Here is a 56,686-nt window from a genome sequence, read left to right on the forward strand (position 1 = left end):
GTGAGCAGCTCTTGCAGCAGCTCCGTGGCATCGAGGTTGTCGTCAATGAGGAGGATATCGAGCGGCATGGCTGTCTGGAGCGGGTGGAATATCAGGAGGTGGCGCTGACCGGGGCTGCGCCGCCAGCGTCCGTCTGCGGCAGGTGCACCGTGAACACCACGTGCGGCGGCTGGTGCGTATACACAATGGTACCCCCATGGCCTTGCGCGATCTGGTGGGCGATGTACAGGCCCAGGCCCAGGCCGGAGCGGTTGCGCTCGTTGCCCACGGACGAGGACTTGAAGGGAGTGAACAGGTTGGCGGCCACCGCCGGGTCGATGGGCGGCGCCACATTGCGCACCTCGATGACCACGCCGTTTTGCGCGCCCCGTGCGTGCACGTGGATGGGCTGGCCCGCATCCCCGTGGTGGCGGGCGTTGCTGATGAGGTTGGAGACCACCTGCGCAATGCGGTCGGGGTCGGCCTGTGCGTCCAGGCGCTCGGGCAGGTGGATCTCGATCTGCGTGCCGGGGTGGGCGGTGCGCGCCTCGTCCACCAGATCGGCGAGCAGTTGCACCACGTCGACGGTCTTGAGCTGCAGGTTCAGGCCCAGCCGGCTTTGCAGGCGGGACATGTCCATCACCTGGCTCACCAGGCGCTGCATGCGGTTGCTGGACGACTGGATGCGCTGGCCGATCCGGCCGGTGTTGCCGTCCGCGGCGTTGTTCTTCTCCAGCACCCGCGCGGCCATGCTGATGGAGTGCAGCGGGTCGCGCAGGTCGTGGCCCAGCACCGCCATCAGGTGCGCGCGCGCGTCGTTCAGCTCGGCATGGCGGGTGGTCTGGGCGCGCACCAGCTCGGCCAGCAGCTGGCGGGCGGTGTCGAGTTCGTCCGCCGTCCAGGGCTCGGACTTGGAGCGCACGATTTCCTTCCACAGGTCGAACGAGCCGCGGGGCGTGAGGCGCGGGCCCAGCGGGCCGGCACGCACTTCCTTTTCAGGCTTGCCGCCCCAGTTGATGGTCTCGATCTGCTCCTTGCGCAGAAACACCAGCCAGCTCCCCCGGGTACGGTCCAGCGGCAGGGCCAGGGCGCCGCACCACGGGGCCAGCTGCAGCCCGATCTCGGGTGCGTCCAGGGGCAGTGCATGCGTGTTGTAGATGCCGCTGCCGCCTTGCGTGGCATCGAGCCACTGCAGAAGGACCTTGGCAGCGGCGTCGGTCACGCCGCCTTCGGTGCACAGCTTGCTGTGTTCCGACACGATGATGGCGTCGGCGCTCATCGAGCAGGCCAGCGCGCCGGCGTGCGAGCACAGGGCTGTGAACTCGTCATCGGAGTGCAGCACCTGCTCCATCACCCGCATGCGCAGCTCGGTCACCTTCTGCTGGCGCGCGGCCTCCTTGCGCGCCAGGGCGGCCTGGATATTGGCGCCCAGCACCTGTGCCATCACGTCGCAGGCCATGCGCACGCTGTAGGGCACCTGGCGCGGGCCCATGTGGTGGCAGGCCAGCAGCCCCCACAGCCGGTTGTTGATGACGATGGAGATGCTCATCGACGCACCCACACCCATGTTGGTCAGGTACTCGATGTGGATGGGCGACACGCTGCGCAGGATGCTGGCGCTCAGGTCCAGCGGCGCGCCGCCGACCGGCACCAGAGGCACCGGCGTGGCCCGCACATCGGCAATGAGGCGCAAGGTGTTGGCCACGTACAGCGCCCGGGCCTGCGCCGGGATGTCGCTGGCCGGGTAGCGCCGGCCCAGGTAGGCATCCAGAAAATCCGCACGCGACTCGGCCACCACATCGCCGCTGCTGTCCTGGCGAAAGCGGTAGGCCATCACGCGGTCGAACCCTGTCAGGGTCTTGATCTCCTGCGTTGCCAGCTGCAGCAGGTCGTTGATGGCAGGGCGCGGGCGGCGCAGCTTCTCCATGGCGCGGTGGGCCTGCATCGCAAAGCCAGCCAGTGCATCGGCGGACTCCTGGCGTGCCTCGAACTCCAGCACCAGCAGCTCCTGCGACTGGTGCAGCACCACGTCGAAGCTGCGGCCTTCGGCCTCCAGCTCGGAAGGCATCGGCAGCTCGCCCGTGCCAGCCAGCGTGGCCAGGCCCTCGTCGAGCAGGTCGCGCAACAGCGCGTGGCGGGCGATCAGCGGCGTGTCGCGCAGTGCCTGTCCCGGGGCTACGGCGCAGCCCAGCATGGCTGCCACGTTGGTGCTGGCATGGCGCACCGTGCCCGCCTTGTCGACGGCGATCAGGGCGCCTTGGGACTGGATCGAGCCCGGGATGTGGATGGGCTCGCGGTCGCAGTTTTCCAGCGTCGGGCGTGCCGCGTCGGCGCCGCCGCCGGCGGATGCTTCTGGATTCATTGCGGCAGTCCTTCAGGGGCCGGAAAATGGCTTTGCAGCCCGGCAAAGGCTGCGGTGGCCCCAAGGCACGCAGCCTCCAGGGCGGCGGGTGATGGTGTCACGTGCTGGCGCAGCAGCGAGATGAACAGCTTCCAGCGCGCCCCGGTGGCTGCACCGTCGCCATGCAGATAACGCAGGGGGTGCGGCGCCAACCGTGGCGACAGCTGCCGGTACAGCACCTGTCCACCCAGCTGGGAGCCCTCCACCACATAGGCGAACCCCCACCGCACCGCGTGCGGCTGTGCCGGGTGGCGGGCCAGGGCCTGCGCCGCAAGCTGCCCAGCGGCAGCGCTGGGCAACGGCCAGCTTCCGGGCGTGCCGGTGGCAGTGGTGGTCAGTGGCGGGATGTCTTGCAGATCGGATTTCAGGGCAGCCAATCGGGGGGCTGGCATGAAAACAAAGCCCGGTATCGTCGCTTGAAGCATCTGCAGATGAGGCCACAGCGCCTGTAGCCACGCGGCCAGTGCACGGGCATGCGCCTTGTAGTCTTCCAGCGATGCATCGGGTCGGCCAATGGCAAGGTGGGCATCGAGCCGCGCGTGCTGTGCGGCAGTGGCACTGCGCAGTGCCTGCAAGGGGTCCGCGCACGCAGTGGGCGGCAGTTCAGAGACTGGGTGGCTGGAGGGCACGAACGGGGGACCAGTTAGGAAGCGGATTGCATAAGCTCGGGGCACTGCGCTGGCCGTGATTCTAATGATTCGCCCGGTCGGGCCCTTGGCACTTTGGCCCGTAGGTGTGTCGCGGGCGCAACCATGGTGCTGATTCGGCGCACCCGCGGCGCAGCGCCTTCTGCCTGGGAGGCCGGCCCGGGCAGTCACGGCGTGGCTGTAGGGGCGGCCGGGTGGCGATGTGAGGTGCCGGTCACGCGTGGCGATGCGGCATTCGCGCTGCTTTTCGGGCGATCGCGCCGCGCCGCGGGGCATACCATGCTGGCCATACCACCGGACCCCGCTTTCACCATGCCCGCTCTCCGCCATTGGCCCGCACTGGCCATCGCCACCGCCCTTGGCAGCCTGCTCGCCGCGCCGGGGCATGCCGCGCCGGCGCCCTGGTACTACTGGCGCAGCCTGGTCGATGGCGCGCGGGTGTGCGCGCAGACGTCCCCCGGGCAGGGCTGGGAGCGTGACAGCGCCGCCCATGAAGGCCCCGGCTGCCAGCCCCGGCGCAAGGTGCTGGTCATTCCCATGCGCTGAGACCGAGGGCGTGGCCGCACCCGCCTTGCTTTGTTATAAAAAGCATAGCTAACAACGCACGCCGCATAAGCGGTAGGCTGCAACTTCTTGGCATTGCTGTGCATGCATTCGATAATGCAGCCATGACCGAACTGATCCTGATCCGCCACGGCGAAACCGACTGGAACCGCGAGCTGCGCTTTCAGGGCCACGTGGACATCCCCCTGAACGCCACCGGCCACGAACAGGCCCGCCGCCTGGCCGACCGCCTGGCCGCCGAGAAGCTGGCGGTGGACCACCTGGTCTGCAGCGACCTCATCCGCACGCAGGAGACCGCCTCCCCCGCCCTGCAGGTGCTGTTCCCGCAACTGCGCATCGACACCCTCACCGACAGCAGCCTGCGCGAGCAGAACTTCGGCATCGTGGACGGCAAGCGGGTGGACGACGTCAAGCTCGACCATGCCGATGCGTGGAGCCAGTGGCTGCGCTTCGAGGCCGACTACGGCATGCCCGGCGGCGAGACCACCCGCCAGTTCCACACCCGCGTGATGGACGCCGTGCGCCGCATCGCACAGCAGTACCAGGGCCGCAAAGTCATGGTCGTGACCCACGGCGGCGTGCTCGACATGATCTGGCGCACCGCCCGCGGCACGGGCCTCGACGGCCCCCGCCAGAGCGACATCCCCAACGCGGGCCTCAACCGCGTGCGGGTGAGCGGCGACGTGGTGGAGGTGCTGGACTGGGCGGACGTGCGGCACCTGGCGGACTTGCCGGCGCAGCCGGTGTATGACCAGAAGAAGCTGGTGGTGCGGTAGGGTCGCTCACGGAGCCGCGTAGACGATCCCCGGGCGCGTTCCTTCCAGGTCATCCGTGAGGCGGTCCAGCACAGGCTTCGGCTCGAAAGCCAGCCCCAGTGGAACAAAGCGGTAGTCGCCTTTCCGGTTGGTGAACACCGCGAGCCCCCCGGGCGACACAAAGATGGCGTGCCAGTCGTCGGCCACACGCTCGTCGGTCAAGGTCTTGACCAGCTTTCCGTCTTCTCCATAGATACGGATTTCGCCAGTGGCCGCCAGCTTCTGGCCGCCGTCGACCGGGGTCATCCTTTTGACTGCATGCAGCAGATATTTGCCCCCGGGCGCCAGGATGAGGGTGGGCTGCGGATCAGTGGCCGGAACGCCGTCGATGCGCTGAACGCTGCGCCGTGTACGGTCGATCATCGCCACGGCGGCATCGTTCGTGTCGGTGGCGGTGTATTCGACGAGCAAGGTATCGGCGGACCATGCCAGCGGATTGGCGAGACCCAGGGTATCGCCACGTGTGAAGTGGGAGGCCTTGGCGAGCATGTCCGCGGCGGCGTCCTTTTCTGGAGGGATCGCTTCCCACCGCTGGTCGGCGTTGAGGGTGACGCGCGGTGGCGCTCCGTTGAGCACGTCGAACGAACCCAAGTCCTGCCGTGCGCGGAGCGTCCAGCCTGGCATATCAAAGGTGAGCAGGCTGTATGGCTTGCGTCCATCGGCGTCATGGCGCGACAGGCGGTCCGATGCAACGATGTGGACGGCCCTTGCGGAGCCGACCTCCTGACCTTCGGATTCGGCAGGCCGTGCCAGGCAGCTGTCAGGGCGAACCCCAGGCCTTGGCAGCGGGGCTACGGCCGCGGGCGTGCCGCTGCGCGCAGAGAGCTGAAAGCTTCCCACCTTGGCTTGCTGCGACAGATCCAGCTGGTCCACCGTGCCGTTGCAGTACACGACATAAAGGAGCGGACGATCGGCAGCTTGCGCAGGTGCGCTGGCCGTCCCGGACGTTGCACGCGGGGTTTCTGCCTCGCGTGAGCAGCCCCCGAGAAAGACGATCAACGCAAGTGCAGCGGTCTGCATCAGGACCGCGCAGTGGCGAGGTGCGGACGTGGGCATTCGGAGCTCCACGGTCAGAAATCCGATTGGGCGAGCACGTTCTCGACGTAGTTGGGGTCTCCTACCGTGCCCCGGTCGGCCACCGGCACACGTTCCCACTCGGCGAAGCCGCGCGTGCCGCTGCCGTCGACGGTGACGAAGAGCACTCCGTTGTCCTGCCGCACGCGGTATTCATGCAAACCGTTGGCGTAGCCGTTGAAACCGCGCAGCGTGTCGAGTTCAAGCTGCTCGGGCGTGTAGTCCGGCAATTCGACGGGCAGCGCTGGAAGTCCCTGCGCGGTGCGAGCCCGATTCCATGCAGTCACCAAGTTTTTAAAACGCTCTCCGGTGCGTACGTTGCGAGGATAACTTTTTGCAATGCGCTCCTTTTCCTGGTACAGCGCCCAGCCTCCACGCACGTCGTCCTTCCAGTTCCAGGTTTGGTCAGCCGTCGGCGCCGGCCGGGTGAGCTGGCACAGGCCTACGCCGCCCAGGCCGTCACTGCTGTACTTGGGCCAGTTGCTCGGAGTGCGGAATTGCTGGAGCGAGCTCTCCTGCCGCATCTTCTTGCGAAAGACAGGGCGGTTGGCTCCGATGCTGTTGGCAAAGGCACGTATGGCAGTGCCCGTGGGGTTGGTGCCCACGACGGTCCAGCTGGCGCGAGCGCGCTGCTCGGTGGTCCCCACGCGCATGATCACCTGCACGGTCAGCAGGCCGCCGCGCACTTCGGTGAAGGGAATGCGCCACGTGGGGCTGAGACCCGTCAGCGGTGCGATGCGGCTGTGCTGAGAGCTGCGCCCTCCGCCAAAAGCGACGTTGGTCGGTGGTGCACTGCCATCGAACGCGAGCGTCGCCGACCATTCGTACGTCGGTGCCGGTCCGCTCGGCATGGGCTGGCCCTGCATCACGGCGGTGACCGTGACCGTGGGCATCGTGGCATCGTCTGTGATCGAGAATCGAGGTCCTGCGGGTTGGCTGGTGATGGCGAGAGGCATATGAAAAGGGCGGTTGAATGCGTTGCTGCAGACGGCGATTTCGCGTCTTTCGCTTCGATTCTCACGCGCCCATGTGCCAGCTTGGTCAGCGTGCCAGGCTTTGTTGTATCTTGATGTGAAGCCGTCACAAAAACCCCAGATGCGTTGCAACGCGCTGTGGCCCGCGCTCCCATCCACCGCGGGACTCGCCGGGTGGCAGCGGCGTATCCCTGCACGGGGGCATTTTCAGGCCCGTGTGGCGATCCTGGCCCGTGCTGGCTTTTTTTCGGAGAGCACCGGCAACCCCAGCACCCCATTCACCACCCCCACCTGCCGCGCCAGCCTCGCCGACTCCGGCTGCGCATTCGACAAGGGCTGCAGCAGGTTCTGCACCGCCGCCCACTGCCCGTTGCACTGCAGCGCATCCAGCCAGATCTGGTGGAACAGGTCGCGCTGCGCGTGGCTGCCGCCGATCTCGGTCAGGCGGGGCAATGCCAGGCCCAGTTGCCGGGCCGCGGTGGCCCAGTCGCCCTGGGCGTGCGCGAGCAGGCCTTGCGCGGCGGGCACGCAGACCTGCTGCCAGACCGTGCGTTCATGGGACTCGGTGCGGGTGGCGGCGTGGGCCTCGATGTTGCGCAGCAGGGTGAGCGCGGGTGCGGTGCGGCCTGCGCGGGCCAGGCCGTAGAGGTACTGCAGGTCGAGAAACGGCAGCACGTGGTCGGACAGGCGCAGGGCCAGGTGGTCGGCCACATCGGCCCAGCGGGGGCCGACATCGACGCCCGCCAGCTCCAGGCGCGCCAGCAGCGAGACGGCGTTGATCTGGTCCTGCGTGTATTCCTTGACCACGCCCCAGACCTGCTGGTCGTACAGCGCCAGCACGTCGGCATGGCGGTCTTGCTCCAGCAGGAAGAGGGCCTGGTGCCACCAGTTGTGGGTGACCATGAAGGAGTTCAGGCCCGTCCAGGTGTCGCTCACGCCGGCCAGGAAGTCCGTGCCTTCGGCGATGCGCCCCTGAGTCAGCATCACGTGGGCCAGCGCGTGGTGGGCCCAGGGCTCCTTGCGGCACAGGGTGACGGCGTGGCGTGCGGCGGCCTCGGCCTCGGTCAGCAGGTGGCATTGCTCCCAGCCGAAGGCCAGCATGCCATGCAGGTACGGCACGTCGGCGGCAGCGGGCACGGCCTGCAGGGCCATGCGCAGCATGCCGGGCGAGTCGCCGCGGTTGAACAAGTGGTACTGGCCGAGCTTGAGCGAAGCCAGGTCGCGCGGGCTCAGGCGGGCCTGTTCTTCGTGCAGGGCGATGGCGCGGGGCAGGTCGCCGTCCACCCATGCGGCCACGGCGGCCACGAAGCGCTGTTCGCGCTCGCTGGCCTGTGGCGCGCTGGCCAGCGCCTGGTCGATGAAGGGGCGTGCGTTGTGCGGGGCATCGGCCGACTCGGCAAACATGTGCAGGGCCGCGCAGCAGGCCTGCACGATGGCGCTGGTGTCTTGCGCCGCGCCGAGCACGTTCACCGCGCGTGCTTCGCAGGCGATGAAGCCTTCCACGAAGTCATTGAGCGCCGCCAGGCTGGCCGCATCGTGCAGCGTGGCGGGGTTGCCCAGGCTGTCGGTCAGGGGCGTGTGTGGCTGTGGCTGCATGGTGGGGGCATGGTGGCGGCCGCCGCGGTCAGCCGCCCTTGATCAGGGCCAGGTAGGCGTTGCGCGTCTCGGCCGACACGGAGGCGACGAGTTGTTCGTGCGGGGTCTGGTGGCGGGCCAGCATGCGGGCGGTGGCGATGGTCTTGGACTTGCAGAACCAGTGGCAGGTGTGCTGCATGAGGAAGAGCTCGGCCGTCATCATGTAGGCCCGGTCCTTGGGCGAGAGGTGGCCGGTGTTCTGCACCACGTGGGCGATCCCGCGCGCGTGGATGGCCAGGGCCTTGCGCATGTCGAAAGTCAGGGCGGGCAGCACTTTTTCGACGAACGGAAAGGCCATGGACAGGCGGCTGACCCGCGTGCTTTCTTCGCTCATCTTGGCGAAGTCGGCGGCGAAGCGGTTGAACTGCTCGCTCAGCTGCAGCTCGGTGGTGCTCAGCAGGCTCCAGATCTGGCCGCGGCGTTCGTCGGTGCCTTCGCCCAGTGCGCGCAGGTAGCCGTCGGTCAGCGCCTCCATGAGCTTTTCGATCTGGTAGTTGGCCAGGTGGCTGCCCAGCAGCACGATGCGCTTGCGCTGCTCTTTGGCGTTGAGCATGAAGGTGCCGGTGGCGATGAGGATCGCCATGATGAGGATGTCCATGCTGTGGTGACGTAGTGCGTTGGGGCCCCGGTGTGCGCTGGCCGCAGAAAAAGAACACGCCGGACGGCCGGCGCCTGTGCCCCCCGAGCGTACCAACAACTGCGGCGCGCGAGGCACAGGGTAAGAACCTGTTCTCAGTCCCAGTCTACGCTGCTGGCGGCAGCGGCCAGGGGCGCTGCGGGTCGCGGATCTGCTCGAACGCGTGCGCCACCTGCAGCACGCCCAGGTCGTCGAAGCGCGCACCGGCGATCTGCAGCCCGATGGGCAGGCCGGTGGACGTGTAGCCGCAGTTGACCGACGCCGCGGGCTGCTCGGACATGTTGAACGGCACGGTGAAGCCGATGTGCTCCAGCGGGCGCAGCGGGTCGTTGGTGGGCGAGGGCAGTTCGGCCTGGAAGGCGGGCATGGGCGCCACGGGCGAGATCACGTAGTCGAACGCGCTGCAGGCTTTGACGGTGGCCACGCGCGTCAGGTGGAACTGGTGGCTGGCGTTGAAGACGTCGGTGCCGCTCATGCCGGCCGCGCTGTCGGCCCAGGCGCGGATATAGGGCAGCACCTTGTCGCGGCGCTCTGCGGGCAGGGCCTGCAGGTCGATGTGCGAGCGCATGCGCCAGAAGTGGTCCATGCCGTCGAGCATGGCCTGGGTCATGAAGGGCTTCAGGGGCACGATGGCGGCGCCCGCGGCCTCCATCAGGCGCGCCGCGCGCTCGATGGCGGCCTTGACTTCAGGCTCCACGGGCAGGCCGCAGCCGGCGTCCAGCAGCAGGCCGATCTTCAAGCCTTGCAGGCCGCGCGTGCGCTCGGCCCGCTGGTCGAACTGGCCCCAGGCGATGTCCTGCGCGGGCAGGCTCATGCTGTCGCGCGCGTCGGGCTGGCTGAGCACCTGCATCATCAGCGCGGCGTCGGCCACGGTGCGGGTCATCGGGCCGGCGGCGCGGCCGGTGTACGGTGGGTCGATGGGGATGCGGCCCAGGCTGGGCTTGAGGCTGAAGATGCCGCACCAGCTGGCCGGCAGCCGCAGCGACCCACCGATGTCGGTGCCGATGTGCAGCGGGCCGTAGCCCGCAGCCGCCGCCGCCCCGCCGCCGGCGCTGGAGCCGCCGGGGCCCTTGGTGGTGTCCCACGGGTTGCGCGACAGCGGGTGGAAGGTGGACAGGCCCGAAGACAGCATGCCGTAGTCGGGCATGGTGGTCTTGGCGACGATGACGGCGCCGGATTCGCGCATGCGGGCGGCCGGTGGTGCGTCGGCCGCTGCGGCCACCAGCTCCACGGCTGCGGTGCCCAGGGGCGTCGGGTCGCCCTGCGTGGCGATGTTTTCCTTGATGGTGCTGGGCACGCCGTCCAGCAGGCCCTGGGGCTCGCCCTTGTGCCAGCGGGCTTCCGACGCACGGGCCTGCGCCAGGGCGGCTTCGGGCCGCAGCAGGTAGGTGGCCTGGATGTGGGGCTCCCAGCGCTCGATGTGCGCCAGCACGGCCTGCGTGACCTCCACCGGAGAGAGTGTGCGCTGGCGGTAGGCGGCCAGGAGTTCGTGGGCGGGCAGGTCGTGCAAGGCAGTCATGTCGGGAGTTCTACAAGTAAAAAAGGCTGCTACCGCTTGCTGGTAAAGCGCTAGCAGCTATTGTTTTGGGAGCAATTCACTACCGCTCGTTTTAGTGGTCCATTGCGCAGCGCGCCGCCTCCAGCCCACAAAACTGGCGCGGCCATAGCCAGTGTCCCCGTGCAAGGGCCGCCCCGCCGCACCGGGGGCGTCCCCCTCCCGACTCGCGCAGCGAGTCGAGAGAGGGGGAAGGCGCGAAGCGACTCAGGGGGTGTTTAATCTCAAGACCAGGACAGCGACGAGATATCGTTCACGAACACCGGCATGTCTTTCCACAGGCCCTTGAGGTTCTTGTTGGCCACCGTGATCCACTGGTTGGAATACAGGAACGCGTGCACCGAGTCCTGTGCCAGCAGGCGCTGCGCTTCGCCCAGAAGGCGCGAGCGGTCGGCGGGGCGGGCGGCGTTCTTGATCTGGTTGAACAGTTCGTTGAACTTGGGCGAGTTGTAGGCCCAGTAGTAATCGGGCTTGGCGAAGTTGCCCAGGTCGAACGGCTCGACGTGGCTGATGATGGTCAGGTCGTAGTTCTTGCTGCCGTAGGTGCCGCTGAGCCACTGCGCCCATTCCACGTTCTGCAGCTTGGCGACGATGCCGATCTTGGCCAGTTGGGCGGCAATCACTTCGCCGCCCTGGCGCGCGTATGGCGTGGGCGGCAGCGTGACGGTCAGCTCCAGCGGCGTCTTCACGCCCGCTTCGGCCAGCAGCTTCTTGGCTTTTTCCACGTCGTACGGGTTCACGCCCGTGGTGTCCACATAGCCGAAAGCGCCGGGCACGTAGTGGCTGCCGATGGGCGCACCGTAGCCGTCGGCGGCGCCTTCGATCACGGCCTTGCGGTCGATGGCGGCAGCGATGGCGCGGCGCACGCGCACGTCATCGAGTGGCTTCTTGCCGTTGTTGATGGCCAGGATGGTCTTGGCGCGCGAGCCACTCACCACCACCTGGAAGCGGGGGTTGGACTTGAACTGCGGCACGCTGCGGGGCGTGACGCGCGGGAACGCATCCACGTCGCCCGCCAGCAGAGCGGCCACCTGGGCGGCCGGGTCGGAGATGAAGCGGAAGGTGGCGCGCTTGATCTTGAGCGCCTTGGCGTCGCGGAAACCTTCCCACGCCGTCAGCACGATGGACGAGCCCTTGTTCCAGGCGTTGAGCTGGTAGGGGCCGGTGCCCACGGGCTTGTTGGCGTTGCCGTCGGCGCTCTTGGGCTCCACGATGATGGAGGTGGCCTGGCCCAGCACGAAGAGCAGGTCGGGGTCGATGTCCTTGTTCAGCACCACGACGGTGAAGTCGTCCACCACCTGCGTGGTGAGGTTGGCGAAGGTGCGCTTGTCCTTGTTGGTGCTCTTCTCGCCGCCCGCGCGGTCGTACGAGAACTTCACGGCGGCGGCGGTGAAGGGCTCGCCGTTCTGGAACTTCACGCCGCGGCGCAGCTTGAAGGTGTAGGTCTTGAGGTCGGGCGAGACTTCCCAGCTCTCGGCCAGCAGGGGGGAGACGCTGCCGTCGGCATTGATCTTGGTGAGCGTCTCGAAGATGTTGTACTGGACGATCTCGCCGATGGCAGATGCCGCGCCGGCGGTCGGGTCCAGGCCCGGCGGCTCCAGCGTCATGGCCAGCGTGACCGCATCTTTGCGGCTCTGCGCCAGCGCGCCGAGCGGGGTGGACAGGGGCACTGCGGCGATGGCGCCGGTGGCAAGGACGGTACGGCGGTTCAGCATGTTCGGATACTCCAGACAAAAGACCTGACAAAAAACCAGAGGACGGGCCCGGTGCAAATGGTTACCGGGGCCCACAAAAGCTTTTTACACCATCACGTGTGCATGTGGTTATGCGGTTTTCGCGGTGGCTTGTGCGGCCGCCGCCGCGCGGCGCGCGCGGGCGCGGCCGGGCTGCACTTGCGGCACGGCGCCCACCAGCGACTGCGTGTAGGGGTGTTGCGCGTTGCGGAACAGCTCGGCCGGCGAGCCGCGCTCGACGATGCGGCCCTGGTACAGCACCACCACTTCGTCGCACAGGTGGTTGACCACCGCGAGGTCGTGGCTGATCAGCATGTAGGTGATGCCGAACTCGTGCTGCAGGTCCTGCATCAGGTTCAGCACCTGGGCCTGCACTGACACATCGAGTGCGCTCACAGGCTCGTCCGCCACGATAAGGCGCGGGCGGGTGATGAGGGCGCGGGCGATGGCGATGCGCTGGCGCTGGCCACCGGAGAACTCGTGCGGGTACTTGCCCAGGTCGTTGGTGCGCAGGCCCACCTGCGACAGCACCTGGGCGGCCTGCTCGCGCTGCTCGGCGCGCGTGGTCTGGCCCTGCGCCTGCAGCGGCTCGGTCACGATGCGCTCGACCGTCTGGCGCGGGTCCAGCGAGCCGTACGGGTCCTGGAACACCATCTGGAAGTCGCGCCTCGCCTCGCGCAATTCGGCCGCGGGCAGCTGGTGCAGGTTGCGGCCCTGCAGGTGGACGGTGCCCGAGGTGGGTGCATCCAGCGCCATCACCACGCGTGCGAGTGTGGACTTGCCCGAGCCTGACTCGCCCACAATGCCCAGGCTGCGCCCAGACGCTATCGAAAAGCTCACGCCGTTCAGTGCATGCACCTTGCCCGGGGGGCGGAACAAATGTTCGCGCGGCAGCGTGTATTCGCGCACTAGGTCCTGCACCTGCAGAAGTGCGCCGTCGGGTTGTACTGCAGAGGTGCCCTGTGTGGATGGAGTGACGGCGTTGTTCATGCGGCCACCTCCACGACCTTGACGGCCTCGGCGCTCAGGGCCGCGGCAATGGCCTCGCGGCGGATGCAGCGCACGACGTGGTCGCCGTCGGTATCGGTGGACACCAGCGTAGGGGCTGGCTGCTCGTGGTGGCAGGCGTCGATGGTGTAGCTGCAGCGGCCGGCAAAGGGGCAGCCGGCGGGCAGGTCCACAAGCTCGGGCACCGTGCCGGGAATGGTGGACAGCCGCGGGCGCTGGCCCGGTGCATGCACCGCGCCCAGGTGGGGCCGTGCAGCGAACAGGCCGCGGGTGTAGGGATGGGTCATCGCGGAGAAGACGGACGCCGTGGAGCCGCTCTCGACGACGCTGCCGCCGTACATCACCATCATGCGGTCCACGTTCTGCGAGATCACGCCCAGGTCGTGCGAGATGAGGATCAGCGCCATGTTGCGCTCGGCCACCAGGTCGCTGATGAGGTCCAGGATCTGCTGCTGGATGGTCACATCGAGCGCGGTGGTGGGCTCGTCGGCTATCAGTAAATCAGGTCCGCAGGCCAGGGCCATGGCGATGGTGATGCGCTGGCGCTGCCCGCCCGAGAACTGGTGCGGGTAGGCATCGAAGCGCTGCGCGGCGTTGGGAATACCCACGCGGTCCAGCAGCGAAATGGCTTCCTTGCGGGCATCGGCCGCGCCCATGCCGCGGTGCAGGCGCAGCGGCTCGGCCACCTGGCGGCCGATGGTGTGCACCGGGTTCAGGGCCGTCATGGGCTCCTGGAACACCATGCCGATGCGGTTGCCGCGCATCTTGCACATCTGCGCATCGGTGCGGCCCACAAGCTCTTCACCGTCAAAGCGGATGCTGCCGGTGACCTGCGCACTGTCGGGCAGCAGGCCCATGAGCGACATGGCAGTGATGGACTTGCCGCAGCCCGATTCACCGATCAGGCCCAGGGTTTCGCCGCGCGCCAGCGCAAAGCTCACGCCGCGCACGGCATCGGCCGGACCGCGGTGGGTCTGCAGGCGGATGCGGAGGTTGGAGACTTCAAGCAAGGGCATGGCAACAGGTCTTCATCGTTCGCAGAATTTTTTCAGCTGTCTATCGTGCCGGACGCGGCCGATGCATAGGCATGCGCCAGACCAGTGCACCCGTGCAAGGGCCGCCCCGCCGCACCGGGTGCGTCCCCCTCCCGCATTGCGCAGCAATGCGAGAGAGGGGGAAGGCGCGAAGCGACTCAGGGGGTGTCATCTCTTCCTCGAAAGACGAGGGTCCAGCAGGTCGCGCAGGCCGTCGCCCAGCAGGTTCAGGCCCAGCACCGCCATGGCAATCGCGACGCCAGGCCACACCGCGAGCAGGGGCGCTTGGAACATCAGCGTCTGCGCCTCGCTCAGCATGCGGCCCCACGAGGGCTGGGGCGGCTGCGTGCCCAGGCCCAGGTACGACAGGGCGGCCTCCGCCAGGATGGCGATGGCGAACTGGATGGTGGCCTGCACGATGAGCACCGACAAAATGTTGGGCAACACGTGCTCAAGCGTGATGCGCCAGGCGCCCTTGCCGCAGGCGCGCGAGGCCATGATGTATTCGCGCGACCAGACCGCATTGGCCGATGCGCGGGTGACGCGCGCAAACGTCGGGATGTTGAAGATGCCGATGGCGATGATGGAGTTAACGATGCCGGCGCCAAACACCGCCGTCATCATGATGGCCGAGAGAATGGCAGGAAACGCGAAGGTGAAGTCGGCCAGCCGCATGATGAGTTCTTCGACCCAGCCCCGCTTGGCCGCGGCCAGCAGGCCCAGCGCCGTGCCGATGGTCAGGCCAATGCCCACGGCGATCACGCCCACCAGGATGGAATTGCGCGCCCCCACCAGCAGCAGCGACGCCACGTCGCGACCGAACGCATCCGTGCCCAGCCAGTGCTTGGGCGAAGGCGCCTGCAGCTTGGAGGCCAGGTCCATCTCGTAGGGCGACCAGGGCGTCCAGACCAGCGACAGCGCAGCGGCCAGCAGGAGCAGCAGCGACAGCACCGCGCCGATGACAAAGCTGCGGTGGCGCAGCGCACGGTGCAGCCAGCCGGGTGCGGCCGTGGCGGAAGGGGAGGGGGAGATGACGGCGCTCATGGGGGATCAGATGTCGGAGGCCTTCACGCGCGGGTCGATCACGGCGTACAGGATGTCCACGACGAAGTTGACGATGACCACCATGGCGGCGAGCAGCATCACGCAGTTGCGCACGACGATGAGGTCACGGTTGGAGATGGACTGGAAGATCAGCCGGCCCAGGCCCGGCAGGTAGAACACGTTCTCCACCACGATGGTGCCGGCCAGCAGGTTGGCGAACTGCAGCCCCATCACGGTGATCACCGGGATCATGGCGTTGCGCAGCACGTGGCCCCAGAGCGCGGCGCGCTGCGACAGCCCTTTGGCACGCGCGGTGCGCACGAAGTCTTCGCGCAGCACCTCGAGCACGGCCGACCGCGTGATGCGCGCCAGGATGGCCGCCTGCACCACGGCCAGTGCGATGGCGGGCAGCAGCAGCGCCTTCAGGGCCTCGAGCGGGCCGCCGCCGGCGTCTTCCGTCCAGCCCGGAAAGCCGCCGGCCGAGAACCACTGCAGCTTGACCGAGAACAGCAAGATCAAAAGGATGGCAAACCAGAAGTTGGGGATGGCAATGCCGATCTGCGCCAGGCCCATCACGCCCACGTCGCCCAGCTTGTTATGGCGCGAGGCCGCATACACGCCCGCAATGAGTGCGAGCACCGTGGTGATCACCATGGCCATCAGCGCCAGCGGTACAGTCAGAGCCAGACGTTCGAGCACCAGCTCCAGCACAGGCGTGCTGTAGGCATAGCTGTTGCCCATGTCGCCCACTGCCAGGCCGCTGATCCATTCCCAGTAGCGCTGCGTGGCCGGCTGGTCCAGGCCAAGCTTGGTGGCCAGCGCGGCCACGGCATCGGGCGAGGCGTCGGGGCCCATGAGCATCTGCGCCGCGTTGCCCGGCAAGATCTCCAGCACCAGAAAGACGACGACGGAGGCGCCGATCAGTGTGGCCAGGAGTGTGATGAACCGCTTGAGAAAGAACAGACCCATGGGAGGCAAGCGTGGATGAGGGGTGGCTACGCAGGCGCGTCAAAATTAATGTGTATACACAGCATAACGGCAAAACATCCCCGTCAGCGGTGTTGGGTTGCGCTGTGGCATGCAAGGCACATGCCATGGGCACGGGATAATACGGGCTATGAAAGCCGCACTGCCGTTGTATGCCATCGTTTCCCGCGCCACGCCTGCCGGCGCACAGGAGGCCGCATGGCGCTGATGATCACCGACGAGTGCATCAATTGCGATGTGTGTGAGCCCGAATGCCCCAACCAGGCGATTTATCTGGGGCAGGAGATCTATGAGATCGACCCCCACAAGTGCACGGAGTGCGTAGGGCACTTCGATGAACCTCAGTGCGTGCAGGTCTGCCCGGTGGCCTGCATTCCCGTGAGCCCACAGCACGTGGAGACACGGGAAACGCTGTGGCAGAAGTTTCAGCGGCTGCAGGGCCCGGTTTCTTCCTGATGGTTCCAGTCGCCCGGATGGCGCTGGGATTTGGATGTTTTAGGCTGCTACCGCTTGGCTGGTAAGCGCTGAAAGCTATAAAAAATGTAGCATTCCTGTGGTGTCGGAATAACGATCTCTTGGCGGATCGATTCCATCAACAGCAACTTTGCAGCACTTTCTGCGGTTGGCACCTGGTGCTCACGCAGCGCACCGCGCACAACGCATTCCCCATGCTGCATGTCCCATGGGGTGCCTCATTCCGGTGCGTCACGTCCACCACGTGGACACTACGTGCCTGGTACTGAATTGACAGGCCGCTCTGGCTTGGGTCGGGGTGGTTTCGTGGTGTGGATGAGCAGCGTGGCCTTGTCCATCTCGCCGGCCAGCAGGGCCGGGTAGGCCTTGAGCGAATGGACGATGCTGTCTTCGATCAGCGTGCGCTGGTCGGGTGCGGGCTTCTTGAGCACCCAGTTGGCCACTTCGCTTTTCACGCCCGGATGCCCGATGCCGATGCGCAGGCGCCAGTAGTCGGGCGAGCCCAGCTGGCCGTGGATGTCGCGCAAGCCGTTGTGGCCGGCATGGCTGCCTCCGCGCTTGAGCTTGACCTGACCGGGGGGGATGTCGAGCTCATCGTGCACGACCAGGATTTCTTCGGGCAAGATCTTGAAGAAACGCGCGAGCGAGGCCACGGACTTGCCCGACAAATTCATGAAGGTCTGGGGCTCCAGCAGCCAGACGTTCTGGCCGTGCACCGTGGTGCGCGCCATCAGCCCGTGGTAGCTGCGCTCGGGCGCCAGCGTGGTCTTGAGCTCGCGCGCCAGGGCATCTATCCACCAGAAGCCCGCGTTGTGGCGGGTGGCTTCGTAGTCGGGCCCTGGGTTTCCAAGGCCTACAAACAGCTTGATCATCTGTTCGATTATCTGATGGTTGAAGGGAGGGGCAGGGCAGTCACGCATTGGCCCTGCACCAAACAAAACGGCCCACTTGCGTGGGCCGTAGTGCGGCTGGACGGCCTGCCGAGACAGGCGGGCCTTGTGCCGTGTGTGCTGACTGTCAAAAACCACCTGACCGGTGGCCTTCGTCGGTCGCAGAGCGAAGAATTACTTCTTGCCCTTGCCCTTGCCCTTGGCGTCGGCTGCAGGAGCGGCTTCTGCGGGGGTCTCGACCACCACGACAGGAGGCGTCACTGACACCAGCACGGGGTTGGTCTGGTTGCCGCGGATCTTGGCGGTCACGCCCTTGGGCAGCTTGATGTCCTTCAGGGTCAGGGACGAGCCCTTTTCCAGCTTGGACAGGTCCACAGCGATGAACTCTGGCAGGTCCGAAGGCATGCAGGTCACGTCGAGTTCGTTCACGATCGGGTTGACCATGCACTTGTCGACCTTGACGGCGTTGGACTCTTCAGCGCCGCTGAAGTGCAGTGGCACCTTCATGTGCAGCTTGGTCTTCTCGTCCACGCGCTGGAAGTCGATGTGCAGGACGAGTTGCTTGTAGGGGTGGTATTGCACGTCGCGCAGCAGGACCTTGGCGGTCTTGCCGGCCACTTCCATGTCCAGCACGCTGGAGTGGAATGCTTCCTTCTTGAGGGCGTGCCACAGTGCGTTGTGGTCGATCTCGATCAGTTGGGGTTCCGTAGCACCACCGTAGACGATGCCAGGTGTCTTGCCCGAAATGCGGAGACGGCGGCTCGCACCCGTGCCCTGCTTGGCGCGCTCAAAAGCGACGAAGTTCATATTTAGCTCCTGATAAGAGGCGACCGCGACCAGTCATCCCCTGTTTTAAAAAGGCTTGAGGCCACATGCCGCAAGCCTGCAAGTTGTTCCCGAACAAACAAACAACAAGCCTCCCGAGGGAGGCCTGTGCGCAGAACCGCTGCTGCCGTGCTCCCGAAGGAGCTGGGTCAGAACAGGTTTTCTTGGTCCGAGAACAGGCTCATCACCGACTCGCCCTTGGCAATGCGCTGGATCGTCTCGGCGATCAGCGGGGCCACGGAGAGTTGGCGAATCTTGGTGCATCCCTTGGCGTTGTCGCTCAGGGGGATGGTGTTGGTCACTACCACTTCATCGAGGGCCGAGCCCTTGGCGATGCGTTCAATGGCAGGGCCCGAGAAAATGGGGTGCGTGCAGTAGGCGTACACCTTCTTGGCGCCGCGCTCCTTGAGCACCTCGGCCGCCTTCACCAGCGTGCCGGCGGTGTCGATCATGTCGTCCATGATCACGCAGTTGCGGCCTTCGATTTCGCCGATCACGTGCATGACTTCGGACACGTTGGCCTTGGGGCGGCGCTTGTCGATGATGGCCAGGTCGCAGTTGAGCTGCTTGGCCAGCGCACGGGCACGCACCACGCCGCCCACGTCGGGGGACACGACGATCAGGTCCTCGTAGTTCTTCTGGCGCAGGTCGCCCAGCAGAACGGGAGAGGCATAGATGTTGTCGACCGGGATGTCGAAGAAGCCCTGGATCTGGTCGGCATGCAGGTCCATGGTCAGCACGCGGGCCACGCCCACGGTCTGCAGCATGTTGGCCACCACCTTGGCCGTGATCGGCACGCGGCTGGAGCGGGGGCGGCGGTCTTGCCGTGCATAACCAAAGTAGGGGATCACGGCGCTGATGCGTTCAGCCGATGCGCGCTTGAGCGCATCCACCATGATCAGCAGTTCCATGAGGTTTTCGTTGGTGGGAGCGCAAGTGGACTGCACCACGAAAACGTCGCGTGCACGCACGTTCTGCTTGATTTCAACGGTGACTTCACCGTCAGAGAAACGACCCACGTCGGCAGCGCCCAGGGTGGTACCCAGGTGCTGGGCGATTTCAGCTGCCATGCCAGGATTGGCATTGCCGGTGAAAACCATGAAGTCGGGGTGATTGGCTTGCATGAGAGTCCCAGCAGTCTGAAAATAATGCCCGTACGCGAGAAGATATTTGGCAGGGGAAGAAGGATTCGAACCTTCGCATGCCGGAATCAAAATCCGGTGCCTTAACCAGCTTGGCGACTCCCCTACACAGGTCAATTGCCGAAGGCAACCAACCTTAATTCTCGTCCGATGCCCAACCCGCAAGAGGGTGAATCATCAGATTTTCACATGCCTTGACCTGCCAGCCCTGGGGGGCTCCATCCAGATCAACTGCATGAGACATTTGCGCAAACACCGCACTGCCTGAGCCTGTCATCCTGCCTTGCAATCCGCGTGACCTGAGCCATTCGAGGGCTTCGGTAACTTGCGGGCAAAGAGCCTGGGCAACTGGCTGCAAGTCATTTCGACCGAAGTCAAAGTGTGCTGCAGCAAAGCCTAAGATTGTAGCACTGTCTGAATCACGTTTCAAACTCGGCGACGAAAAAATTAATTTTGTCTCCAAGCCTGCTGCAGGCTTCACGATCGCGAAGCGTGCTGGTGGCAGCTGGTGCACTTTCTCAAGCGGCGTGATTGTCTCACCAATTCCCTCCACAAAAGCGTTACGGCCGCGTAAAAAAAACGGAATGTCGGCGCCGAGCGTGATGCCGATCCTTTCCAGCGCGGCGCGGGGCAGGTGCAAGCCCCACAGCCGGTTGAGCGCCAGCAGCGTCGTGGCGGCGTCGGACGAGCCGCCGCCCATGCCTGCTTGCGCAGGGATGCTCTTGCTCACGGCAATGTGTGCACCCTGTGTGCAGCCTGTGGCCGCTTGCAGTGCGCGGGCTGCCTTGATCGTCAGGTCCACATCAGGCAGTGCAGCGCCGAGGTCCTCGCGGGTGATCTCCTGGCTTGCGCTGCGGCGTTCGAAGTGCAGTGTGTCGCACCAGTCCACCAGCATGAACACCGACTGCAGCAGGTGGTAGCCGTCATCACGCCGCCCGGTGATGTGCAAAAAAAGATTGAGCTTTGCCGGAGCCGGCACGTCGTAGAGGGCTTGCATGGACAGGGCGGGGCGCGAACGCTTGCGGATTGACGGCGCTGGCGGTGACCAGCAAAGAACGGCAGGATTAGCGTGTCAGTGCCACACGCAGCGTGGCCTGGGGCTGCGGGTCATCCCGGTGCGCCACGAGGCGCCCATCAGCAACGCCCGACAGATCGGCACGCCAGCCGGGCGCAGCGGCCTGTGTGCCCTGAAGCCAGCTGAACAACGCGGTCACCGGAATGCGGGTGCCCGTCACCTCTTGGAGCAAGGTGTCGAGCGAGTCGGAGCTGCGGGTCTCCTGCGAGCTCACAAGCTGCGCATGGCCGTCTTTCCAGTCGAGCTGCGCCAAGCGATTGCCCAGCGGGCTGAGCAGCACCAGCCCGCCTGCTTTGGCATTGCCCCGCAGTTCGAACATGGCTGAGAACGACTGCGAATCCTGGCCCTCGACCTGCAGTGCGAGGCGGCCGCTCCAGCTGTCTTCGTCGGCGGCAGCTTTCTGCAGAGGTTGCGCACAGCCCGCCAGCCACAAGGCGCAAATGGCCAGCATGAAGCGCCATCCGATGAATGCGCTTTGGGTTTGCGCCGCCATCGCCAGGCGGGGCATTGCGCCGTACAGACTCTGCATCAGAGCTTCACCCCGAGGCGTGCCAAGGTTTCTTTCAATGTTTCGTTGTCAGGGCTCACGCGCTGACCTTCCTTCCAGACTTTCAACGCGGCGTCCTTGTCGCCCAAGCTCCAGAGCACCTCTCCCAAGTGGGCGGCGATCTCTACGTCGGGTCGCCCTTTGTAGGCGGTTTCCAGCAGTTTGCGGGCCTCTGCCTTGTTGCCCAGGCGAAACTCCACCCACCCCAGGCTGTCAGTGATGAACGGGTCGTTGGGCGCGAATTCGAGCGCCTTCAGAATCAGTTGCTTGGCCTCGGGCAGCTGCTGGCCACGCTCGGCCAACGAGTAACCCAGGGCGTTGTAGGCGTGGTGGTAGTCCGGCTTCTGGGCGATGACCTGGCGCAGCAGCCGCTCCATGGTGTCCACCTGTCCGGCCTTCTCGGCCAGCATGGCCTGGTCGTACACCAGCTCGGTGTCTTGCGGCGCCAACGCCACGAGCTCGGTCTGGACTTTGTAGGCTTCCTGGTACTGCCGCTGGTCGCGCAGCAGTTGCACTTCTGCAGCCAGCTTCATGCGCTTGTCGTCTGCCGAAGTGCCCGGCAGGTTGCGCAGCAAGGCGCGGGCCTGCTCGATCTTGCCCTGGCGCGCCATCAGCGACGCACGGCGCATCTGCGCGCTGAAGACCTCTTCCACGTTGTCGATGCGCTTGAGCCATGCCTCGGCTCCGGCGAAGTCCTGTTTCTTTTCGGCGATCTGTGCATGCAGCAGATATGCCTGCGTCATGCCGCGCTGGCGCACTTCCGCATCGTCCAAGGCGGACAGCAGGTCCATGTAGCGCTTGAGGTCGTTCTCGGCCGCTGGCAAGCGGTTGTCCTGCAGATGCAGTGTGGCCAGTACCAGCCAGGCTTCTACCAGGTCCGGCTTTTCTTTTGTCGCGGCTTCGAGCTGTCGGGCTGCGTCTGCATAGCGTTGCTGGCCCAGCAGAACCCGCGCATAGGCCATGCGCAACTCCGGAACGGGTTGCTTGGACAAGGCCTGCACGACCAAGGGCTCCGCCTCTGGGCTGCCCTCGTCCATCAGCTCCAGCGCCAACTGGGCAGAGCCCTCGCTGCCCACGTCCAGTGCCTGCGCCTTGCGTGCGGCGTCCAGGGCGCCTGCCTTGTCGCCGGCGGCCATGCGCAGGCGGCCGAGGGACACCCACGCCACCGGCCCGGTCGCTGGATTGGTCAGCTCATTGACGAGGGCTGCTTCCACCACCTTGGCCGCCAGGGCCTTGTCGCTGGCTCGTCCATACACCTGGGGCAGGGCAGACAGCATGGCCGCCTTGCTGCGGGGTGGCGATAGTGCGAGTTCCAGGCGCAGCAAGTCGGGGGTTTCGCCGATGCGGTTCAGGGCCACCAGAATCTGCAGCACGTAGCGGTTGGCCTCGCGGGATTCGGGCAGGGCCTGCTTCCAGGCCTGCGCCGCTGCCAACGCGTATTCACCGGATCGGGACTGCAGCGCGATGTCTGCAGCGCGTTGGTACAGCTGTCCGTCGGCGCTGCGGCGGGCTGCTTCCAGCATGAAGGCATAGCCGGCACCCGGGTCACCGGTGCGGGCACTGACTTCGCCCAGCAGGATTTCGTAGAAGAGTTCCGCATCGAGCGCGGGGTTGGAGACCACGGGCGCCTCTGCAGGCGCAGAGGGTGCGTTTGCGCCCGGCGATTGCGCATACGCTGAACAAGCCGCAACCGCGATCGCTGTTGCCAGGGCGGTGGTCCGAAAGCTGTGAAATAACACCATCGGGTCATAATAATCCATGCCCGTTAACCCGATGTAGGTCGCGATCTATGCCTGAGTTGCCCGAAGTGGAAGTCACGCGCCGCAGTTTTGCGACGGCAATTGCCGGGGCGAGCATCGAGGGCGTCGCCATGGGCAAGCCGCTGCGGTGGCCGCTGGGGTGCGACCCCGAGGTTCTGGTCGGCCAGCAGGTGCTGGGGCTGCGCCGGCGGGGCAAATATCTGCTGGCAGATACCAGCCAGGGGTTGCTGCTGCTGCACCTGGGCATGTCCGGCAGCCTGCGCTTTGGCCACGGCCTTCCGCCGCCAGGCGTCCATGACCATTTCGACATGGCCACCAGCCATGGCACGCTGCGGCTGCACGATCCGCGGCGATTCGGTGCGGTGGTGTATACCCAGGGCGAGCAGGACCCTGTAGCCATCAAGCTGCTCGATACGCTGGGCATGGAGCCCTTGTCGGATTCTTTCTCCTTGCCCGCTTTTCAGGCCGGACTGAAAAAAAGCCGCACACCCATCAAGCAGTTGCTGCTGGGCGGCAAGCTCGTGGTGGGGGTGGGCAACATCTATGCATCCGAGGTGCTGTTTCTGGCAGGCATCCGCCCCACCACGGTTGCGGCGCGCATAGGCCCGGCCAGGGTGCGCAAGTTGCACGAAGCCATCGTGACGGTGCTGGCCAGGGCGGTGGAAATGGGCGGCAGCACGCTGCGCGACTTTTCCAGCGCCGACGGCATGGCCGGGCATTTTCAAACGCAGGCCAATGTCTATGGGCGCGAGGGGGCGGCTTGCCATGTCTGCAGCACCCCCATCAGGCTGCTGCGCCAGGGTCAGCGAAGCACTTACTTCTGCGCGCAATGCCAACGCACATGAAGATTGCGGAGCCCGAACTTCGCACTTCAGCACAGTCTGTGGACGGTCAATGCTATATTTTGTGCATGCCTGCTTCGTAGGCCCTATATATAGATATCTCCGGGAGCACAGTGGGACCCTCATTCAACGAACAGTTCGACCAGCATGGCGTCTGGAGACGTGAATTCGCCCAGCAGCTCAAGCGGCTGGGCGACTGGATGTCTTCGCATGACCTCATGGACTCGGCGGTGCGCGAGCGCCTGCACAGGCTGGAAGAACAGGTTCGCAGCGACAAGGTCATGGTGGCTTTTGTCGCGGAGTTCTCGCGTGGCAAGTCCGAGCTGATCAACGCCATCTTCTTCGCCGACTACGGCCGGCGCATCATGCCGGCCAGCGCCGGGCGCACCACCATGTGCCCCACGGAGCTGGGGTATGAAGCCAATGTGCCCCCGAGCCTGCGGCTGTTGCCCATCGAAACCCGGCTGCAGGTGCAAAGCCTTGCAGAATGGCGGATGAAGCCGGAGCGTTGGCACGAGATACGGCTGGATGTCGGCAATGCCGACCAGATCGCCAAGGCGCTGGAAAAAGTGGCCGAAGTGCGCAAGGTCAGCCTGGACAACGCACGGGCGCTGGGCTTCTGGCACGACGACCTGGTCGACGAGAACCCCGTCCCGGACGCCCACGGCATGGTGGAAGTGCCGATGTGGCGCCACGCCATCATCAATATTCCGCATCCGCTGCTCAAGCAGGGCCTGGTCATCCTCGATACGCCAGGTTTGAATGCCGTGGGCGCCGAGCCGGAGCTGACCGTCAACCTGATTCCCCAGGCCCATGCGGTGGTGTTCATCCTGAGTGCGGACACCGGCGTGACGCGGTCCGATCTGTCGATCTGGCGCGAGCACCTGGCCATCTCTGCCGACAGCATGGACGCGCGCCTCGTGGTGCTGAACAAGATCGACACCTTGTGGGACACGCTCAATTCCGCCGAGCAGGTACAGGCCCAGATAGAGCGCCAGTGCCAGACGTCTGCCGAGATGCTCGGCGTGCCGCTGGAAAGAGTGGTGCCTGTCTCCGCGCAGAAGGGCCTGGTGGCCAAGATCACGGCCGACGACCTGTTGCTGGAAACCAGCGGCCTTCCGGTGTTGGAGGAGGCGTTGGCCAAAGGCATCATGGGCCAGCGGCAATCCATCTTGCGGTCTGCCGTGGCCCATGGCGTGGCCAATTTGCGCACCGAGACGTCGCGGGTCATCAACATCCGCCGCCGTGACCTCGATGACCAGATGGCCGAGCTGCGCAGCCTGCGCGGCAAGAACGCGTCGGTGATCGAGTCGATGCGCCAGCGTATCGAGCAGGAGCAGCGCGAATTCGACCTGAGCACCTCCAAGATCCAGGCCGTGCGGGCTGTGCACCTCAAGCTGTTGCGTGATGTGTTCCAGCAGCTGGGCGCCAAGTCGCTGAAGGGCGAGCTGTCCGAGCTGGCGCAGACGTTGCAGCAAAAAGGGCTCAAGCTGGGCGTCAAGAAAATATACGTCCAGACCTTCGACAAGTTGCGCAGCACGATGGACAAGGCCCAGGCGTCTGGCACTGAAATTCAGGCCATGCTGGGCGGGACTTTCCGGCAGTTGAATGCCGAGTTCGGATTTTCGCTGCAGGTGCCGCCCCCGCCGCAGTTGGAGCATTTCACGCACGATCTTCACCAGATCGAACAGAGCCACCTGCAGTACCTCGGCATGGGCAATGCCCTAAAGTTGGCACAGCCCGAATTTGCAGAACGATTGGTGCGTGCGCTGGCCATGCGCTTGCGCACGGTCTACGAGTCCGCGGCCAATGACCTGGAACTGTGGAGCAAGTCGGCCACCGCGCAACTGGATGCCCAACTGCGCGAGCGCCGCCGCAGTTTTGCACGTCGCATGGAAGCGGTAGACCGTATCCAGCAGGCTGCCAGCGGACTGGTCGAACGCATTTCCGAGATCGAAGCGGGTGAAGAAGAGCTGGGCCAGCTGGAGCAAAAGCTCCACGAACTGACGTCCAAGCTGGTCGCGCCCCCCGCCGTCGAAACCCTGGATGCCGACAAGCAACTTTTATCGGCATGAGTGAGGAACTGGGCGGTAGCGTTGCCGAGCGCGTAGTCGCTTGGCAAATGGCCAGTGGCCGCAATCATCTTCCGTGGCAGCAAACCCGCGATCCGTACCGGGTGTGGTTGTCGGAAATCATGCTGCAGCAGACCCAGGTCAGCACGGTGCTGGATTACTACGCGCGGTTCCTGGCCCGCTTTCCGGATGTCGCTGCGCTGGCTGCCGCGCCGCAGGACGAGGTCATGGGCCTGTGGAGCGGCCTGGGCTACTACACCCGCGCCCGCAACCTGCACCGCTGTGCGCAGCAGGTGATGCTGGAGCATGGCGGGGCGTTTCCCCGTACGGCGGAAGTGCTGGCCACCTTGCCTGGCATCGGCCGATCCACCGCGGGGGCCATTGCCGCTTTCTGCTTTTCAGAACGTGTCCCGATCCTGGACGCCAACGTGCGCAGGGTGTTGACCCGGCTGTTGGGGTTCGATGCAGATCTGGCGTCCGCCAAGAACGAGCGTGTGCTGTGGGAGCATGCCCAGGCGCTGCTCCCTGACCGTGATCTTGTGAACGCCATGCCTCGCTACACGCAGGGGTTGATGGACCTCGGGGCCACGGTGTGTGTGCCGCGGGCGCCGCGCTGCGAGGTGTGCCCGTTGAACCAAGTCTGCGTGGCTTTCAAGAACGGCGATCCGGAGCGCTACCCGGTCAAGACCCGCAAGCTTTCGCGCCGTTCTGAATCCTGGCAGTTGCTGGTGCTCAGAAACCCGCAAGGGCAGGTGTGGCTGCAGCGGCGTCCGGGGGCTGGCATATGGGCGGGCATGCACTGCGTTCCCATTTTTGAAGACAGTGCGTCGTTGCATCGGTGTGTGCAGACCTTGCAGGCTTTCCGCGGCGTGTCGGTGCAGGAGTTGCAGCCCTTCGTTCATGTGCTGACGCACCGCGATTTGCACCTGCATCCTGTGCTGGTCACTGGCGTGGGGACGTCCCAGCCGATGGACGACGGCGAATGGCTCGGCGCTGGCCAGTGGAGTTCCGTCGGGCTGCCTGCGCCCATTCGCAAGCTGCTGGATACGACCCAAGCCTCGCTGTGGTGAGGTCGGGGCAGGCAGGCATGAAGACGCTCGGGTCGCCGCGTGTCAGCGACCGTCCAGCTCACGGTGCCTGCGCAGGGCAGTCCATCGGTCGCTGAACACCTCCGCAAGCCTTTCCACCAGGTACACGGAGCGGTGCTGGCCCCCGGTGCAGCCGATGGCCACCGTGACGTAGCTGCGGTGGTTGCGGTCCAGGAACTCCAGCCAATGCGCCAGGAACTGCTCGATGTGCGTCTGCATCAACGACACCTCTGTCTGTTGGCGCAAGAAGCGCGCGACAGGCTCATCCAGGCCCGTCAGTTCGCGCAGCGCAGGCTCGTAGTGCGGGTTGGGTAGCATGCGCACGTCGAACACGTAGTCCGCATCCATCGGTATGCCGCGCTTGAATGCAAAGGACTGAAAGACGAGGGTCAGTTGACCGTGCGTCGTGGTCATCAGTCCCTTCACGTAGCTTTGCAGCTGCGATGACCTGATGGTGCTGGTGTCTATCACGTGCGACTGATCGCGCAACTCGGCCAGAAGCTCGCGCTCCTCCTCGATGATCTGCACCAGTGCCTTGCGTCCTTGCTGCAGGTCTGCGTGCGACAACGGGTGGCGCCGCCGCGTCTCGGAAAAGCGCCGCACCAGCGTGTCGATGGTGGCATCCAGAAAGATGGATTGCACTGATACGCCCTGGCTGCGCAGCCGGGCCAGCTCCTGCGGGACCTGGTGCAACGATGTGGCACTGCGCACATCCATGGCGATGGCCAGGCGGTGGCCGTGGTGGTGGTGTTCCAGGGCGACGAATGCGGGGAGCAACTCAGGGGGCAAATTGTCGACGCAGTAGTACCCGGCATCTTCCAGCGCGTGCAGGGCCACGGACTTGCCGGAGCCCGACATGCCGGTGATCAGGACGATTTCCAACGCCATCAGCGGGCCCTTTCCTGGGGCGCTGCGGCGGTCGCCAGGTCCAGCATCTCGCGGGCGTGATTCAGGGATGCATCGGTGGATTTTTCACCGCCCAGCATGCGCGCAATCTCCGCCACACGGGTTGTGCCCTGCACGGCGACCACCGAGCTCGTCGTTCCGTCCGGGCTCTTGCGCTTGGCGACCTTGAGGTGGTGGTGGGCGCAGGCGGCCACCTGCGGCAGGTGGGTGACGGCCAGCACCTGGCGATCGCTCCCCAGTTGCTGCATGAGCCTGCCCACGGTTTCGGCCACGGCCCCGCCCACACCCGAGTCCACCTCGTCAAAAATCAGCGTGGGCGCCAGCCCGAGTTCACTGGTCGTCACGGAGATCGCCAGCGAGATCCGCGACAGCTCCCCGCCCGAGGCCACCTTGCCAATCGGCTTGGGCGTCATGCCGGGGTGTCCCGCCACCAGAAACACCACATCGTCGATGCCGTGGGACGACGGCTCTGCCGACTTGCTCACGGAGACTTCGAACTTGCCGCCTTCCATGCCCAGCCCCTGCATGGCCTGCGTAATGGCCAGAGACAGCTTGGGCGCCGCCTTGGCCCGCCCCAGCGACAAGGCGCGGGCCGCCGCCTGATAGGCCTTTGCACTGGCGGCTTCGGCCGCTTCCAGGCGCTCCAGATCGGTCGCGGCATCCAGCTGCTGCATCTCGCCCTTCCAGCCCCTCAGCAACGCCGGAAGCTCAGCGGGTGTGCGCTTGTACCGGCGCGCGAGCGTCATCCATTGCGAGATGCGCGTGTCGAGCTCTGCCAGACGCTGCGGGTCGATTTCTGCGTGCCGCAGGTACAGCTGCAGCGAGTGGGCCACGTCGCTCGCCTGGGCGAGGCTCGATGCCAGGATATCGGCAAGGCTTGCGAACTCGGGCTCGATATGTTCCTGCCCATGCAGCAGTGCATGGGCACGGCCAATGCCGGCCAGTGCGCCCGTGTCGTCGTCCTGCAGCGCATGCAGCGCACCCTCGGCACCGTCCAGCAAGGCCTGGGCATGCGACAGGCGCTTGTGCTGGGCGTCGAGTTCTTCCCATTCGCCATCGGCGGGCGAGAGCTTATCCACCTCGCCGATCTGCCATTGCAGCCGTTCGCGTTCCTGCTGCAAGTTGGCTTGGGCCTGACGGGCCTGCTCCAGAGTTTTTTGATCGGTACGCCACCGCGTCCAGCGCGTCGACGTGTCGGCGCTGTTCAGCCCTGCGAACGCATCCAGCCGCCCGCGCACGGAGTCCGGCCGGGTCAGGCTTTGCCAGGCGTGTTGACCGTGGATGTCCAGCAGCAAGTCTCCCAGCGAGCGCAACTGCGCCGCTGTGGCGGGCGTGCCGTTGATCCAGGCGCGGCTCTTGCCCTGCACATCGATGGTGCGGCGCAAGAGCAACGGCCCGTCGGTCTCGAAACCAGCATCTTCCAGCCAGGGCGCGATGTGGGCAGGGTTGTCGAATTCGGCGCAAAGGTCCGCCTTGGTCGCGCCTTCTCGAACCGTGCCGGCATCTGCGCGCGAGCCCAGCACGAGCTGCAGCGCGTCGATGAGGATGGACTTGCCTGCACCGGTCTCACCGGTCAGCACAGTGAACCCGGGGCTCAGTTCCAGCTCCAGCGACTCCACGATGACAAAGTCACGCAGGGTGATGCGTCGCAGCGCCATGGTCAGGAGCCTCCTTCGTTCCAGCGCAGCTTCTTGCGCAGGGTGGCAAAGTAGTTCCAGCCCAAAGGATGCAGAAACCGCACGCAGTGCTCTGAGCGTTTGACCAGAATGCGGTCGCCGTGCAGCAGCGATGCCAGCGACTGCATGTCAAAGTTGGCGCTGACATCCCGGCCGCTGACCACCTCGACGGCCACCTCGGTGGCATCCGACAGCACAATGGGTCGGTTGGACAAGGTGTGGGGCGCGATGGGCACGAGCACCCAGCCCGGAATGGAAGGGTGGAGCATTGGTCCGCCGGCGGACAGCGAATACGCCGTCGACCCGGTGGGTGACGCGATGATGAGCCCGTCGGCACGCTGGTTGGCCACAAAGCGCCCGCCCACCTCGACGCGCAACTCCACCATGCCCGATGTGGCCCCGCGGTTGACGACCACGTCGTTCATCGCCAGCGCCTCGAACACCACTCTTTCATCGCGCACGACCCTGGCGTGCATGAGCGGCCTGAGGTCCTCTTCGTATTCGCCCCGCAGCATGGGCGCCAGCGTGGCCTGATAGGCATCGAAAGGAATATCGGTGATGAAACCCAGGCGCCCCTGGTTGATGCCGATCAGCGGCGTGCCGAAGCGGGCCAGCCGGCGACCGATGCCCAGCATGGTGCCGTCGCCCCCCACCACCAGGCCCAGGTCGCACTGGGCGCCTATCTCGTCTACAGTGAGTGCTGGGTAGTGCGCCAGGCCCATGTTGCTGGCAGTCTCGGCTTCGAGGGCCACTTCGCAGCCCTGCTGTTCTAAAAAGTGAGCGATACCTTCGAGTGCCTGGCGCGAAGTGTCGCCTGCAGAGCCCGCTGATGAAGCCTGGTACTTGCCTATGAGGGCGACATGGCGGAAATTGGAGGTCATCACGAAATTACATCATTAAAATCATTCCATGCTCGATGACCGTGCCAAGTTGTTGCTCAAAGCCCTGGTCGAGCGTTACATCGCCGACGGGCAGCCCGTGGGCTCAAGAACTCTGTCGCGCGCGTCGGGGCTGGACCTGTCGCCCGCGACCATCCGCAACGTGATGGCCGACCTGGAGGAGCTGGGCTTGATCGCCAGCCCGCACACCTCTGCCGGACGCATTCCTACTGCGCGGGGCTACCGGCTGTTTGTGGACACGATGCTTACCGTGCAGCGCGACTCATTCATGCCCGCGCAGCTCGCGCCGGAGCAGCCTCAGAAGGTCATCGCCAACGCGGCACAGCTGCTGTCCAACCTGTCGCAGTTTGTCGGCGTGGTCATGGCGCCCAGGCGCACCTCTGTTTTTCGGCACATCGAGTTTTTGAAGCTGTCAGAACGGCGCTTTCTGGTGATCATCGTGTCGCCGGAAGGGGATGTGCAAAACCGCGTGATCTTTACCGAGGTCGACTACTCCGCATCGCAGCTGATAGAGACCTCGAATTTCTTGAATGCTCACTACGCGGGCCTGGCCATGGAGCAGGTGCGCGAACGCCTGAAGTCCGAGGTGGATGCGCTGCGGGGCGAAATCGCATCGCTCATGCAGGCCGCGGTGAATGTGGGTTCCGAAGCCATGTCGGCGGCGCAGGACGAGGTGGTGATATCCGGCGAGCGCAACCTGCTGGCCGTGAGCGATTTTTCCAGCGACATGGGCAACCTGCGGCGGGCCTTCGATCTCTTCGAGCAGAAGACCCAGATCCTGCGTCTGCTGGACATCTCCAGCCAGGCAGAAGGCGTGCGGATCTACATCGGCGGCGAGAGCCACGTGGTGCCGTTCGAAGAACTGTCGATAGTCAGCTCGCCCTACGAAGTGGACGGCAAGGTGGTCGGCACGCTCGGCGTGATCGGCCCTACGCGCATGCCGTACGACCGGATGATCCAGATCGTGGACATCACCTCCAAGCTGGTGTCCAACGCGCTCAGCCACCGCAAGTAAGCCCCTACAATACGGCGCTTGCCCCGTTGTGTATGCAGCGCAGGAGCATGGCTTGGGGCGTTAGCTCAGTTGGTTAGAGCAGAGGACTCATAATCCTTTGGTCGTTGGTTCAAGTCCAACACGCCCTACCACCACCATCCACCATCGATGCGTGGGCGGTGTTTGCAGATCAAAGCCATTTTTCTTGCCGGCTTCAGCCCGTTTTCCTTTTGGACGTGCTGCAGTGCATTACAATCTCGGCTTGCGCTGAATTGTGCTTTTGTTGATGTGCTGCTAGCAGCAAGGGTCAGCAAGAAAATGATGATTTTCAAGGGCCGCCAAGAAATCATGCTATAATTCAAAGCTTAGCGGCTGTAGCTCAGCTGGATAGAGTACTTGGCTACGAACCAAGGGGTCGTGGGTTCGATTCCTGCCAGCCGCACCAATGTTTAAAGCCTGCAATCGCAAGATTGCAGGCTTTTTCATTTGTCCCAGCGTTTCTCGCTGACAGGGGAGATCTGCGATGAGCAAGGCCTTTACCAAAGAAACCGATGCGTCCGATGACGACGAGTTGGTACTGCCAGCGTTACCCGCTGGCGGCAAGAACTACATCACCCCGGCCGGATATGCGCGGCTGCGGGATGAGTTGCTGGACCTGATCGACAACGAGCGCCCCAAAGTGGTGGAGGCCGTGCACTGGGCTGCCAGCAACGGGGATCGGTCTGAAAACGGCGACTATCTCTACGGCAAAAAACGTTTGCGAGAGATCGACCGGCGCATTCGCTTTCTCACCAGGCGGCTCGAGATTGCCGAGGTGGTGGACCCCAGCCTGCACGTGGGCAGCGACCAGGTGTTCTTCGGCGCCACAGTCACTTACATCGATGACGAAGGGGTTGAGCGCACGATCACCATCATGGGCATCGACGAGGCGGACAGCCGCGAGTCGCAGGTGAGCTGGATCTCGCCGGTGGCGCGTGCGCTCTTGAAGGCACGGGTGGGGGATGAGGTGCAGCTGCCTACGCCCGGTGGCGTGCGAAGCCTTGAAGTGGTGGCGGTGCAGTACCCCCAGCGCATCGAAGCCGCCGGCTAGCAGCATCAACAGCGCGGCATCGTTACGTCACTTCAGGTCACGTCAATTCGATCGTTCGCTCACTAGCTCCACCTCACACCAGTTGACGCTGATGCGGCGCACAGCGCAGCGCTGGCGCCCGCTCAGGCTGCCTGCGGCGTGATGCGAACGGCGCGAATGACGGCCTGCGTGCGCCGCAAGTTGCGCAGCGCAGTTTCGAGGTGGATCTGGTCGCGCACTGCCACGATGAAGCGCAAGTCCGTGGTGTCCAGGGCTGCCTCGTCATCCATGTCCACATGGGTGATGTCGGCTTCCGAGCTGGCCAGTTCTGCGGCCACGCGGGCGAGCACGCCTTTGCCGTTGGTAACGGTCACGACGACGCCGGTTTCGAACATGCGCGTGGGCTCGTCAGACCAGTCCACCGCAATGAACCGCTCGCTGTCCTTGTGCTGCAGCCGTTTGGCCACGGTGCAATGCGCGTTGTGGACGACCAGGCCCTCGCCACGGCCCAGGTAGCCGACGATGCTGTCTCCCGGCACAGGGCGGCAGCAGGTCGCATATTGCACCGAGGCGTTTTCGCTGCCGTCCAGGGTCACCGCGCCTTGCGACAGTGTCTCGTGGGACGTGTAGCGCTCCCGCGTCATGAGCAGGGCGTCTGGGCGGTGGCCGTGTTCGGACATCAGCACCATCAGCCGCTTGGCCACGATGCTGGCGATGCGTTTGCCCAGGCCCAGGTCGGTCATGAGCTCGCTGCGGGTCCGGTTGCCGGTAAAGCGCAGCAGCTTGTCCCACAGGGGTTGTGTTTCTGCAGACACCGGTGGCAGTTGCTCCAGCCCCTCGGCGCGGATGGCCTGGGTCAGCAGTTTTTCGCCCAAGCCTTCGGATTCAGTCTGGGCCAGGGTCTTGAGGTAGTGCCGGATTTTCGAGCGTGCGCGGCCGGTGCGGACAAAACCCAGCCACGCCGGGTTGGGCGTGGACACTGGCGCGGTGATGACTTCCACCACATCGCCGTTCTTGAGCTCGGTGCGCAGGGGTACCTGCTCGTTGTTGATCTTGGCGGCCGTGGTGCGGTCGCCCACATTGCTGTGGATGGCATACGCAAAGTCGACCACCGTGGCGCCACGCGGCAAGGCCATGATCTGGCTCTTGGGCGTGAAGACGTACACCGCGTCGGGGAACAGGTCGACCTTCACGTGGTCCCAGAACTCCGCCGCGTCGCGGGTTTCGTTCTGGATGTCGAGCAGCGACTGCAGCCACTTGGTACCCAGGCGCTCGGCAGACGTGCCGTCGCCATCCTGTGCCTTGTACAGCCAGTGCGCTGCCACGCCGGCTTCGGCAATGACGTGCATCTCGTCGGTGCGCATCTGGAACTCGATGTTCACGCCCGAGGGGCCTACCAGGGTGGTGTGCAGCGACTGGTAGCCGTTGAGCTTCGCAATCGCGATGTGGTCCTTGAACTTGCCCGGCACGGGCTTGTACATCTGGTGCAGCACACCCAGTGCGGTGTAGCAGTCTGTCACCGTGGGCACGATCACGCGGAAACCGTAGATGTCCGTCACCTGGGCAAAGCTCAGGTGTTTGAGGTCCATCTTCTGGTAGATGGCGTACAGGGTCTTCTCGCGGCCGGCCAAGCGCACCTGCATGCCGATCTTGGAGAAGGCGGCATCGACCTCGGTCTGCACCCGCTGCACCAGGTCGCGGCGGCGGTTGCGCGACTTGTTGACCGCCTTGGACAGCGTGGCGTAGCGCCAGGGGTGCAGGTGGCGGAACGACAGGTCCTGCAGCTCGCGGTAGGTCTGGTTCAGGCCCAGGCGGTGGGCGATGGGTGCGTAGATCTCCAGCGTTTCCGACGAGATGCGGCCCCATTTGCTGCGCGGCATGTCCGACAGCGTGCGCATGTTGTGCGTGCGGTCGGCCAGCTTGATCAGAATGACTCGGACGTCGCGGGCCATGGCCAGCAGCATCTTGCGGAAGGATTCGGCCTGGTTTTCTTCGCGGGTGTTGAACTGCAGCTTGTCCAGCTTGGTGAGTCCGTCCACCAGTTCTGCCACCGGTGCGCCGAAGCGGTCGATGAGGTCCGCCTTGGTGACGCCGCAGTCTTCCATGGCGTCGTGCAGCAGCGCTGCCATGAGCGCCTGCGCATCGAGCTTCCAGCTGGCGCACTGGGCGGCCACGGCAATCGGGTGCGTGATGTAGGGCTCGCCGCTGTTGCGCAACTGGCCTAGGTGGGCCTCGTCGGCAAACCGGTAGGCCTGGCGCACCTGCTCGATGCTGGTGGCGTCCAGGTAGTCCAGGCTGTCGGTCAGCGCGGCAAAGCTGGCCGCAGCTGCATTGGCCGCCGCTGCAGCTGCCGAGAGTGTCCCTGCCGAGGGCGAATCGCCAGGCCGGGGCTGCGTTGCAGAAGGTGAGTTGAGCACCGCGTTCATGCCTTTAATGTAGCGCGGGAGCGCACCCGGCGAGTTCGGCGCAAAAAAAAGCACCGCTGGCGCGGTGCTTTTTGCGGGCGCGGCCCGGCAGAAACCTCAACCAGGAACCTTCTTGAGCATCTCCAGACCCACTTTGCCTTCGGCGATTTCGCGCAGGGCGGTCACGGCGGGCTTGTTGCGGCTTTCGATACGGGGAGCATGGCCCTGGCTCAGCATGCGAGCGCGGTAAGTGGCTGCCAACACGAGCTGGAAACGGTTGGGGATCTTTTCCAGACAGTCTTCTACGGTGATGCGTGCCATGGGGTGTACTCCGGGATTCAGGTGATATTGAGCGACTGGAAGGTGTCAGCACGCGCGCGGCGCTGGGCGGCGTACTTCAGGCGCTGGGCATGAACCACGGCTTTCAGGTCGAAGAGCGCGCGTTCAAACAACTCGTTGATTATAACGAAGTCGAATTTACTGACCTGGGCCATCTCTTCGGCCGCGTTCTTGAGGCGCACTTCGATGACGTCGGGAGAGTCCTCGCCCCGGCGCTCCAGGCGCGAGCGCAGCTCTTCCCAACTGGGCGGGAGGATGAACACCAAAATGGCGTTGGCAAACGCCTGCTTGATCTGCAAGGCGCCCTGGAAGTCGATCTCCAGAATCACGTCCGTGCCCTGGGCAATGCGCTCCTCGATGGCTTTCTTGGAGGTGCCATAGCGGTTGCCGTGGACGTGCGCCCACTCGACGAAAGCGTTGCCTTCGATCATGGCGTCGAACTCGGGCTGCGATGCAAAGTAGTAGTCGCGCCCGTGCTTTTCCTGCCCGCGGGGGGGGCGGGTGGTGTGCGAGATCGACAGGTGGACGTGGGAGTCAAGTTCCAGCAGGGCCTTGACCAGGCTGGATTTGCCAGCGCCACTGGGCGCCGCCACTACGAAAAGGTTTCCTGGATAGTCCATAACGAATATGCGTCCAGCGCTATCAAAACTCGGGTGTCATTCAATATTCTGCACCTGCTCGCGCATCTGCTCGATCAGCACCTTCATGTCCACGCTGATGCGCGTGAGGTCGAGTGCGGCCGACTTGGAGCCCAGGGTGTTGGCTTCGCGGTGCAGTTCCTGGATGAGAAAGTCCAGCCGTTTGCCCACTTCACCGCCTTTTTTCAGCAGGCGCTCGATTTCGTCGAGGTGCGAGTCGAGCCGGGTGATTTCCTCGGCCACGTCGATGCGGATGGCAAAGGCCGTGGCCTCTGTCAGGGCGCGGTCGCGCGCGGCCTCGGGTGCCACGGCGCCGTCGGTGAGCGCCATGGCTTCCTTCCAGCGCTCCATGAAGCGGGTGCGTTGCTGATCGACCAGCTGGGGCACCATGGGGACGGCCTGCGCCGCCAGGGCGCGCAACTGCTTGAGGCGGTCCTGGAGCATCGCGGCCAGGCGCTTGCCTTCGCGTTCGCGGGCGGCCATGAGGGCGTCGAGAGCCTCTTCCGCCAGGGCAGGAACCGCGTCGCTCCAGTCTTCGCTCGCCGAGGGGGCGTTGGCGCACAGGCGCAGCGCGTCTGCCACGGTGAGGGGGGCGGCGTTGGGCAGCCAGGCCTTCACCGAGTCCTGGATGGAATTGAGCCGCTGCAGCAGGCGCGGGGGCGGGTCCTGCAGCGTGTTGCTGTCCTCGGACTCCAGCGCGGCGCGCACTTCGACCTTGCCGCGCTTCAGGCGCGCGGTCAGCAGGCTGCGCAGGGCGGGCTCCTGCGCGCGCAGTTCGTCGGGCAGGCGGAAAGACAGGTCCAGAAAGCGGCTGTTGACCGAGCGGATTTCGAGCCCCAGCCGGCGCGACGGCGTCGCGCGGGCATCGGTTTCTGCGCCAGTGGCGGACGCGCCATGCTGTGCGCTGGCGTATCCGGTCATGCTGTAAACTGGCATTGGACTTTTTGATGGTTGCTTGCGATCCGGCGATTATCCGGGTTCCGCTCTACCCCCGAGTCATCTTCGCAAAATATGTCAAAAATCAAGCCGGCTCCCTTGCCGCCCGACACCGCCATTGGTGGATACCGCGTGGTTCGCAGGGTGTCCTCCGGGGGCTTTGGTGTGGTGTATCTCGCCACCGACAGCGAAGGCCAGCAGGTCGCCATCAAGGAATACCTCCCCTCGTCGCTGGCCACCCGCGGCCCCGGCGAGCTGCTCCCCAAGGTGCCGTCCGAAAAGCTCTCGCTGTACCGCCTGGGCCTCAAGAGCTTCTTCGAAGAGGGCCGCTCGCTCGCCCAGATCTCGCATGCCTCTGTCGTGAGCGTGCTCAATTTCTTTCGCGAGAACGAAACCGTCTACATGGTGATGAACTACCTGGAGGGCGCGACCCTGCAGGACTTCATCATCACCGCGCGCGACCTGAAGACGCAGAAGGTCTTTCGCGAATCCACCATCCGCTCGTTGTTCGACGAGGTGCTGCGCGGGCTGCGCATCGTGCACCAGCACAAGATGCTGCACCTGGATATCAAGCCGGCCAACATCTTCATCACCGACGACAACAAGGCCGTGATGATTGACTTCGGCGCCGCGCGCGAGGTGCTGTCCAAGGAAGGCAACTTCATTCGCCCCATGTACACCCCCGGCTTTGCCGCGCCCGAGATGTACCGGCGCGACTCGTCGATGGGCCCGTGGACCGACATCTATGCCATCGGTGCCTGCATCTATGCCTGCATGCAGGGCTTTCCGCCCAACGAGGCGCCCCAGCGCATCGAAAAAGACCGCCTGTCCCTGGCGCTGACCAAGCTGCGCGGCGTGTACTCCGACAACCTGATCGAGGTGGTGGAGTGGTGCATGGCGCTCGACCCGCTGTCGCGCCCGCAGTCGGTGTTTGCGCTGCAAAAGGAGCTCAGCCGCGAGGGCGAGCGCCGCTACACCAAGCTGTCCGTCGGCGAAAAAATGCGGCTGCAGTTGGACACACTCGTGTCCGACACCAAGAAGAATGTGCAGAAGGTGGGCGAAGCCACCGGTATCGGAGCCAAACCCAAATGAACACGACTGACGCCCAGCGGGTAGGGGTGGGGCGCCCATGAAGTTCTCCGTATTCCAGATCAGCCGCCGCGGCGGCCGCGAGAAGAACGAAGACCGCATGGGCTATTGCTACACGCGCGAGTCGGGCCTGTTCGTGCTGGCCGACGGGATGGGCGGGCACCCCGAGGGTGAAGTCGCCGCGCAGATTGCGCTGCAGACCATCTCGGCGCTGTTCCAGCGCGAGGCCAAGCCACAGCTCAAGGACGTGCAGGAGTTTCTCTCGGGCGCCTTGCTCGCGGCCCACCACCAGATCCTGCGCTACGCCACCGACAAGGGCATGCTCGACACGCCGCGCACCACCCTGGTGGCTGCGGTGGTGCAGGCCGGCACGGCCACCTGGATCCACTGCGGCGATTCGCGCCTGTACATGGTGCGCGACGGCGACCTGCTGACCCGCACCCGCGACCACTCGTACATGGAACTGCGCAACTCGCCGCCACCGGGGCTGGAGCGCATCAACCGCAACGTGCTGTTCACCTGCCTGGGCTCGCCCACCAAGCCGATCTACGACATCACCGGCCCGGTGTACCTGGAGCAGGGCGACCGGATTCTGCTGTGCTCCGACGGCCTGTGGGGCACGCTCAGCGATGAAGACATCTCCAAGCAGATCGCCCGCAACACGGTCTCGCATTCCGTGCCCGACCTGGTGGAGGCTGCGCTGCGCAAGGCTGGCGACAGCAGCGACAACGTCACCGTGATCGCGCTGGAGTGGGAGACGCCCGACGCGTTCGAGTCCACCCAGGGCGTGTCCACCGACAGCATCAGCGACGACGTGTTCGCGTCCACCATCCAGGCCGGCCCGCTGGACGGGCTGGTGGACGACCTCGATGACGAAGCCATTGAACGCTCCATCGCAGAGATCAACGAGGCCATCCGGCGGTCTGCGGCCAGAAAGGCGTGACGCGTTTCGCCGTGCCGCTGTGCACGTTGCGGCTTGTAGTGCGCCGCTGCGACCGGTGAGCTACCGTGCCATTCGGCCGTGCAGCACCACCAGTACGACGTGATTCATGCTGTGCCGCGATGGTTGGCGTGAGCGGAGCGGGACGGTACGCGCGCTGAACGAATCACCGCCCACTGCCGCCAGCAGTGCCCGTGCAGTGCCCGTGCATTGCCCGTGCATTGCCGGCCGTGTGCGGATGGACCGTTGGACTTTCCTTTTTTAGGCCTTCGCGCCGGGTGACTCCGGCGGGCTGCATTTTTGAGAACTGACACCACCATGACCACTTTCAACCGCACCGGCGGCCGCGCCGCCGACCAACTGCGCCCTGTGCGCATCACCCGCCACTACACCATGCATGCCGAAGGTTCGGTGCTGATCGAGTTCGGCAACACCAAGGTCCTGTGCACGGCATCCGTCGAAGAACGCGTGCCACCGCACAAGCGCGGCAGCGGCGAAGGCTGGGTCACGGCCGAATACGGCATGCTGCCGCGGTCCACGCATTCCCGCAACGACCGCGAGGCCGCGCGCGGCAAGCAAAGCGGCCGCACGCAGGAGATCCAGCGCCTCATCGGCCGGTCGCTGCGCGCGGTGTTCGACCTCAAGCTGCTGGGCGAGCGCACCATCCAGCTCGACTGCGACGTGATCCAGGCCGATGGCGGCACCCGCACCGCGGCCATCACCGGCGCGTGGGTGGCTGCGCACGATGCGGTCAGCCGGCTGCTGGCCAGCGGCAAGATCACGCGGTCGCCGCTGCTGCAGCCCGTGGCGGCCATCTCCGTGGGCATCGTGCAGGGCATGCCGCTGCTGGACCTCGAATACGTGGAAGACGTCGACTGCGACACCGACATGAACGTGGTGCTGACCGGCGCGGGCCATTTTGTCGAAGTGCAGGGCACGGCCGAGGGGGCGGCCTTTACCCGCGCCGAAATGGACCAACTGCTGGCCCTCGCTGAAAAGGGCATTGCCGAACTCGTGGCCCTGCAGCAGCAGGCGCTGGCTGTGAATGCTCCTTAATTGATAGCTACTAGCGCTTGCTAGGCAAGCGGTAGCGGACATTTTGACCATGAAAATCGTACTTGCATCCAATAACCGCGGCAAGCTGGCCGAGCTGCAGGCCATGCTGGCCCCGCTGGGCGTAGAGCTGGTGCGCCAGGCCGACCTGGGCGTGGGCGAGGCCGACGAGCCCTTTCGCACCTTTGTGGAAAACGCGCTGGCCAAGGCGCGCTTCGCCTCGGCGCACACCGGGCTGCCCGCCCTGGCTGACGATGCCGGCCTGTGCGTGGACGCCTTCGGCGGCCTGCCCGGTGTGGACACGGCTTACTACGCCACCCAGTTCGGCTACGACAAGGGCGACGACACCAACGTGCAGGCGCTGCTGGAGCAGATGCAGGCCGTGGACCAGCGCCGCGCGGCCATGGTCAGCACGCTGGTCGCCGTGCGCAGCCCCGAAGACCCCGAGCCCCTGATCGCCGTGGGCCGCGTGGTCGGAGAGATTGCGCGGGAGCGCCGCGGCAGCAACGGCTTCGGGTTCGACCCCATCATGTTCATCCCCGAGTTCGGCAAGACCTTTGCAGAGCTGCCCGTCGAAGTGAAAAACGCCCACAGCCACCGCGGCCGCTCAGCGCAGCAGATGCTGGCGCTGCTGCGCGAGCGTTGGCTGTGAGCGCCACCGCGTTGCACAGCCAGGGCTATTTGTCTGCAGGGCCTCCGCCATGAACACCATTCCCATCACACCTGCAGCCACGGCCGCGCCCGCAGAGCCCGCGCCCCAGCGCGACATCCAGCACTACATGCGCCCGGGCCTGTTGCAGCTGCAGAGCCTGCCGCCGCTGTCGCTGTACGTGCACCTGCCGTGGTGCCTCAAGAAGTGCCCGTACTGCGACTTCAACTCGCACGAAGCCCGCGGCGACGCCGATGCTGGCGGGTCCGCCGTGCCCGAGCAGCGCTACATCGACGCCCTGATGGCCGACCTGGAGTCCGCGCTGCCGCTGATCTGGGGGCGCACGGTGCACAGCATCTTCATCGGTGGCGGCACGCCCAGCCTGTTTTCGCCCGCCTCCATCGATCAGCTCATCGGCGGCATCCGTGCCCGTCTGCGGCTGGAGGCCGACTGCGAGATCACGATGGAGGCCAACCCCGGCACCTTCGAAAAGGACCGCTTCCGCGCGTTCCGCGGTGCGGGTATCACGCGCCTGTCCGTAGGGGTGCAAAGCTTCAACGACCGGCACCTGATGGCCCTGGGCCGCGTGCACGACCGCGCGCAGGCCCTGGCGGCTGTCCAAGAGGCGGCAGACGCGTTCGACACCTTCAACCTCGACATCATGTACGCGCTGCCGGGGCAGACCATGGAGGAGCTCGAGCAGGACATGCAGACCGCGCTGGCCCTGAAGCCGCCGCACATCTCCATCTACCACCTCACCATCGAGCCCAACACCTATTTCGCCAAGTACCCCCCGGCCATCCCGGAGGATGACCTGGCCTACGCCATGCTCGACCGCATCACCGAGATGACGGGCCAGTCAGGCATGGACCGGTACGAGATCTCGGCCTATGCACAGCCCGGCCACCAGTGCTTTCACAACACCAACTACTGGCAGTTCGGGGACTATCTGGGCATTGGCGCCGGCGCGCACAGCAAGCTCAGCTTTGCGCACCGCGTGGTGCGGCAGGTGCGCTTTCGCGAGCCGCGGCTGTACATGGACCAGGCCCTGGCAGGGCGCCCCGTGGCGCAGGATGAAGAGGTCAAGCGCGCCGACTTGCCGTTTGAATTCATGCTCAACGCCTTGCGCCTGCGCGACGGCTTTGCCCTGCAGGACTTCACGGAACGCACGGGCCTGCCGATCACGGCCATCGCCAAAAGCCTGCAGGAGGCGGAGCGCAAAGGCCTGATCGAGCGCGACATGGCCCGTGTGCGGCCTACCGAGCGGGGCTTCGATTTCCTGAGCGACCTGCAGGAACTGTTTCTCGCCCATTGAGCGGCAACCAACCCTGAGATCGCCGGGCGCTCACTGGCCTATTTGTCCACGCACGTGGGCGTGGGGGCCAAGCGCCCCGGCGGCAAATCTCATCCGCAGTTCACCGCCACAATGCGCCCGCTCGCGTCGACCTCCAGGTTCAGGCGCTGGGCATTGAACTCCTTGGTGATCATCTGACCGGGCCGCAGGATGCGGGCGATCTGCGCGCCCGACCGTGCGCGCGCGGTTTCCACCACGGTGGACGTGCTGTTCTGCCCCACAGCGCCCTGGGCCGGTTGCGCCGTGCATTGGCCGGTGGCAGGCGGGGGCGGCGGCGCGCTGGCGCTCGGGGTGCCTGCGGCGCCGCTGGATGCTGCGGGCGCCGTGCCGTAGTTGGAGCAGCCGCCAAGGGCCGCGGCGGCAAGGATCAGGCTAGTCGAGACGATGCGGATGGGTCGGGACATGGCAGGAACTCCTCAGAAATTGGATGCAGTCACCTTAAAGGAACGCCTCGGTGATGGGGGTGTCCACAGGTAACAGCAAGGGCCTTGCAGCATATTGTTTGGATGGTCGAAATTTGACCGCATCCATGTGCAAATTGAAAAATCGGTTTCGTCCTACATGCTGAGTTTTTGTGCGGTTTTACTATCACCAAGTCGACACCCTCTCGACATCCCTCCCGCTTGCAACAAGCAAGTGTTAAGCCCGCACTACGCGGGCTTTTTTTTGGTCGTGCGGCTTGTGCTGCGGGCTTGGCGCGCCATGCCGACGAGAAGCATGTTGTGCGGTTTATGGGGAACTGGGGTACGGCTGAAGGTGGTCGGCCGCCCAACGGCTGCGCCGGCCAAGCCCCACCACCGCAGGGCTGAGCTTGGCGGGAGGCTACGGCGGAGTTGCTACCGCTTCAGACAGCAATTGCCCATACAGCGCAACATAGGGCTTGGCCGCGTGCTCCCAGGCGTAGTCCTGCGCCATGCAGCGCCTTTGCAGGGCGGCCCACTGCTCCGGCTTTTGCCACGCAGTCAGTACGCGGTCTGCCGTGGCGTCGAAGTCCCGTTGGGCCAGGCCCGGCATGACGAAGCCCGTCCCCGTCGTCAGGCGGGCGTCCGCGTCCTGCACCGTATCGGCCAGGCCACCGGTGCGGGTGACCAGCGGCGGCGTGCCATACACCTGGCTGTACATCTGGTTCAGGCCACAGGGCTCGAAGCGCGAGGGCATGAGAAAACAGTCTGCACCCGCTTCGATAAGGTGCGCCAGGCTTTCGTCGAACCCCAGCGTCACATGCACCTGCCCTGGGTGCGCGGCGGCCAGGGCGGTTAAAGCCTCTTCCAGGTGCGTGTCGCCGCGCCCTAGCACGGCCAGCTGTGCGCCCCGCGCCAACAAGCGGCCGGCACCCGCCAGCACCAGGTCCACGCCCTTTTGCGTCGTCAGCCGCCCCACCATGCCCAGCAGCGGGCCCGCGCTGGCACGCAGGCCGCAGCACTCGCGCAGCGCTGCCTTGTTCATCGCCTTGGCGGCCAGGTTGTCTGCACTGTACGGTGCTGCGATGAGCGGATCGATGGCCGGGTTCCAGGTGGCCGTGTCGATGCCATTTAACAAACCGTGCAGTCGGCCAGCACGCTGGCGCAGCACACCGTCGAGCCCGAAGCCCAACTCCGGCTGCTGGATTTCCGCCGCGTAGGTGGGGCTCACGGTCGTGATGGCGTCTGCATGCTGCAGGCCGGCCTTGAGCATCGACAACTGCCCCCAGAATTCCACGCCCTCGATGCCGCGGTGCGCCGGGTGCACATCCAGCAGGTCTGCAGCCGCCATCGGAAACACGCCCTGGAATGCCAGGTTGTGGATGGTCATCACACTGCGCGCGGTGCGCCCCTGGCCCGCCTGCCGGCGTTGGTGCAGGTATAGCGGTGCCAGGGCACACGGCCAGTCGTTGGCGTGCACGATGTCGGCCTGCCAGCCGATGGGCGTCTCGGGGGACCCGATGAGCGCAGCCACATGGGCCAGAAAGCCAAAACGCAGCGCCTGGTCGCGCCCATCCGGGTCGCGCGGGTTGGCGTAGGGCGTGTCTGCCGTGCCGTACAGGGCAGGGCACGATAGCAACCACAGCGGTGGCCGGCCTGCGGTGGCCGCCATCCGCAGCAACTGCGCGGCCGGCCAGCGCCCGTTGGACGGCAACGCGAGGATGCCCTCCAGGCTGCCATCGATCTTCATGTCGGCATAGGCCGGCATCAGCAGCGCGACATCGCAGCCCAGCTGCGCCAGTGCGGCAGGCAGCGCAGCGCTGACGTCGCCCAGGCCCCCGGTCTTGACCATGGGGGCGCATTCCGGCGTGACAAACAATACTTTCATGGAATCATGTCTTGGGTGACCAGCACAGCAAACGGCAGTCGGCTGCCGCCCGGGCCCACAGCGCCCAGTACATCGGACAGCGGCAGGTGGCTGCCATTGTCCAACGCTCGGCCGGTGAACAGCTCGACCCACTGCGCGGGCTTGGCCAGGGCCGGGTGGGCATCTACCAGGCTCACCTGGGTGTCCTGCCAATCGCCGTGGTGCTGGGCATCCCAGGCCGCCAGCAGCCGTCCACACACCAGCACAATAGCCTGGCCCTCGTGCACGCGCGCATAGGCCAGCGCGTGGGACGCTGCGGCGCCTTCCACTGCCAGCGGCAGATAGATGGCGTCGCGCAGCAGCGCTGCATGCCGCGCCCGCAGCTGCAAAAGCCGCCAGGTCACCAGCTGCTTGGTAGCCGCTGGCATGGTGGCGTCAGTGCCCAGAAGGCCGCTCCAATCGTCACCCGTCGGGTACTGACCATCCGCGTACAGGGCCCGCAGCGGCTCAAGCGACGCTTGCAGCGACACGAAGTCCACCGGGCGACGGTTGTCCGGGTCCACCAGCGAGAAGTTCCACTGCTCGCACCCCTGGTAAATATCGGGCACGCCAGGCGCTGTGAGCTTGATCGCCAGCTGGCACAGGCTGTTGCGAAAGCCGTAGGGCGCGATGCGCTCTACCCAGGCCTGCAGGGGGCGCAGGAACCGGTCGCTCGACAGCGCCTTGTCGATGTAATGCCGCACCGCATCTTCATACGCTTCGTTCGGAAACAGCCAGTTGCTCTGCAGCTTGGCCTCGCGCATGGCTTTCACCATGTACTGCGCGATGCGCTCTCGCAGTGCAGGCAGGCAATCGTCGTCGCAGCCCGCTGCAGGCCAGATGCCCACCAGCGCTTGAAACAGCGCCCACAGGTCGTGCGCACTGGGTGTCGGCGCGTCGTCCACCGTACGGCGAAACGGCTCTGCCGCGCTGTGCAGCGCCTGCACCGTGGCCTCCCATTCGTCCACCAGTTCGGACAACACGTTCAGGCGTGCCCGCACGTCCTCCGATCGCTTGCTGTCGTGCGTTGAAGTGGCCAGCAAGCCGTGCGGCACGTGGCGGGCCCGTTGCATGTTGGCCTGGTGAAACGCGGACACCGGCAGGCCGAAGCGCCGCGGCTCGGCGCCCACATCGTTGAGCGAGACTAGGCGCACGTAGCGGTAGAACAAGGTGTCTTCCACCGCCTTGGCCATCACCGGCGCGGTGAACTGCTGCCACCGCCGCACGAAGTGCGCGCGCAGCTCTGGCGCGGGGCCGTCTTCTCCCAGCAGCACCCCACGTAGGAAGGCCAGCACGCCGCCCTCGGCCGTGCCCAGACGCCGGCGCGACGCGGCAATCGCCCAGTCGATGTGCTGCACATCGATGGCGCTGGGCGCCGCGCCGCCCGGCACCACGTAGGTGCGGTACACCGGGAATTGCGTGGCCACTTCCACCAGTGCCACACGCAGCTGGTTGCGGGTGAAGTCGCATGCGCGCCGGTCGGCCCGGGTGATCTGGCTCAAGGTGCCCACCAGCCACGCCAGGTCGCTGAACAGGGCGGTCTCGATGATGAGCCGTTTGCACTCGCGCGCCGCATCTTCAAAAGCCAGCGTATTGCCGGTAAAGCCCTGGTACACCGCGTCGAACCGCTCTTGCGCGTCCGGGTCGATGAACACGCCGTTGACCAGCCGCGAGAACCGGTACCCCGTGCCCCCATGCACCTGCCAGTCGGCCGGCAACGGCTCGTGCTCAGCCATGATCTTCTCGACCACGATGTACAGCGCCCGGGGCGGCAGCCCGCCGGCCTGCAACAGACCCTGGTAGCGCTGCTGCAGCCGCGCAAAGTACTGCGCCGGGTCCGCCAGCCCATCGGGGTGGTCGATGCGCAGGCCGGTGACCTTTCCCTGCGCCAGCCAGCGGAAGGTCAGCGCGTGCACCGCGTCAAACACCTCGGTGTTCTCCATCCGGATGGCGGCCAGCGCGTTGACGTCGAAAAAGCGGCGGTAGTTGATGTCGTCGCCCGCCACCCGCCAATCCGCCAGCCGGTAGGCTTGGCCCTGCAGCAGGCGGTCCAGCAGGTCGAAGCTGGCAGCGTCCCCCTGCGTTCCGTTCACCAGCTTCAGGTTGGCGTCGATCCAGTCGCGCACCCAGGCCAGGCGCGCCGCAAAGCCCGCCAGGCGCTGCTGGTGCACGCCAGCATCGCGCAGCCGCGTGGCGCGCAAGGCTGCGTCTTCTGTGTCATGCGGAGGCAGCAGGCCCAAGGCATCCACCAGCGAATGCACGGCAGAAAAATCATCTTGCTCGGCGCCCGGCGTGGCCGCCACAGGCAAGGGGACTGCGCTCAGCAACAGCGCGTAGCTGCGCGGGTCGAGCGGGAATGTCCGCTCCCAATACGCAACGGCAAAGCGCCCGGTGTCGCCATCGAACCGCACCTGAAACTCGCCGGACTCCAGCACCTTGCCGTAGTGGTCCCCCAACACGGGCAGCAGCACGCGCTTACCGGTCTGCACGCTGGCGGGGTTCCATTCGATGTCGAACGTCGTGGCGTGCGGGGACGACAGGCCGTGCTCCAGCACGTCGCGCCACCACCGGTTGCCCGCATCGTCCACGCCCATGTGGTTGGGCACCGTGTCGAGCAGGTGGCCCATGCCGTGTTCGGCGAGCGCTGCACACAGCGCATCGTGGTCGGCGTCGGTGCCGATCTCTGCATTCAGGTGGGCAGGGTCCACCACGTCGTAGCCGTGGGTGCTGCCCTGTGTGGCCTGCAGGTAGGGCGATGAATACAGGTGGCTCACACCCAGTGCGTGCAGATACGGCACGGCAGCGAGCGCTTGCGCAAAGTTGAACTCTTTGTTCAACTGCAGCCGGTAGGTGGCGCGCGGGATGTCTGCCGTGTCGAGCGCGGGCAGGGGGCCCTCGGTGACATGCGTGCCGCCGCGCTCCTGGCGCACTGCGTCTGCAATGGCGGTAAAGAACGGCCCGGTCGCCAACTGCTCCAGCGTGCAGCCCATGCGGCGGCGCCAGTTGGGGTGGATGTCGTCGGTGGTGCCTGGCACGTTGGGCTGCTCGCGCTGGCCCAGCAGGTCTTCCAGCTGCACTGCCACCAGCATGCACGGCGTGCGTGCTAGATATCGATGCACCGCGGCGGCCAGGGCCGGTGTCATGTCGGGGGCGGTCTGCGCATCCACCGTGACGCCTTCGGGCAGCAGCCCTTCGGCGTGCAGGGCGGCCAGCAGCTGAGTGCGGTCCTGCGCGCGCGCCAGCAGGGCGCGCACATGCGCATCTCCGTCGAGCCAACCGAGCGACTCTTGCACCGCCACGTCGCTGGCCGACCAGAAGCCCGCCAGCGTGGGCAGGTCGTGCGTGCTCACCACCGCCAGCGCTGTGCTCTGCCATTGCGCGGGCGGGCGGAAGGCACCGCCTTCCAGCCGCTCGAAGATCAGCGGGCGGTAGGACAACAACGCGCGCTCGGCCATGGCTTCGCGCATGGCTGGCGCCACATTGCCCAGGTCTTCGCCGATGACCATGCAGCGGTGCCGGTGGCTTTCGATGGCCACGACCGCCAGCAAGGGCTGCAGCGGATAGTTCACATACGTCCCGCCGTCCGGGCTGGTCCAGAACAGCCGCATGAGGGCCATGACGTGGTCCATGCGCAGCGCGCCTGCCGGGGCCATGACGGCAGCCAGCATGTGCCGGAAGGGCAGGTACTGCGCAGCGGCTAATGCAATCGGATTCACCGGGGGCAGGCCCCAGTCCTGCCCCTGGGTGCTGAGCGGGTCTGGCGGGGCGCCGACGTTCATGCCGCGCGCGTGCAGCGTTTGCCCGACCCAGGTGTCGGTGCCGCCGTCTGCCGCACCCACGGCCAGATCGCAATACAGGCCAATAGGCATGAGCTTGCGCGCCATGGTGCATGCTTGCGCCAGCTGCTCGTGCGCGATCCACTGCAGCCACAGGCGGTAGGCCACCTCGTCGGCATGCTCCTGCACCCATGCCTGCACGGCATAGCTCTGCGGGTCGCGCAGGTCCTCGGGCCAGGCGGGCCAACCCCAGATGGCGGCGTCGCGCGCCTGCAGCGCAATTTGAATGGCTTCAAAACGTGCGTGTGGCTCCAGCGTGGCCGCGTGCTCGGCGCGAAACTGGTCGAAGGCCGCGCCGCGGGTGGAGCCTGCTGTCCAGGCCGTGCGCCCGAAGGTCTGCCACAGGCGCGAGAGGGCCGCCTCCTTCAGCGAGGCCACGGCGGTGTAGTCGACGGATGCGCTGTGCTGCGCAGCCTGCAGCCGCGCGTGAAAGCCGGGCTCGCTGCACAGCTGCTGCGTGTCTTCGCAGTGCAGATATTCCGGCACGGCGGTCACGTCGATGTAGTGCACATTGAGCGCCAGCCGGCTGCTGGGGCTGTACGGGCTGGCCGCCTCAGGCTGGCCTGGGCGCAATGCGTGCACAGGGCTCAGCCCGACGAAGGCCGCGCCCTGCGCAGCCACCAGCGCCACGCACCGCGCCAGGTCGGTGAAATCGCCGATGCCCCAGCTGCGCTCAGACCGCAGCGCGTAGACCTGGGCAGTCACGCCCCACCAGCGTTCTCCCTGGCGCAACCCCTCGGGCAGCCAGCACTGGGCCGGGGCCACGAGGACGGTGCGTTGCCCCCCTGCAAAGCGCAGTTGGTAGTACCCGGCGGGCAGCGTGTCCGGCAGCTCTGCGGCAGGGCCATGGCCGCGCAGGCAGGGCGCATCGCCCGCAGATTCCAGGTCGTGCAGTTGCCAGTCGCCGGCTGCAGGCAGCGCCAAGGGTGCCGCAGCGCCAGCGGCCACCACAGCGGTGTCTGCAGCTTCGGCGGCGTCCGCATGGGTGCCCATGGCCGCCAGCGCGCGCTCCATCACCTGCGTGCTCACCGCCACGGTTTCGCCCCAGAAGCCGGAGTACTGGTCGGCAATGCCGGCGTGCCGCGCGCGTTGCCGGAGCTCGGCCGAGGGTTCGCCGGCCGCAAAAGGCCTGTCGAAACTCATGCAAGCCCCTCGGTGCAGGTCCAGCGGGCCGACCAGGGCTCCCACACTGATGGCGCGCCATCACCAGCGTGGGTCCACCGGTGTTGAAAGATCGCGACGCCTTCAGGCGCCGGCGGTACGTTGTGCATGCGTTCAGATCCCAGGTTGATGTCGAGCGACCACTGAATTCCCTGGCCGTACCGCCAGGTGACGCGCAGGCCGTGGGTGCCGATGCGCTCGGCGGTGTGGTCCATGGTGCGCAGTTCGCGGGCGTGGGGCACCAGCCATTGTCGGCGCACCTCCAGCGCCTGGCGCACCAGTTCGCTGCGCTGGCGGCCTGCGGGTGTCTCTGCCTGTGCCCAGTCCAGGCGGCTGGCAGCCAGGGTGGCTGCGTCGCACGGGTCCGGCAAGGTGGCGGCGCCGGACAGGACATGGCTGAACTCGCGCTGGCGGCCGTTGCGCACGGCCTCGCGCAGGTCGCCGTCCCAGTTGGCGAAGTACAAAAACGGCGTCGTCGCGCCAAACTCGTCGCCCATGAACACCATGGGCGTGGCCGGGGTCAGCAGCGCCAGCAGCAAGGCCAGTTCCACTGCCGGCTCAGGCAGCAGCATCGACAGGCGCTCCCCGAAAGCCCGGTTGCCGATCTGGTCGTGGTTACCGATAAAGTTGACCAGTACCGCCAGCGGCAGTGGCGCGTCGGCCTCGGTGGCCGGGCGGCCATTCGGAAAGGCGAAGCCATGCGTGAGCACGCGGGCCAGATGGTCGATGGGGTGTGCCGCAAACTTTGCGTAGTAGGTGTGCGACTCGCCGGTCAGTGCCACATGCACCGCGTGGTGAAAGTCGTCGTTCCATTGACCGTCGTAGTGGCCGCTGGCAGATGCAGGCGCGGCCAGGCGTTCGGGCTGGTTCTTTTCGTTTTCCAGCACCAGGTGCACCTGTCGTCCACTGGCCTCAGCCAACGTGCTCACCCGCGTGCTGATCTCCTGCAGGATGTCGGGGTCGCTGTCGTCCGCGATGGCGTGCACCGCGTCGAGTCGCAGGCCGTCCATGCGGAACTCTTCGATCCAGTAGAGCGCGTTGTGCAGGAAGAACGCACGCACGACCTCGCTGCCTTCCAGGTCAAAATTGATCGCGCGGCCCCAGGGGCTGTCGTGGCGGCGAGAAAAGAACTCTGGCGCATACGCCTGCAGGTAATTTCCGTCGGGGCCGAAGTGGTTGTAGACCACATCGAGGAACACGCACAGCCCCAGCGCGTGCGCTGTGTCCACCAGTTGTTTGAGATCGTCCGGCGAGCCGTACGCAGGGTGCGGTGCAAAGGGCAGCACACCGTCGTAGCCCCACCCCCACTGGCCGCCAAAGGTGGCCACGGGCATGACCTCTATCGCAGTGAAACCCAGCGCAGCCAGCCGCGGCAGCTGTGCCGCTGCCGCCGCGTAGGTGCCTGCGGGTGTGAAGGTACCCACATGCAGTTCGTAAAAGACCAGTTCATGCCACGGCCTGCCGCTCCAGTCGGGCTGCTTCCAGGCATAGGCGCTCGGGTCGGACACGCGGCACATGCCGTGCGGACCCTGGGGAGCCTGGCGGGCGGCTGGGTCGGGCACCGCCAGGTCGCCATTGATCAGCCATTGATAGTGTGTGGACGCGGTGGCCGTGGCAAGGGCGACATGCCACCACCCGCCTGAAAGCCGCTCTGCAGCGCTGCTGCTCGGCGGTGCTGCGCCGTCGTCCGGCACGTGCACGAGCGAGACTTCGGACGCTGCAGGCGCCCACAGCCGAAAATCCACGCCGCCGCGCCGGCGCAACTGCGCGCCGAACGGCATGTGGTGGGTGCCATCCGCAGTGTCGGCCGCGCTGGTCATGCCGGCTTGGCGTCGGGGGCGGGTGCCGGGCCGCGCGACGGCGTGGTGAACGCAGCCAGCGAATGGGGCAGCAGCGTGTACGTGGCACCTGCCTCCACAGCGGTAGCCGTAGCCGCAGCGTCAGGGGCCGGCGTGCCGTCTGCGGCTTTCGCCACATCGGCCGAACTGACCGCTGGGGTCGCACCAGCGTCCGCGGACAGGGCCACGCGGTCGTCGCGGGTGTCCAGGCGCAGCGCCCAGTGGCGGCCTTGGGGGTCGGCCGGCAGCGTGAACACTGTTTCTTCACCTGAAGAATTGAAGAGCACCAGCAGCGAGTCTTCACCCTCGCGCGTGCTTTCCATCAAAGCCGACACGCAGCGCACCGCCGGGTCGTTCCATTCGTCGGGCGTCATGGACAAGCCCCACACGCTGTACCACTCCACCGCCACACAGGGCGCAATGCCTGCAGCATGGTGGGGCCAAGCGGCCAGACGCACGACAGGCAGGCTGCGCCGCAGTGCCATCAGGTCCGCAGTGAAGGCCTGCAGCGGAGCGTGTTTTGCCGCGAGCTCCCAGTCAAACCACGAGAGGTCGTTGTCCTGGCAGTAGCCGTTGTTGTTGCCACGCTGCGTGCGCCCCAGTTCGTCGCCGCCGAGCAGCAGCGGTGTGCCGTGCGACAGGAACAGCGTGGCCAGCAGGTTGCGCGACTGGCGCTGGCGCAGCGCCAGGATCTCGGCATCGTCGGTATCGCCCTCTGCGCCGCAGTTCCAGCTGCGGTTGTGGTCCTCGCCGTCGCGGTTGTCCTCGCCATTGGCATCGTTGTGCTTGCCGTTGTAGCTGACCAGATCAGCCAGCGTGAAGCCGTCGTGCACCGTGACGAGGTTGACGCTCGCTGTCGGGCTGCGGCGGCGTGGCTCCAGCATGTCGGCAGAGCCGCACAGGCTGGCCGCAAAGGCGGGCAGGCTGGCGTCTGTGTTGGTCCAGTAGTCACGCACCGCGTCGCGGTAGCGGCCGTTCCATTCCATCCAGCCGGTGGGGAACCCACCCAACTGGTAGCCGTTGATGCCCAGGTCCCACGGCTCGGCGATCAGCTTGACGCGCGACAGCACCGGGTCCTGCGCAATGGCAGCGAAGAAGGGGGCACGCCAGGTGAAATCGCAGGCGGCATCGCGGCCCAGCGCAGAGGCCAGGTCGAACCTGAAGCCATCCACATGCATCTCTTGCACCCAGTACCGCAGACTGTCCAGCACCAGCCGCAGTGCGGGCGGGCTGCTGGTGTCCACCGTGTTCCCGGTGCCGGTGATGTCTGCACAAAAGCGGGGCTCTTCGGCCAGGCGGTAATACGCAGAATGGTCGATGCCTTTCAGGCTGAGCGTGGGCCCCAGGTGGTTGCCTTCGCCCGTGTGGTTGTAAACCACGTCCAGGATGACCTCGATGCCGGCGCTGTGCAGCGCCTTGACCATGGCCTTGAATTCATCCACACCGCCATCCAGGCTCTGCGCTGCCGGCGTGGCATAGCGGGGCTCGGGGGCAAAGAACGCAATGGTGTTGTAGCCCCAATAGTTGGACAGGCCCAGTTCGATGAGCCGCAGGTCATCGACGAAGGCCTGCACAGGCAGCAGCTCCACACTCGTCACACCCAGGCGCTGCAGATGTGCGATGGCAGGCGCGCTGGCCAGCCCCGCGTACGTGCCGCGCAATGCCTCGGGCACGTCGGGCATGGTCTGGGTGAAGCCCTTGACGTGGACTTCATAGAAGACGGTCTCGTTGGGTGCAACGCGGGGCGCCTGATCATCGCCCCAGTCGAAGCGTGAGCGCACCACGCGGCATTTGGGGGCCGTGCGGCCGTTGTCCGTGGTACTGGGCGCAAGGTCTTCGTCCGCGTGGCCCAGCACATAGCCGAACTGGTCGGGTGCACCGCGCACGGGTGCGGCCAGGGCTTGGGCATAGGGGTCCATCAGCAGCAAGGCGGGGTTGCAGCGCTTCCCCTGGGTGGGCTCGTACGGCCCATGAACGCGCAATCCATACACCTGGCCTGGGCGCAGTCCGTGTACGTACCCGTGCCACACATCGTCCGTCAGGGCTGGCAGCGCAATGCGTTCCGTTTCGCTGCCGTCTGGCGCGAAGAGACACACCTCCACGGAGTCTGCAATGCCGGAGTACACCGCAAAGTTGACACCCTGGCGATCAGCCGTGGCGCCCAGCGGCCAGGGCCGTCCGGCTTCCACCCGGTGGCGGGTTGCGCGCGATCGCTTGGCGGAGCCGGTGGCCGGCCCTGTGGCAGTCACATCGATCTTCATGCAGCCGCCCTGAATTCACCGTCGCACAACGCCGTCGATGCGGCCACGGAATGGGGCGCGCGCAGTCGGCCCACGGTGGTGCTGCTGTCGACGCTGGCCCGCGCAGGAAAGAAATGGCGGGGCACCACCACGATGCCGCTGGGCGTGACATGAAAGCGCTTGCGGTCGGCCTCCATGTCGAAGCCGATGCGTTCATAGCCGGGTATGTCGTTGTCCTGGTCGATGATGGCGCGGCGGATGCGGGCACCTGCCCCGATGCGGGAACGTTCCATGACGATGCAGTGCTCCAGGTGTGCGTTGCGTTCCACCAGCACCGAGCGACGCAGCATCGCGTGGTCCAGCGTGGCGCCGTCCACGATGCTGCCCGAGCCCACCACCGAGCGGTGCAGCACGCCGTTTTCGATCTGCGCAGACTCGGCCTGGTCGGGGCTGGCGTAAATGGGCCAGTGCTTGTTCGTCATGCGAAAGCGCGGCGTGGCGCCCAGGGTGTCGAAGTGCGCATCGAAGTACGCATCGATGGTGCCCACGTCGCGCCAGTAGCCGTGCTCTTCATAGGCTGCGGTGCCGGGAATGGAGTTGGTATTGAAGTCATACGCCATGAGGCGGTGCGACTTGAGCATGGTCGGCAAGATGTCGCGGCCGAAGTCGCTGTGGCCGGTGGCATGCGCCTTGTGCAAGGCATCCAGCAGCACGTCGGCATTGAACAGGTAGTTGCCCATGGAGGCCAGCGTGTGCGTGGTGCTGCCCGGCATCGGGTCGGCAACGTCCGGCTTTTCAACGAACTGGCTGATGCGGTGCTGCGAATCGATCTCCACAATGCCGAACTGGTTGGCCTGGGCCAGCGGTACCGGCAGCGTGGCCACGCTGACATGCGCGTTGCTGGCGCAGTGAAACTCCACCATCTGCCGCACGTCCATGCGGTAGATGTGGTCTGCACCGAACACCGCCACGATGTCGGGCTGAAAGCTCTCGATCAGATGGATGTTCTGGTAGACCGAGTCGGCCGTGCCCTGGAACCACTCCGGGCCATTGCGCATCTGCGGCGGGACCACCGTCACGAAGTGCTGGGGGATGAAGCGGGTCATGGTCCAGGACTGCCGGATGTGCTCGATGAGCGACTGCGACTTGTACTGCACCAGCAGGTAGATCGAGTAGATCTCGGAGTTCACCAGATTGGACAGCACGAAGTCCACGATGCGGTGCTTGCCGTTGAACGGCACGGCGGGCTTGCAGCGTTCTGCGGTGAGCGGGTGCAGGCGGGACCCCTCTCCACCGGCCATGACAATGGCGAGTACGTTGGTTTTGCGTGACATCGGAGCGCTCCAGTTGTCTATGTCAGTGGGTGCCCAAAGGGCGGGTGGAAAAGAAAACACTGGCCAGCGGCGGCACGGTGATCCGCAGGCTGGCGGGTAGGTCGCCCAAAGGCTGGGCAGTCGCTGTGGCCGAGCCCGCGTTGCCCACGCCGCTGCCGCCATAGCACTCGGCGTCGCTGTTCAAAATCTCGTGCCACACCCCCGCCTGCGGCACGCCGATGCGCACACCGGTCAGCGGTTGGGGCGTCAGGTTGTGCACGGCCAGCACGGAGTCATTGCCCGCGCGGCGCAGCATGGCCAGTACGGTGGGGTGGTGGGGCTCCATCGGCGCCCATGCAAAACCCGCCGGATCGAAGTCGTTCGCGTGCAGCGCGGGCAGGTGGCGGTACGCACGGTTGAGGTCTGTCACCCAGCGGGCGATGCCGCTGTGGCGGGCTTTGGCCCACAGGTGCCAGTCGAGCGTGCGCTCGTGGTGCCACTCCTCCACTTGGCCGAACTCGCCACCCATGAAGAGCAGCTTCTTGCCGGGGTGGGCCCACATCAGCCCGTACAGCGTGCGCAGCCCGGCAAAGCGTTGCCACTCGTCTCCCGGCTGGCGCATGAGCAGGCTTTTCTTGCCGTACACCACCTCGTCGTGCGACAGCGCCAGCACGAAGTTCTCGTCGAACGCATACACGCCAGAAAAGCGGATGTCGCCCTCATGCCACTGGCGGTGAACGTGGGCGCGCTGCATGTAGCGCAGCGTGTCGTTCATCCAGCCCATGTTCCATTTCGTGTCGAAGCCCAGCCCGCCGCTTTGCACCGGGCGCGAGACACCTGCCCACGAGGTGGACTCCTCGGCCATCATGTGCACGTCGGGGAACGACTCGCTCACCGCGCCGTTGAGGTCGCGCAGAAACTGCACGGCCTCCCAGTTCTGGTGCCCGCCGTCGGCGTTGGGCAGCCACTCGCCGGGCTCTCGTGCAAAGTCCAGGTACAGCATGGACGACACGGCGTCCACGCGCAGTCCGTCGAAGTGGTACTTCTCCAGCCAGAACAACGCACTGCTGATCAGGAAGTCGCGGACTTCGTAGCGGCCATAGTTGAAGATCAGGCTGTTCCACTGCGGATGAAAGCCCTTGCGCGGGTCTTCGTGCTCATACAGCGCGGTGCCGTCAAAGCGAGCCAGTGCATGTTTGTCCGACGGAAAGTGCGAGCCCACCCAGTCCAGGATCACGCCGATACCGTGCTGGTGCAGCGTGTCGACAAACGCCATCAGGTCCTGCGGGTCGCCGTACCGCCCTGTGGGCGCAAAATAACCGGTGGTCTGGTAGCCCCACGATCCGTAGAAGGGGTGCTCTGCCACCGGCATCACTTCCACATGCGTGAAACCCATCGCTTCGCAATGCGCGGCCAGGCGGTGTGCAATGTCCCGGTAGTTCAGCAGCCGCCCGTCTTCGTGCCGCTGCCAGGAGCCCAGGTGCACTTCGTACACCGACATCGGGCTGTCCGCTGCTGCGCGCTTGCCGCGTGCAGCCATCCATGCGCGGTCACCCCACTGGTAGTCCAGCCGCCATATTTGCGACGCCGTACCCGGTGCATGTTCGGCGCGGAACGCATAGGGGTCAGACCGCTCGGCCCAGGCACCGTGCGTATCTTGAATGCGGTATTTGTAGAGGTCGCCCACGTGGGCTGCAGGCGAAGAACCCACCCAGACACCCGACCCGTCGTCCAGCCGCTGCATGGCGGCTGGCTGCCACCCGTTGAAGTGGCCCACCAGCTCGACCCGCTGCGCATTGGGCGCCCAGACTCGAAAGGTGGTTTCAGTGGGGGTGTTGTGCGCGCCCAGCCAGTCAAACTGCCGGTAGCGAGATGCAGCCGCCGAAGGTGGAGTAGGCACGGAAGCCTGCGGGGGCGTGTGGAGCGGCGGCATGGGTGTGAACTCGTTGGAGTCCATGCTCTGCTGCAATGCAACACGAAGTTGCAGGAATTTACAGGGTGACTTTGTAGGCGGGGGACTACCCCTGTGAAATGCTTCGCCGAATGGCCCTGCGCGGCTTGTTGTGTAGCTGGACCACGGGTGCAGTGGCACCGCAACGGTGGGCCCCGTGGGCGGCCCGACTGAACGTTGAAACGTCCAGCGGAACATCGACTGTGGTGAAAAAGTCGACAAAGAAAAGCCCGCACGCGGCGGGCTTTAAGTCGGGCGGGGTGAAAGCGGACCCAGGAACTCTGCCTGGGC

At 65.7% G+C, this 56,686-nt stretch carries 46 protein-coding genes and 3 tRNA genes (1 of these 49 running past the window's edge); 15 read left to right on the forward strand and 34 right to left on the reverse strand.

The window, feature by feature from the left end; genetic code table 11:
* The 3 genes in view from ACSQ3N_RS05960 to ACSQ3N_RS05970 are tightly spaced (at most 23 nt apart) and all read right to left on the reverse strand, a layout consistent with a single transcriptional unit that may run on beyond the window.
* Positions 1 to 68, reverse strand: partial view of a response regulator gene (locus ACSQ3N_RS05960; RefSeq protein WP_436145819.1) — the 5' end (the start) only. The gene continues 325 nt to the left of window position 1, outside the view; only the first 68 of its 393 coding nucleotides appear in the window; the start codon lies at positions 66 to 68; the stop codon falls past the left edge of the window.
* A gap of 23 nt (positions 69 to 91) precedes the next feature.
* Positions 92 to 2,341, reverse strand: a complete 2,250-nt coding sequence (locus ACSQ3N_RS05965) for an ATP-binding protein (protein WP_436145820.1) — start codon at positions 2,339 to 2,341, stop codon at positions 92 to 94.
* Positions 2,338 to 3,009: a biliverdin-producing heme oxygenase gene (locus ACSQ3N_RS05970; protein ID WP_436145821.1), complete on the reverse strand. Its 672-nt coding sequence runs from the start codon at positions 3,007 to 3,009 to the stop codon at positions 2,338 to 2,340. Before ACSQ3N_RS05970 ends, ACSQ3N_RS05965 begins: the two co-directional genes overlap by 4 nt.
* A gap of 330 nt (positions 3,010 to 3,339) precedes the next feature.
* On the opposite strand from ACSQ3N_RS05970, the gene ACSQ3N_RS05975 reads away from it, so the two are divergent.
* Positions 3,340 to 3,573 carry a hypothetical protein gene (locus tag ACSQ3N_RS05975; RefSeq protein ID WP_436125863.1) on the forward strand — a complete coding sequence of 78 codons (234 nt, stop codon included), beginning with the start codon at positions 3,340 to 3,342 and terminating at the stop codon, positions 3,571 to 3,573.
* Between the two features lie 122 nt (positions 3,574 to 3,695).
* Positions 3,696 to 4,367, forward strand: coding sequence for a histidine phosphatase family protein (locus ACSQ3N_RS05980; RefSeq protein WP_436145822.1), 672 nt, complete (start codon positions 3,696 to 3,698; stop codon positions 4,365 to 4,367).
* A 6-nt stretch (positions 4,368 to 4,373) separates the two neighbouring features.
* Here ACSQ3N_RS05980 and ACSQ3N_RS05985 read toward each other — a convergent pair whose 3' ends face one another.
* From ACSQ3N_RS05985 to ACSQ3N_RS06030, 10 genes are all read right to left on the reverse strand, one after another.
* Positions 4,374 to 5,462, reverse strand: a complete 1,089-nt coding sequence (locus tag ACSQ3N_RS05985; RefSeq protein WP_436145823.1) for a hypothetical protein — start codon at positions 5,460 to 5,462, stop codon at positions 4,374 to 4,376.
* A gap of 14 nt (positions 5,463 to 5,476) precedes the next feature.
* Positions 5,477 to 6,436 (reverse strand): hypothetical protein, encoded by a 960-nt coding sequence (locus ACSQ3N_RS05990; RefSeq protein ID WP_436145824.1) that lies wholly within the window; start codon positions 6,434 to 6,436, stop codon positions 5,477 to 5,479.
* A gap of 225 nt (positions 6,437 to 6,661) precedes the next feature.
* Positions 6,662 to 8,050, reverse strand: coding sequence for a tetratricopeptide repeat protein (locus tag ACSQ3N_RS05995; RefSeq protein WP_436145825.1), 1,389 nt, complete (start codon positions 8,048 to 8,050; stop codon positions 6,662 to 6,664).
* Between the two features lie 28 nt (positions 8,051 to 8,078).
* Positions 8,079 to 8,687 (reverse strand): hypothetical protein, encoded by a 609-nt coding sequence (locus ACSQ3N_RS06000; RefSeq protein ID WP_056161365.1) that lies wholly within the window; start codon positions 8,685 to 8,687, stop codon positions 8,079 to 8,081.
* Between the two features lie 145 nt (positions 8,688 to 8,832).
* Positions 8,833 to 10,245, reverse strand: coding sequence for an amidase (locus ACSQ3N_RS06005; protein ID WP_436145826.1), 1,413 nt, complete (start codon positions 10,243 to 10,245; stop codon positions 8,833 to 8,835).
* A gap of 260 nt (positions 10,246 to 10,505) precedes the next feature.
* Positions 10,506 to 11,996 carry an ABC transporter substrate-binding protein gene (locus ACSQ3N_RS06010; protein ID WP_056161369.1) on the reverse strand — a complete coding sequence of 497 codons (1,491 nt, stop codon included), beginning with the start codon at positions 11,994 to 11,996 and terminating at the stop codon, positions 10,506 to 10,508.
* 108 nt (positions 11,997 to 12,104) lie between these two features.
* A complete protein-coding gene (locus tag ACSQ3N_RS06015) occupies positions 12,105 to 13,004 on the reverse strand; it encodes an ATP-binding cassette domain-containing protein (protein ID WP_436145827.1) in 900 nt (299 codons plus the stop codon).
* A complete protein-coding gene (locus ACSQ3N_RS06020) occupies positions 13,001 to 14,038 on the reverse strand; it encodes an ABC transporter ATP-binding protein (RefSeq protein WP_436145828.1) in 1,038 nt (345 codons plus the stop codon). Before ACSQ3N_RS06020 ends, ACSQ3N_RS06015 begins: the two co-directional genes overlap by 4 nt.
* Before the next feature lie 186 nt (positions 14,039 to 14,224).
* Positions 14,225 to 15,100 carry an ABC transporter permease gene (locus ACSQ3N_RS06025; RefSeq protein ID WP_436145829.1) on the reverse strand — a complete coding sequence of 292 codons (876 nt, stop codon included), beginning with the start codon at positions 15,098 to 15,100 and terminating at the stop codon, positions 14,225 to 14,227.
* 6 nt (positions 15,101 to 15,106) lie between these two features.
* Positions 15,107 to 16,069 carry an ABC transporter permease gene (locus ACSQ3N_RS06030; RefSeq protein ID WP_436145830.1) on the reverse strand — a complete coding sequence of 321 codons (963 nt, stop codon included), beginning with the start codon at positions 16,067 to 16,069 and terminating at the stop codon, positions 15,107 to 15,109.
* A 216-nt stretch (positions 16,070 to 16,285) separates the two neighbouring features.
* On the opposite strand from ACSQ3N_RS06030, the gene ACSQ3N_RS06035 reads away from it, so the two are divergent.
* Complete coding sequence (locus tag ACSQ3N_RS06035) at positions 16,286 to 16,543, forward strand: YfhL family 4Fe-4S dicluster ferredoxin (RefSeq protein ID WP_056161378.1); 258 nt, start codon at positions 16,286 to 16,288, stop codon at positions 16,541 to 16,543.
* Positions 16,544 to 16,812: 269 nt separating this feature from the next.
* On the opposite strand, the gene pth is transcribed toward ACSQ3N_RS06035, so the two are convergent.
* From pth to ACSQ3N_RS06070, 7 genes are all read right to left on the reverse strand, one after another.
* Positions 16,813 to 17,433 (reverse strand): aminoacyl-tRNA hydrolase, encoded by a 621-nt coding sequence (pth, locus tag ACSQ3N_RS06040; RefSeq protein ID WP_436145831.1) that lies wholly within the window; start codon positions 17,431 to 17,433, stop codon positions 16,813 to 16,815.
* A 192-nt stretch (positions 17,434 to 17,625) separates the two neighbouring features.
* Positions 17,626 to 18,258, reverse strand: coding sequence for a 50S ribosomal protein L25/general stress protein Ctc (locus ACSQ3N_RS06045; RefSeq protein WP_056161382.1), 633 nt, complete (start codon positions 18,256 to 18,258; stop codon positions 17,626 to 17,628).
* A gap of 167 nt (positions 18,259 to 18,425) precedes the next feature.
* The gene (locus ACSQ3N_RS06050) at positions 18,426 to 19,400 is read right to left on the reverse strand and encodes a ribose-phosphate pyrophosphokinase (protein WP_056161385.1); all 975 of its coding nucleotides are present in this window, start codon (positions 19,398 to 19,400) and stop codon (positions 18,426 to 18,428) included.
* A 47-nt stretch (positions 19,401 to 19,447) separates the two neighbouring features.
* A tRNA-Gln gene (locus ACSQ3N_RS06055) sits at positions 19,448 to 19,524 on the reverse strand.
* 30 nt (positions 19,525 to 19,554) lie between these two features.
* Entirely contained in the window at positions 19,555 to 20,415 is an 861-nt protein-coding gene (gene ispE, locus ACSQ3N_RS06060; RefSeq protein WP_436145832.1) for a 4-(cytidine 5'-diphospho)-2-C-methyl-D-erythritol kinase, read from the reverse strand.
* A 67-nt stretch (positions 20,416 to 20,482) separates the two neighbouring features.
* A complete protein-coding gene (locus ACSQ3N_RS06065; protein ID WP_436145833.1) occupies positions 20,483 to 21,022 on the reverse strand; it encodes a lipoprotein insertase outer membrane protein LolB in 540 nt (179 codons plus the stop codon).
* Positions 21,022 to 22,800 (reverse strand): tetratricopeptide repeat protein, encoded by a 1,779-nt coding sequence (locus tag ACSQ3N_RS06070; RefSeq protein ID WP_436145834.1) that lies wholly within the window; start codon positions 22,798 to 22,800, stop codon positions 21,022 to 21,024. The genes ACSQ3N_RS06065 and ACSQ3N_RS06070 overlap by 1 nt, the downstream gene beginning before the upstream one ends.
* A 29-nt stretch (positions 22,801 to 22,829) precedes the next feature.
* Here ACSQ3N_RS06070 and mutM point away from each other — a divergent pair, with 29 nt between their 5' ends.
* The 3 genes from mutM (at position 22,830) to mutY (ending at position 26,784) form a co-directional block, all read left to right on the forward strand.
* Positions 22,830 to 23,645: a bifunctional DNA-formamidopyrimidine glycosylase/DNA-(apurinic or apyrimidinic site) lyase gene (mutM, locus tag ACSQ3N_RS06075; protein ID WP_436145835.1), complete on the forward strand. Its 816-nt coding sequence runs from the start codon at positions 22,830 to 22,832 to the stop codon at positions 23,643 to 23,645.
* A 110-nt stretch (positions 23,646 to 23,755) separates the two neighbouring features.
* Complete coding sequence (locus ACSQ3N_RS06080; protein WP_436145836.1) at positions 23,756 to 25,717, forward strand: dynamin family protein; 1,962 nt, start codon at positions 23,756 to 23,758, stop codon at positions 25,715 to 25,717.
* Positions 25,714 to 26,784 carry an A/G-specific adenine glycosylase gene (gene mutY / locus ACSQ3N_RS06085; RefSeq protein WP_436145837.1) on the forward strand — a complete coding sequence of 357 codons (1,071 nt, stop codon included), beginning with the start codon at positions 25,714 to 25,716 and terminating at the stop codon, positions 26,782 to 26,784. The genes ACSQ3N_RS06080 and mutY overlap by 4 nt, the downstream gene beginning before the upstream one ends.
* A 42-nt stretch (positions 26,785 to 26,826) precedes the next feature.
* Here mutY and rapZ read toward each other — a convergent pair whose 3' ends face one another.
* Genes rapZ through ACSQ3N_RS06100 form a run of 3 tightly spaced genes read right to left on the reverse strand, consistent with a single transcriptional unit; the run spans position 26,827 to position 30,265 of the window.
* Positions 26,827 to 27,690 (reverse strand): RNase adapter RapZ, encoded by an 864-nt coding sequence (gene rapZ / locus ACSQ3N_RS06090; protein ID WP_056161396.1) that lies wholly within the window; start codon positions 27,688 to 27,690, stop codon positions 26,827 to 26,829.
* A complete protein-coding gene (gene recN, locus ACSQ3N_RS06095; RefSeq protein ID WP_436145838.1) occupies positions 27,690 to 29,366 on the reverse strand; it encodes a DNA repair protein RecN in 1,677 nt (558 codons plus the stop codon). The genes rapZ and recN overlap by 1 nt, the downstream gene beginning before the upstream one ends.
* A 2-nt stretch (positions 29,367 to 29,368) precedes the next feature.
* Positions 29,369 to 30,265, reverse strand: a complete 897-nt coding sequence (locus ACSQ3N_RS06100; protein ID WP_056161402.1) for an NAD kinase — start codon at positions 30,263 to 30,265, stop codon at positions 29,369 to 29,371.
* Positions 30,266 to 30,293: 28 nt separating this feature from the next.
* Between ACSQ3N_RS06100 and hrcA the strand changes: the two genes are divergently transcribed.
* The 4 genes from hrcA to greB all read left to right on the forward strand — a co-directional run bounded on the left by hrcA (position 30,294) and on the right by greB (position 32,367).
* A complete protein-coding gene (gene hrcA / locus ACSQ3N_RS06105) occupies positions 30,294 to 31,298 on the forward strand; it encodes a heat-inducible transcriptional repressor HrcA (RefSeq protein ID WP_056161404.1) in 1,005 nt (334 codons plus the stop codon).
* 54 nt (positions 31,299 to 31,352) lie between these two features.
* Positions 31,353 to 31,429: transfer RNA gene (locus ACSQ3N_RS06110), tRNA-Ile, on the forward strand.
* Between the two features lie 216 nt (positions 31,430 to 31,645).
* A tRNA-Arg gene (locus ACSQ3N_RS06115) sits at positions 31,646 to 31,722 on the forward strand.
* A 78-nt stretch (positions 31,723 to 31,800) separates the two neighbouring features.
* The gene (greB, locus tag ACSQ3N_RS06120; protein WP_056161406.1) at positions 31,801 to 32,367 is read left to right on the forward strand and encodes a transcription elongation factor GreB; all 567 of its coding nucleotides are present in this window, start codon (positions 31,801 to 31,803) and stop codon (positions 32,365 to 32,367) included.
* A 122-nt stretch (positions 32,368 to 32,489) separates the two neighbouring features.
* Here greB and ACSQ3N_RS06125 read toward each other — a convergent pair whose 3' ends face one another.
* The 4 genes from ACSQ3N_RS06125 to ACSQ3N_RS06140 all read right to left on the reverse strand — a co-directional run bounded on the left by ACSQ3N_RS06125 (position 32,490) and on the right by ACSQ3N_RS06140 (position 36,664).
* Positions 32,490 to 34,772 carry a RelA/SpoT family protein gene (locus ACSQ3N_RS06125; protein WP_056161407.1) on the reverse strand — a complete coding sequence of 761 codons (2,283 nt, stop codon included), beginning with the start codon at positions 34,770 to 34,772 and terminating at the stop codon, positions 32,490 to 32,492.
* A gap of 96 nt (positions 34,773 to 34,868) precedes the next feature.
* Positions 34,869 to 35,072, reverse strand: a complete 204-nt coding sequence (gene rpoZ, locus ACSQ3N_RS06130) for a DNA-directed RNA polymerase subunit omega (protein WP_005794722.1) — start codon at positions 35,070 to 35,072, stop codon at positions 34,869 to 34,871.
* Positions 35,073 to 35,089: 17 nt separating this feature from the next.
* Entirely contained in the window at positions 35,090 to 35,710 is a 621-nt protein-coding gene (gmk, locus tag ACSQ3N_RS06135; protein WP_436145839.1) for a guanylate kinase, read from the reverse strand.
* A 36-nt stretch (positions 35,711 to 35,746) separates the two neighbouring features.
* Positions 35,747 to 36,664 carry a YicC/YloC family endoribonuclease gene (locus tag ACSQ3N_RS06140; protein ID WP_436145840.1) on the reverse strand — a complete coding sequence of 306 codons (918 nt, stop codon included), beginning with the start codon at positions 36,662 to 36,664 and terminating at the stop codon, positions 35,747 to 35,749.
* 75 nt (positions 36,665 to 36,739) lie between these two features.
* On the opposite strand from ACSQ3N_RS06140, the gene ACSQ3N_RS06145 reads away from it, so the two are divergent.
* From ACSQ3N_RS06145 to hemW, 5 genes are all read left to right on the forward strand, one after another.
* Positions 36,740 to 37,756 (forward strand): serine/threonine protein kinase, encoded by a 1,017-nt coding sequence (locus tag ACSQ3N_RS06145; protein WP_056161413.1) that lies wholly within the window; start codon positions 36,740 to 36,742, stop codon positions 37,754 to 37,756.
* Between the two features lie 37 nt (positions 37,757 to 37,793).
* Positions 37,794 to 38,696, forward strand: coding sequence for a PP2C family protein-serine/threonine phosphatase (locus ACSQ3N_RS06150; protein ID WP_056161415.1), 903 nt, complete (start codon positions 37,794 to 37,796; stop codon positions 38,694 to 38,696).
* A gap of 315 nt (positions 38,697 to 39,011) precedes the next feature.
* Positions 39,012 to 39,749, forward strand: coding sequence for a ribonuclease PH (rph, locus tag ACSQ3N_RS06155; protein WP_436145841.1), 738 nt, complete (start codon positions 39,012 to 39,014; stop codon positions 39,747 to 39,749).
* A gap of 49 nt (positions 39,750 to 39,798) precedes the next feature.
* Complete coding sequence (rdgB, locus tag ACSQ3N_RS06160; RefSeq protein ID WP_056161419.1) at positions 39,799 to 40,398, forward strand: RdgB/HAM1 family non-canonical purine NTP pyrophosphatase; 600 nt, start codon at positions 39,799 to 39,801, stop codon at positions 40,396 to 40,398.
* A gap of 49 nt (positions 40,399 to 40,447) precedes the next feature.
* Positions 40,448 to 41,710 (forward strand): radical SAM family heme chaperone HemW, encoded by a 1,263-nt coding sequence (gene hemW, locus ACSQ3N_RS06165; RefSeq protein ID WP_436145842.1) that lies wholly within the window; start codon positions 40,448 to 40,450, stop codon positions 41,708 to 41,710.
* An 89-nt stretch (positions 41,711 to 41,799) separates the two neighbouring features.
* Here hemW and ACSQ3N_RS06170 read toward each other — a convergent pair whose 3' ends face one another.
* The 7 genes from ACSQ3N_RS06170 to glgB all read right to left on the reverse strand — a co-directional run bounded on the left by ACSQ3N_RS06170 (position 41,800) and on the right by glgB (position 56,377).
* Entirely contained in the window at positions 41,800 to 42,153 is a 354-nt protein-coding gene (locus ACSQ3N_RS06170) for an I78 family peptidase inhibitor (RefSeq protein ID WP_436145843.1), read from the reverse strand.
* A gap of 418 nt (positions 42,154 to 42,571) precedes the next feature.
* The gene (glgA, locus tag ACSQ3N_RS06175) at positions 42,572 to 44,038 is read right to left on the reverse strand and encodes a glycogen synthase GlgA (RefSeq protein WP_436145844.1); all 1,467 of its coding nucleotides are present in this window, start codon (positions 44,036 to 44,038) and stop codon (positions 42,572 to 42,574) included.
* Positions 44,035 to 49,035, reverse strand: a complete 5,001-nt coding sequence (gene treY, locus ACSQ3N_RS06180; protein WP_436145845.1) for a malto-oligosyltrehalose synthase — start codon at positions 49,033 to 49,035, stop codon at positions 44,035 to 44,037. Before treY ends, glgA begins: the two co-directional genes overlap by 4 nt.
* Positions 49,032 to 50,873, reverse strand: coding sequence for a malto-oligosyltrehalose trehalohydrolase (gene treZ / locus ACSQ3N_RS06185; protein WP_436145846.1), 1,842 nt, complete (start codon positions 50,871 to 50,873; stop codon positions 49,032 to 49,034). Before treZ ends, treY begins: the two co-directional genes overlap by 4 nt.
* Positions 50,870 to 53,152: a glycogen debranching protein GlgX gene (gene glgX, locus ACSQ3N_RS06190; protein ID WP_436145847.1), complete on the reverse strand. Its 2,283-nt coding sequence runs from the start codon at positions 53,150 to 53,152 to the stop codon at positions 50,870 to 50,872. Before glgX ends, treZ begins: the two co-directional genes overlap by 4 nt.
* The gene (locus ACSQ3N_RS06195) at positions 53,149 to 54,465 is read right to left on the reverse strand and encodes a glucose-1-phosphate adenylyltransferase (protein ID WP_436145848.1); all 1,317 of its coding nucleotides are present in this window, start codon (positions 54,463 to 54,465) and stop codon (positions 53,149 to 53,151) included. The genes glgX and ACSQ3N_RS06195 overlap by 4 nt, the downstream gene beginning before the upstream one ends.
* A 22-nt stretch (positions 54,466 to 54,487) precedes the next feature.
* Positions 54,488 to 56,377, reverse strand: coding sequence for a 1,4-alpha-glucan branching protein GlgB (gene glgB, locus ACSQ3N_RS06200; RefSeq protein WP_436145849.1), 1,890 nt, complete (start codon positions 56,375 to 56,377; stop codon positions 54,488 to 54,490).
* Between the last annotated feature and the right edge of the window lie 309 nt (positions 56,378 to 56,686).

Source organism: Acidovorax sp. LjRoot194 (assembly GCF_964253015.1).
Taxonomy (GTDB): domain Bacteria; phylum Pseudomonadota; class Gammaproteobacteria; order Burkholderiales; family Burkholderiaceae_C; genus Acidovorax.

Bases quoted from the DNA above. Each gene is read 5' to 3' on its own strand.
- ACSQ3N_RS05965 (WP_436145820.1), bottom strand. From the start codon at position 2,341: ATGAATCCAGAAGCATCCGCCGGCGGCGGCGCCGACGCGGCACGCCCG.
- ACSQ3N_RS05975 (WP_436125863.1), top strand. From the start codon at position 3,340: ATGCCCGCTCTCCGCCATTGGCCCGCACTGGCCATCGCCACCGCCCTT.
- ACSQ3N_RS05980 (WP_436145822.1), top strand. From the start codon at position 3,696: ATGACCGAACTGATCCTGATCCGCCACGGCGAAACCGACTGGAACCGC.
- ACSQ3N_RS05985 (WP_436145823.1), bottom strand. From the start codon at position 5,462: ATGCCCACGTCCGCACCTCGCCACTGCGCGGTCCTGATGCAGACCGCT.
- ACSQ3N_RS05990 (WP_436145824.1), bottom strand. From the start codon at position 6,436: ATGCCTCTCGCCATCACCAGCCAACCCGCAGGACCTCGATTCTCGATC.
- ACSQ3N_RS05995 (WP_436145825.1), bottom strand. From the start codon at position 8,050: ATGCAGCCACAGCCACACACGCCCCTGACCGACAGCCTGGGCAACCCC.
- ACSQ3N_RS06000 (WP_056161365.1), bottom strand. From the start codon at position 8,687: ATGGACATCCTCATCATGGCGATCCTCATCGCCACCGGCACCTTCATG.
- ACSQ3N_RS06005 (WP_436145826.1), bottom strand. From the start codon at position 10,245: ATGACTGCCTTGCACGACCTGCCCGCCCACGAACTCCTGGCCGCCTAC.
- ACSQ3N_RS06010 (WP_056161369.1), bottom strand. From the start codon at position 11,996: ATGCTGAACCGCCGTACCGTCCTTGCCACCGGCGCCATCGCCGCAGTG.
- ACSQ3N_RS06015 (WP_436145827.1), bottom strand. From the start codon at position 13,004: ATGAACAACGCCGTCACTCCATCCACACAGGGCACCTCTGCAGTACAA.
- ACSQ3N_RS06020 (WP_436145828.1), bottom strand. From the start codon at position 14,038: ATGCCCTTGCTTGAAGTCTCCAACCTCCGCATCCGCCTGCAGACCCAC.
- ACSQ3N_RS06025 (WP_436145829.1), bottom strand. From the start codon at position 15,100: ATGAGCGCCGTCATCTCCCCCTCCCCTTCCGCCACGGCCGCACCCGGC.
- ACSQ3N_RS06030 (WP_436145830.1), bottom strand. From the start codon at position 16,069: ATGGGTCTGTTCTTTCTCAAGCGGTTCATCACACTCCTGGCCACACTG.
- ACSQ3N_RS06035 (WP_056161378.1), top strand. From the start codon at position 16,286: ATGGCGCTGATGATCACCGACGAGTGCATCAATTGCGATGTGTGTGAG.
- pth (WP_436145831.1), bottom strand. From the start codon at position 17,433: ATGATCAAGCTGTTTGTAGGCCTTGGAAACCCAGGGCCCGACTACGAA.
- ACSQ3N_RS06045 (WP_056161382.1), bottom strand. From the start codon at position 18,258: ATGAACTTCGTCGCTTTTGAGCGCGCCAAGCAGGGCACGGGTGCGAGC.
- ACSQ3N_RS06050 (WP_056161385.1), bottom strand. From the start codon at position 19,400: ATGCAAGCCAATCACCCCGACTTCATGGTTTTCACCGGCAATGCCAAT.
- ispE (WP_436145832.1), bottom strand. From the start codon at position 20,415: ATGCAAGCCCTCTACGACGTGCCGGCTCCGGCAAAGCTCAATCTTTTT.
- ACSQ3N_RS06065 (WP_436145833.1), bottom strand. From the start codon at position 21,022: ATGCAGAGTCTGTACGGCGCAATGCCCCGCCTGGCGATGGCGGCGCAA.
- ACSQ3N_RS06070 (WP_436145834.1), bottom strand. From the start codon at position 22,800: ATGGATTATTATGACCCGATGGTGTTATTTCACAGCTTTCGGACCACC.
- mutM (WP_436145835.1), top strand. From the start codon at position 22,830: ATGCCTGAGTTGCCCGAAGTGGAAGTCACGCGCCGCAGTTTTGCGACG.
- mutY (WP_436145837.1), top strand. From the start codon at position 25,714: ATGAGTGAGGAACTGGGCGGTAGCGTTGCCGAGCGCGTAGTCGCTTGG.
- rapZ (WP_056161396.1), bottom strand. From the start codon at position 27,690: ATGGCGTTGGAAATCGTCCTGATCACCGGCATGTCGGGCTCCGGCAAG.
- recN (WP_436145838.1), bottom strand. From the start codon at position 29,366: ATGGCGCTGCGACGCATCACCCTGCGTGACTTTGTCATCGTGGAGTCG.
- ACSQ3N_RS06100 (WP_056161402.1), bottom strand. From the start codon at position 30,265: ATGACCTCCAATTTCCGCCATGTCGCCCTCATAGGCAAGTACCAGGCT.
- hrcA (WP_056161404.1), top strand. From the start codon at position 30,294: ATGCTCGATGACCGTGCCAAGTTGTTGCTCAAAGCCCTGGTCGAGCGT.
- greB (WP_056161406.1), top strand. From the start codon at position 31,801: ATGAGCAAGGCCTTTACCAAAGAAACCGATGCGTCCGATGACGACGAG.
- ACSQ3N_RS06125 (WP_056161407.1), bottom strand. From the start codon at position 34,772: ATGAACGCGGTGCTCAACTCACCTTCTGCAACGCAGCCCCGGCCTGGC.
- rpoZ (WP_005794722.1), bottom strand. From the start codon at position 35,072: ATGGCACGCATCACCGTAGAAGACTGTCTGGAAAAGATCCCCAACCGT.
- gmk (WP_436145839.1), bottom strand. From the start codon at position 35,710: ATGGACTATCCAGGAAACCTTTTCGTAGTGGCGGCGCCCAGTGGCGCT.
- ACSQ3N_RS06140 (WP_436145840.1), bottom strand. From the start codon at position 36,664: ATGCCAGTTTACAGCATGACCGGATACGCCAGCGCACAGCATGGCGCG.
- ACSQ3N_RS06145 (WP_056161413.1), top strand. From the start codon at position 36,740: ATGTCAAAAATCAAGCCGGCTCCCTTGCCGCCCGACACCGCCATTGGT.
- ACSQ3N_RS06150 (WP_056161415.1), top strand. From the start codon at position 37,794: ATGAAGTTCTCCGTATTCCAGATCAGCCGCCGCGGCGGCCGCGAGAAG.
- rph (WP_436145841.1), top strand. From the start codon at position 39,012: ATGACCACTTTCAACCGCACCGGCGGCCGCGCCGCCGACCAACTGCGC.
- rdgB (WP_056161419.1), top strand. From the start codon at position 39,799: ATGAAAATCGTACTTGCATCCAATAACCGCGGCAAGCTGGCCGAGCTG.
- hemW (WP_436145842.1), top strand. From the start codon at position 40,448: ATGAACACCATTCCCATCACACCTGCAGCCACGGCCGCGCCCGCAGAG.
- ACSQ3N_RS06170 (WP_436145843.1), bottom strand. From the start codon at position 42,153: ATGTCCCGACCCATCCGCATCGTCTCGACTAGCCTGATCCTTGCCGCC.
- glgA (WP_436145844.1), bottom strand. From the start codon at position 44,038: ATGAAAGTATTGTTTGTCACGCCGGAATGCGCCCCCATGGTCAAGACC.
- treY (WP_436145845.1), bottom strand. From the start codon at position 49,035: ATGAGTTTCGACAGGCCTTTTGCGGCCGGCGAACCCTCGGCCGAGCTC.
- treZ (WP_436145846.1), bottom strand. From the start codon at position 50,873: ATGACCAGCGCGGCCGACACTGCGGATGGCACCCACCACATGCCGTTC.
- glgX (WP_436145847.1), bottom strand. From the start codon at position 53,152: ATGAAGATCGATGTGACTGCCACAGGGCCGGCCACCGGCTCCGCCAAG.
- ACSQ3N_RS06195 (WP_436145848.1), bottom strand. From the start codon at position 54,465: ATGTCACGCAAAACCAACGTACTCGCCATTGTCATGGCCGGTGGAGAG.
- glgB (WP_436145849.1), bottom strand. From the start codon at position 56,377: ATGCCGCCGCTCCACACGCCCCCGCAGGCTTCCGTGCCTACTCCACCT.